This is a genomic window from [Roseibacterium] beibuensis (assembly GCF_039542305.1).
Classification (GTDB): domain Bacteria; phylum Pseudomonadota; class Alphaproteobacteria; order Rhodobacterales; family Rhodobacteraceae; genus Roseibacterium; species Roseibacterium beibuensis.
Genome location: NZ_BAABHW010000002.1, coordinates 334,022 through 389,634, shown reverse-complemented (window position 1 = coordinate 389,634; position 55,613 = coordinate 334,022). Strand labels below are relative to the sequence as shown.

Genomic DNA, 55,613 nt, shown 5'->3' with positions numbered 1-55,613 from the left:
GGGCAGCAGGTCGTTGAGGAACCCGGTGTCATGGGTCGACCATGCCAGATGTTCCGAGAAACTGGCCGGGTGCAGCCAGTCGCACAGGTGGCGCAGCCGGGCGAGGTGGGCAGGGTCCAGGGGGCGTTCGCCACCGATCGACAGGCCCACCCCGTGGACGGAGACAGGGAAGCGCTCGGCCAAGGCGCGCAGTTGCGCCAGCGGGCGGCCGCCCTCTCCGAGGTAGTTCTCGGCGTGGATCTCGATCCAGCCGACCGGGCCGGGGTCTTCCGTCAGCCCGGTGAAATGCGCGGGCTTGTAGCCGACGCCAACGGTGGCGGGCAGGGCTGTGCTGGGGGGATGGTCGAACATGGGCGGCCTCGTATGGCGAAGCGCGCGCCGCCCGGTCGGGGGCGGCGCGCTGATTGGTCGGCTCAGCCGTCCATCATCATGTCAACGGGCATGTATCGCGCCACGACATCCTCGGACAGACCCTCGGGCAGGTCGCGGGCGATGCCGATATAGCCGTCCTCTTCCAGCTCGGCCTCGGTCATGCCCATGCGGCCGTCGGGCAGTTCGATATCGCCGCAGGTGCCGGCGGGCACCAGCGTCCAGGCGTTGCCCTGGTAATCGACGGTGGAGGAGCCGGCGCAGGTCGTGCCCGGCCCGGCGGCACAGCTGTTTTCCCCGGCGAGGCTGACGCCGTAGCATTTCTCGTTTTCCTGCGCGGCAGCCTCGGTCGTGGCATAGGCGCTGACGGCGGCGGTGGCGGCGCCCAGAAGGGCGATGGATTTGGTGACGTTGGTCATGGGTTTCTCATGGCTCCCGAATGGTTCGTGACAGCGCGGCCTGTTGCGCGACCGCTGCCAAAAGACTGGTCGGGGCAGCCCATCACAGGCCAGTCACAGGGCTGTGCAGCACGGGCGCGTGACGCGGGGCGAGCGGTGCGTGAAGATCGAGGTTGGTTTAAAATTTATTATTTTCAGACGCCTAGAGGAGATTCCAGCGCTGGAATCTTGGCGGTGTCAACCAGATTGTTTCCGTTCGGTAGCGGGAAAGCCAGCAATTGTTTCACCGTCCGGTTGCAGGATCGCCCCTTGGGTAGGACATCCTGTACCTCTATCTGCTAGGAACGCAGTGAGATGACAGGAGTGTGACCATGCGCAACGCCGCCCTTGTGCTCGGGCTGATCGGTGGGATCTGGGCGATGATCGTCGGATTCTTCGTCTATGGCTATATCGAGTTCATCGACTGGTTCGGCGAGGTGCCGGATCTGGCCCGGCAGGTCGAGGACCCGGCGCTGTTTCGCACGGTGTCGATCCTGTCGCCCGTCCTCGCCATCGCGGGCGCGGCCATGGCCAAGGTGCGCGCGCTCTGGGGCGGGGTGTTGTTGCTGATTGCCACGGCGGGGATCTGGCACGCCTTTGGCTTCGGCGTGTTCACCATGTTCTCCATCGCCATGTGCGGCATCGCCGGGCTGCTCGCCATCGCGGCTGGCAAGCCGGACGAGGAAAAGGCCCATTTCTGAGGCCGCGCGGCCCGGTCAGTCGCCGATCTGCACGCAGATATTGCCGAAAGTGGCTTGCGCCTCCAGCGCACGGAAGGCCTCGGGCGCGTCGTCGAAGGCGACGGTCTGCCCTACGACGGGGTGGATTTCATGGGCGGCCAGCGCGCGGTTCAGCGCCTCAAACCCTTGTTTCGAGCCGACGGTAACGGAACGCAGCGTCATCTGACGGGTCAGGATCGCGGGCAGGAAAAGCTCGGCCGTGTTGCCGGTGACGTTGCCGACAAGGATGATCTGCCCGCCGACGCGCGTGGCCTTGATCGAATGGGGCAGCGTCGCCGCCCCGCCCAGTTCCAGCACCCGGTCCACCCCGCCGTCGCTGGCTGCGCGTGCGGCTTTTGCCCAATCCTCGGTCACCGAGCGGTCGATCACGAGGTCCGCGCCCATGGCGCTGACCCGCGCGGCCTTCTCCGCCGAGGAGGTCGTGACGATGGTCCGGATCCCCGCCGATTTGGCCAGTTGCAGCGCCATCAGCGCGACGCCCCCGGTTCCGAGGATCAGGAGCGTCTCGCCCACCCGCATCGGGGCCTCGCCGAACAGCGCGCTCCACGCGGTCAGCCCGGCGCAGGGCAGCGTCGCGGCCTCGGCGTCGCTCAGGTGGCTTGGCACATGGACAAGGCCGCTGGCCGGGAACACCCGGTCCGTCGCCAGCACCCCGTCGAGCGGCCCGCCCAAACGCCCGATCTCAAGGTCACGGGGCGGGGCGCCGCCCTCCCAGTTCTGGAAGAAGACGGGCGAGACCCGGTCGCCCGCGGCGAACCCGGTCACCGCCGCGCCCACGGCCAGCACCTCGCCCACGCCATCCGAAAGCGGGATCAGCGGCGGCTGCACCGCGCGCCCGTGCTGGCCGCGCAGCACGACGAGGTCGCGGAAATTGAGCGAGGCCGCGCGCATCCCAACCAGCACCTCGCGCGGGCCGGGGGTGGGGCTGTCCCCCTCCCGCAAAACCAGATTGTCGTAGCCGAAGCCTGCCTCGAACGACCAGTAGCGCATGAAACCCCTCCCTTATCCGTGCGCAGCATGGCAGGGGACGGCGCAACAAAAAAGGGCGATGCAGCGTCAGCCACATCGCCCCGTTTGTTGGTATGCCCGGTTTCAGCCCTTGCGCTTGACGTCCGGGGCCACGGCCTCGGCGGCCAGCGCCGCGACGACATCGTCCAGCGCCTCGACCGAGGTCTGCTTTTCGCCCAGCCGCCGCAGGGTGACGGTGCGGTCCTCGACCTCCTTGCGGCCGATGGCGAGGATGACGGGCACCTTGCCGACCGAGTGTTCGCGCACCTTGTAGTTGATCTTTTCGTTGCGGATGTCTGCCTCGGCCCGGATGCCCTTGGCGCGCAGGGCTGCGACCACCTCGTGCACGTAGTCATCCGCCTCGGACACGATCGAGGCGACGACCACCTGGCGGGGGGCCAGCCAGAAGGGCAGCTTGCCCGCGAAGCTTTCGATCAGGATGCCGATGAAACGCTCGAACGAGCCCAGGATCGCGCGGTGCAGCATGACGGGGCGATGCTTGGCCCCGTCCTCGGCCACGAAATCGGCGTCCAGACGGTCGGGCAGCACGAAATCCACCTGCAGCGTGCCGCATTGCCAGTCGCGCCCGATGGCGTCTGTCAGCACGAATTCCAGTTTCGGGCCGTAGAAAGCGCCTTCGCCGGGGTTCAGCTCGAAATCGTAGCCGGCGGCTTCGGTCGCGGCCTTGAGCGCGCCTTCGGCCTTGTCCCACACCTCGTCCGAGCCCGCGCGCTTTTCAGGGCGGTCCGAGAATTTCACCTTGAAGGACTCAAACCCCAGATCGGTGTAGACCGAGGCCAGAAGGTCGATGAATTTCTTGGTCTCGGCTTCGATCTGTTCCTCGCGGCAGAAGATATGCGCGTCGTCTTGGGTAAAGCCACGCACGCGCATGATGCCGTGCAGCGCGCCCGAAGGCTCGTACCGGTTGCAAGAGCCGAATTCGGCCATGCGCAGGGGCAGGTCGCGATAGGATTTGAGGCCCTGGTTGAAGATCTGCACGTGGCCCGGGCAGTTCATCGGTTTCAGCGCGTTGATGGTCTTTTCGCGCGCGTGTTCCTCGTCGACTTCGACGATGAACATGTGTTCCTGGTATTTCTCCCAGTGGCCCGAGGCCTCCCACAGGCGGCGGTCGACGACCTGCGGCGTGTTCACCTCGACATAGCCGCCCTCTTCCTGGCGGCGGCGCATGTAGTTCTGCAACTCGGTGTAGATGCGCCAGCCATTGGGGTGCCAGAAGATCTGGCCGGGCGCTTCCTCCTGCATATGGAACAGGTCCATCTCGCGGCCCAGCTTGCGGTGGTCGCGCTTGGCGGCCTCCTCCAGCATGGTCAGGTGCTTTTTCAGGTCGTCGCGGTTCTTGAAGGCGACGCCGTAGATGCGTTGCAGCATGGGGCGGTCGCTGTCGCCGCGCCAATAGGCGCCCGCGACGCTCATCAGCTTGAAGGCGTCGGCGGGCAGTTGCCCGGTGTGCTGCAAATGCGGGCCGCGGCACAGGTCCTGCCAATGGCCGTGCCAATACATGCGGATCGGCTGCCCCTCGGGGATCATGCCGACCAGCTCGACCTTGTAGGGCTCGTTATTGGCCTCGTAGAAGGCCACGGCGCGGTCGCGGTCCCAAACTTCGGTCGTGACCGGATCGCGGCGGTTGATGATCTCTTTCATCTTCGCCTCGATCTGGCCGAGGTCTTCGGGGGTGAAGGGCTCTTGCCGGTCGAAATCGTAATACCAGCCGTTCTCGATCACGGGGCCGATGGTGACCTTCACGTCGGGCCAGATCTCCTGCACGGCGCGGGCCATGACATGGGCGAGGTCGTGGCGGATCAGCTCCAGCGCCGGGGCGTCGTCCTTCATCGTGTGAATGGCGATCTGCGCGTCGGCCTCGATGGGCCATTGCAGGTCCCAATGCGCGCCGTTCACCGAGGCGGAAATCGCCTTCTTCGCGAGCGAGTTGGAAATGCCGGCGGCGACCTCCGCGGGCGTGATGCCAGCGTCGAAGTCACGCGAATTGCCATCGGGAAAGGTGAGGGAAATCTGGGCCATCTTGGCTTCCTCGTCAGTTTGGCGCCCACGGAACGCCCGGTTGCGGGTTATGTGATGCGCGCTATGTGACCCTCCCTGATAGTGAAGTCAACGGTGGAAGGCACGGTATGGGCCGGGACCTGCAGGATGCGACGTTCGAGTTGCTGTTCGACACGGAACAGGACGGTGCGGAGACGCTCAAGGACAAGGCCGCTGAGGCCGAGGAAGGCAACGCGCTGCGCCATGTCGCCAGCCTGTCGATGACCAAGCTGGCGGACGGGTTCATCAACCCCAAGCTGGTCCTGTCATGGCTGGTCGGCGCATTGGGGGCGCCTGCCGTTTTCGCGGGGCTTCTGGTGCCGATCCGCGAGGCCGGGGCGCTTTTGCCGCAGCTCTTCTCGGCGGGCTGGGTGCAGGCGCAGACGCGACGCAAGTGGATCTGGGCGGCGGGCAGCCTCGTGCAGGGGCTGGCGGCGGCGGGCATCGTCGTGGCGGCGTTGGCCTTGGAAGGCTGGGCCGCGGGGGCTACGATCTGCGCGCTTCTGGCGGTCTTGGCGGTGGGGCGGTCTTTCTGCTCGGTCAGCTACAAGGACATCCTGGGCCGCACCGTCGGCCAGACGCGCCGTGGCACGGTGACGGGGCTGGCGGGCTCGGTCGCCTCGGTCGGGGTGATCGGTTTCGCGCTTTACCTGATGGTCGGGCCGGGGGCCGAGATGACCGTGATCCTTGTCGCCATAGGCATGGCGGCGGCGCTCTGGATCGCGGCGAGCCTGCTGTTCTCGACCCTCGACGAGCAACCGGCCGAGACCGCGGATGCGGGCGAGGAGGGGCCGTTCGCGGCGCTCTCCTATCTGAACGAAGACAGCATCCTCGTCCGGTTCATCCTCACGCGCGGTTTGCTCACGGCGACGGCGCTGGCCCCGCCCTTCCTCGTCCTGATGGCCGGTGGCGAAGAGGGCTCGGGCCTTGGGCAATTGGGGGCGCTGGTGCTGGCCTCGGCGCTGGCCTCCTTCGCGTCCTCCTATGTCTGGGGGCGGCTGGCCGACCGGTCATCGCGGCAGGTCCTCATACGGTCGGGCCTGCTGGGCGCGGTGGCCTTGGCGCTGGCCGTGGGCCTCTACCTTGCCGGGGTCTTCGCGCAGGTCTGGGTCGCCTCGGGCGTGCTGTTCCTGGTGATGATCGCCTATCACGGCGTGCGGCAGGGGCGGTCCACCTACCTGACCGACATGGCCCCGGACGAGGCACGGGCCGGCTATTCGGCGGTGGCCAACACGGTGATCGGCACGCTGTTGCTGATCTCGGGGGCGTTCGGCGGGGTAGCGAGCCTGCTGGGCTCGGAATGGGCGGTGGCGGGTTTCTGCCTGATGAGCCTTGCCGCGGCGGCGGTGGCCCGCGGATTGCCCGAGGTCGAGGAGATCGACCGCGGCTGATCGCTTGCCCCTGTGGCGCCGCTGTCCCAGAAAGGCGGCAAAATTTTCAGGGGAGTACGCATGTCTGCATCCTATCTCGACACCGCCCAGGGGCGGCGGCTGGCCTATCATCGCTTTTCGGGGCGCGAACCCGGGGTGGTGTTCCTGGGTGGTCTGCGCTCGGACATGACCGGCACCAAGGCCGTGCATCTGGAGGATTGGGCGCGCCGCACGGGCCGTGCCTTTCTGCGGTTCGACTATTCGGGGCATGGCGAAAGCTCGGGCAATTTCACCGAAGGGTGCATCGGCGACTGGGCCGAGGATGCGCAGGCCGCGATCGAGGGGCTGACCGAGGGGCCGGTGATCCTGGTGGGCTCCTCGATGGGGGGCTGGATCAGCCTGTTGATGGCCAAGCGCATGCCCGAGCGGGTGGCGGGGCTGGTGACCATCGCCGCCGCGCCGGATTTCACCGAGGATGGCATGTGGGCCGACTGGACCGAAGAGCAGCGCACCGCCTGCATGGAGGAGGGGCAGGTGGCGCTGCCCTCCGAATACGGTGAGGACATGATCATCACGCGGCGCATGATCGAGGATGGGCGCACGCACCTGGTCCTGCGCGACCCGCTGCCCTTGCCCATCCCCGTGCGGATGTTGCAGGGCACGGCGGATGCGGATGTGCCCATGTCCGTCGCGCTGCGGCTGCTCGACCATCTCGACGGCGACGATATCCGGCTGGAACTGGTGAAGGGCGCCGATCACCGCTTCTCGGACGAGCCCTGCCTGGCCACCATCGCCCGTGCCGTCGAGGAGGTACTGGCGCGTGCGTGATGTCGGGCGCTGGCTGGGCCGGGTCCTGCTGGCGCTGGTCGTCCTCGGCGCGGCGTTCTGGTTTCTCGCCCCCCGCGAACAGGTCGTACGCTCTGCCACGGGATCGGCAGCCTTGGTGGCCGACCCGGGCCTGTTGGCCGCGCGCGAGGCCGGGTTTGGCGATATCGTGCCGGGGACAGAGGCGCGCGTTGTCTGGGCGGGGGACGAGGGCGCGGTGACGCGCTGGGCGGTCCTCTACCTGCACGGGTTTTCCGCGACATCGGAAGAGCTTCGCCCCGTGCCCGACCGCGTGGCCGGTGCGCTGGGCGCGAACCTCGTCTTTGCGCGTCTGCCGGGGCATGGCCGGACGGGGGCCGCCATGGCCGAGGTGCGGGCGAGCGACTGGGTGGACGACACCGACCTGATGCTGGATGTCGCGCGCGCCGTGGGCGACAGGGTGCTGGTGATCGGCACCTCGACCGGCGCGACGCTGGCCGCCTATGCGGCGACCGAGGGCGATATGGCGGTGGACGTGGCGGGCATGGTGCTGATCTCGCCCAATTTTCGCGTGGCCGATCCGGCGGGGATGGTGCTGGGATGGCCGCTGGCCCGGGTCTGGGTGCCGTGGATCACCGGCCCCGAGCGCGGGTTCGAACCCGTGAACGAGGCGCAGGCGGCCTATTGGACCACGGCCTACCCGTCGCCGGTTCTGGCGTCCCTCGGGGCGTTGCTGCGCGAGCTGCGGGGGCGGGACCTGTCGGCGGTGACGGTGCCGGCGTTGTTCCTGTTCTCGGATGCCGATGCCGTGGTCGATCCGCGCGCCACCCGCGCCGCGGCGGAGCGCTGGGGCGGGCCGGTCACGCTGCGCCCGGTGACCCTGCCGGACGCGGGGGTGGACCCGTATGCCCATGTGATCGCGGGGGATATCCTGAGCCCGGTGATGACGGATCGCGTGGTGGAGGAAATCCTCGATTTCGCGGGCGGGGTGCAGGACTGACCCCGAGGGGTTGCGCCGCCTTTGGCGTCGCCCGGGGAAAGCCGCGCAAGGGGCATCGAGCCCCTTGCGCGGCTGACGCCTCCGGCGGGCATATTTGCAGGATAAAGATGGGGCAGGATCGGGTGCCTGGCGGGCGGCGGTCGAAGATTGGAAAAGAAAGCCCTTGCCGAAACCGGTTTCGGACGTGAGCCTCCCGACTCGGGAGAGAGGTTTCCATGACGCCACCGGGCGAAAACGGACCGCGCCGCGCGCGGGTCACCATCAACGATCTGGCAGCCGAGCTGGGCCTGGCCAAGGGCACGGTGAGCCGTGCGCTGAACGGCTACCCGGATATCGCCGAGGCGACGCGGCTGCGCGTGGCGAAGGCGGCCGAGCGCATGGGCTATCGCCCGCTGGCGCAGGCGCAGGCGATCCGCACCGGGCGGGCGCGGTCGCTGGGACTTGTCCTGAATGCCGGGCGGTCGGATGCGCACAAGCCCTTCCTGACCGATTTCCTCGATGGGATCAGCCGCGGCGCGTCGGAAGAGAACTGGACGCTGACCGTCGCGACCGCCCTGGACGAGGCGGACGAGGTGGCGACGCTCGACCGGCTGGTGGACGAGCACAAGGTGGACGGGTTCATCCTGCCGCGCACCAAGTTGCACGATCCGCGCATCGAACTCTTGCGGCGGCGCGCGGTGCCCTTCGTGCTTTATGGCCGCACCGGCGACCCGGAGGGCTGCGCCTGGTTCGACATCTCGGGCGAAGACGCCATGGCGGGCGCGGTGGCGCGGCTGGCGAAGCAGGGGCATCGTCGCATCGGGTTCCTCGGCGGGCATCCGGATTTCAACTTTTCGCACCTGCGCCGCGACGGCTACCTCGCCGGGTTGGAGACCGCCGGGCTGCCCCAGGATCCGGCCTTGATCCGCGAGGGGATCTTCACCGTGCCCGAGGGCGAGGTGGCGGCGCTGGACCTGCTGGACCTGCCCGACGCCCCCAGTGCCATCGTCTGCGCCCTCGACCTTGCCGCGCTGGGGCTTTACCGCGCCGCGCTCCGGGCCGGGCGGCAGATCGGGCGCGACCTGGCCGTGATCTCCTATGACGGCATCCCCGAGGCGGCCACGCTGGACCCGCCGCTGACCACCTATGTCGTCGATACCCGCGCGGCGGGGCGGCGGCTGGCGCAGATGCTCTTGGCGCGTATTCGCGGCGCCGCCCCCGAAACGTTGCGCGAGATTGTCCCCGCCCGCCTGATCCCGCGCGGATCGGACCGGATCTGGAGCGACGCGCGCCCCGACAGGGCACGACCCGATCCGGTCAGCCCCGGCACGACAGGACAAGACGCGCAGGAAACGCGTGCATCCAAACCCCAACCTTTTGCCTGAAGAAAACCAATGGGAGGTTATGACATGGCAATGATGAACCCCACGGGCCGCGCGGCCCTTTTGGCGGCGGCCTCGGTGCTGGCGCTGACCACGGTGGCGGGGGCGGACACGATCCGCTTCTGGACGACCGAGGAACAGCCCGAGCGCCTCGCCCGGCAGGAGGCGATGGCCGCGGACTTCACCGCCGAGACCGGCATCGAGGTCGAGGTCATCCCGGTTACCGAAAGCGACCTCGGCACGCGCGCCACGGCCGCCTTCGCCGCCGGTGACCTGCCCGACGTGATCTACCACACGCTGCAATACGCGCTGCCCTGGTACGAGGCGGGCATCCTCGATGCCGATGCCGCGACCGAGGTGATCGAGACCCTTGGCGTGGACACCTTCGCCTCGGGGGCGATGGAAATGGCCGCCGTGGAAGAGGGCTATGCCAGCGTGCCGGTCGATGGCTGGACGCAGATGATCGTCTACCGCGCCGACCTGTTCGAAGAGAACAGGCTGGAGCCGCCGACCTCGTACGAAAACGTGCTGGCCGCCATCGAGGCGCTGCACAATCCGCCCGAGATGTTCGGCTTCGTCGCCGCCACCAAGGTGGACGAGAACTTCATGAGCCAGGTGCTGGAGCATGTCTTCCTCGCCAACGGCGTCTCGCCGGTGGATGAGAACGGCTTTGCCCCGCTCGACGAGGCCGCCACGATCGAGGTGCTGGAATTCTACCGCGCCATCGTCGAGGCCAGCCCCGAGGGCGAGCTGTTCTGGCAGCAGTCGCGCGAGCTCTATTTCGCGGGGCGCGCGGCGATGATCATCTGGTCGCCCTTCATCCTCGATGAACTGGCCGGCCTGCGCGACAGTGCGCCGCCGACCATCAACGATGATCCGACCAGCACCGAACTGGCCGGCATGACCGGGATCGTCACCAACTTCGCCGGTCCGTCGAACCCCGATGGCGCGGCCTGGGCCGATATCCGCTATTTCGGCGTGACGGCCGATGCCGATACCGAGGCCGCGCAGGCCTTCATCGAGTATTCGCTGTCGGACGGCTATACCGCCACGCTCGCCATCGCGCCCGAGGGCAAGTTCCCCGTGCGCCAGGGGGATAGCGAGAACCCGACCGCCTTCACCGAGGCATGGGCGCAGCTGGACGTCGGTGTCGACCGCCGCGCGCCGCTGGGTGACCTTTATGCCGCGGAGATGATCGACGAGATCGTTGGCGGCCTGGACGTGGCGCAGCGCTGGGGCGTGGCCGAGGGACAGCTGGCGCTGGCCTCGAACATGATCAACAGCCAGGTCATCAACCGCCTCGTGCGCGAATACATCGACGGTGTGCGCAGCGCCGAAGAAACCGTCGCGCTGATGAACGGGGAGCTTTCGGGGATCGAATGATCCTGCGCGAGACCTGCCGGGGCCGCCGATGTGCGGCCCCGCACCCACCCGGACCCGTAGCTGCCGGAGCCTGACCCATGACGACCGCGACCCCACCGAAAGGACGGGGCCCGCTGGCCCGCCGCGAGGCGCGGCTGGCCTGGAGCCTCCTTCTTCCGACGCTGACCAGCGTGATGCTGGTGGTCATCCTTCCCTTGCTGGCGATCTTCTGGATCTCCTTCAAGCCGGTGGGGCTGGCCGACCTGCGCCCGCCCGCGCCGGTGGTCCGCGAGGATCTGCGCGATGCCGATGAAGAGGTGGCGACGCTGCGCTACCGCATCCGCAATTCCAGCCAGGACGAGCCGATCCGCAACACGGTGCTGACCGATACGCTGCCCGCGGGGGTCACGGTGCAGGCCTTGCCCGAGATCTGCACGCTGGAGGGCGCGGCGCTGCGCTGCGACATCGGCGAGTTGGAGCCGGGCGGACGCCTGACGCTGGAAATCCCCGCCCTGCTCGATGGCGACCCGGATGCGCTGGAGGACGCGATCGAGGACGCGACCCCGGTCGAGATCACCGGCGAGGCGGACAATATCCTCGCGAATTTCGAATTCACGCTGGAGAATTTCCGCGACGTGTTCGACGCGCGCGAATTCTGGACGGTGATTTTCGCGACCGTCTTCTACACGGTTTTCGGCACGATCGGTGCGCTGGTCGTGGGCCTGTTTGCGGCGATGCTCTTGAACAAGTCGTTCAAGGGGCAGGGCGTGCTGCGGGGGCTGTACCTGTTTCCCTACGTGGCCCCGGTGATCGCGGTGGCCTTTACCTGGGTGATCCTGCTCGACCCGTTCTCGGGCAGCGTGAACGCGCTTCTGGTGCAGATGGGCGTGACCGAGGACACGATCAATTTCTTCGGCGAGCGGCCCCTGGCGCTGATCATGGTGACGGTGTTCGAGATCTGGCGCTACTTTCCGCTGTCCTTCCTGTTCATCCTCGCGCGGATGCAGTCGATCGACCACGACATGTACGAGGCGGCGGATGTGGACGGGGCCAGCCCGTTCCAGAAATTCCGCTACCTGTCGCTGCCGATGCTGATGGGCATCCTGTCGGTCCTGTTCCTGCTGCGCTTCATCTGGACGTTCAACAAGTTCGACGACATCTTCCTGCTGACGGGCGGCAACGCGGGCACGCGGACGCTGACGGTGAATGTCTATGAACAGGCCTTCGCGGTCAGCAATATCGGCGCGGGCGCGGCGGTGGCCGTGGTCATCCTGATCTGCCTTCTGATCTTCAGCTGGGCCTTCTTCCGCTTCATCTCGCGGGAGGAGGGGTTGTGAGCGGTTCGGCGCAGCCGATGAAACGTCCAGTGGACGTTTCAAGCGAACAACGGGCGGAGCCCAATGGCGGTTCGGCGCAGCCGATGAAACGTCCAGTGGACGTTTCAAGCGAACAACGGGCGGAGCCCAATGGCGGTGCGGCGCAGCCGATGAAACGTCCAGTGGACGTTTCAAGCGAACAACGGGCGGAGCCCAATGGCGGTGCGGCGCAGCCGATGAAATGTCCAGTGGACGGGTCAAGCGACGGGCGGGCGGAGCCCTTTGGCGCAGGTGTTTCGCTGCCTGCGGCAGCGACCCGTGCGAGGGGGCTGTCTGCCCCCTCGCGCTCCCCCGAGAGTTTTCGGGCCAAGATGAAGGGAGGGGGGATCGTATGAGCCTGCTCAGATACGGATATGTCACCGGCCCGATCCTCGGCGTCTTGTGGGCCTTCATCATGGCGACGACGCTGGCGGTGCTGCTCAGCTTCACCACCGGCGAGGCGTTCCGCCCCGGCCTGTGGGGCTGCATCCTGCTGGGTGCGCTGGTCGGGCTGGCCGCGCCGGAAAACCGGAAGGGGTGGCTTTTGACGGTGGGGGCGGCGGTTCTGGGTGTCGCGCTCAGCTACACGCCGTTCAGCCCGATCCACGTGGCCGAGACCGTCGGGATGGGCGGGCACCTGTCGGCCGGGATCGGCTTCGGCATCGGCCTGGCCTGGCCCGTCACGGTGATGATGGCCGGGGCGCCGCGCGGGGCGCTGAACCGCCATGAGTGGGAAGAGGCCGTGATCCGCTTCCTGACCGGGTTCGGCTACATCTTCTTCACCGCGATCGTGGCGATCCCCTTCTACGTCATGGTGATGACCAGCCTGAAGACACAAGGCGAACTCATCGCCAACCCGCTCGATTTCTCGATCGATCTCAGCCAGGGCTGGGGGCTGTTCCGCAGCTATTCCGAGCTGTTCCGGGACTTCAATTTCGGCAGCTACATGTGGACGTCTTTCTACGTCTCGGTGCTGACCGTCTTCATCACCTTGGCCTTCTCGATCCCCGGGGCCTACGCGGTGGCGCGGCTGAAATTCCGCGGGCAGAAGGCGCTCAGCCGGTCGATCCTGCTGATTTACATGGTGCCGATGATCGTTCTGGCGTTGCCGATCTATATCGTCTTCTCGATGACGGGCTTGCGCAACTCGATCCTCGGGATCGTCATGATCTACCCGGTCACGACCATCCCCGTCGCGCTCTACATGTTGCAGGGCTATTTCCGCGGCCTGCCGGGCGAGGTGGAAGAGGCCGGGCTGATGGACGGGCTGAACCGGTTGCAGGTGATCTGGAAGATCACGCTGCCCCTGTCGCTTCCGGCGCTGGCGAGCGTGTCGCTCTATGTCTTCATGATCGCGTGGAACGAGTTCCTGCTGGCCTTCATGCTGCTGGACGATCCGTCGAAATTCACGCTGACGCGGGGGATCGCCTCGCTCAACAGTTCCGAGATTCCCCGTCAGCACCTGATGGCGGGCGCGGTGATCGCCACCGTTCCCGTGATGGCCCTGTTCCTGGGGCTGGAGAAATTCATGACGCGCGGCCTGACCGCGGGGAGTGTGAAAGGGTGAGGCATGGTTTTGCGCCAGCAAAATAAAAGGCCCCGGTGGGGCGTTTCAAATGCCGAACGCGGCGGCCCTGTGGCCGTCGCTGGCCCTTGCATGGTTTTGCGCCAGCAAAATGAAAGGCCCCAGGAGCCTGTCTTGGGGGGCGTTTCAAATGCCGAACGCGGCGGCCCCCCGGCCGTCGCCGGAGAAGGACAATGATGCACGAACTGACCGAAATCGACGTGGCCCCCCTCGATGCCGAGGCGCGGCGCATTCTGGAGCTGAACGACCGGGGCGGCTACACGGTGCCGACCGACGGTCTTTACCCCTACCAGTGGAACTGGGACTCGGCCTTTGCGGGGCTGGGGTTCGCCGCGGTGAATATCGACCGCGCCTGGGCCGAGATCGAAACGCTGTTCTCGGGCCAGTGGGACAACGGCATGGTGCCCCATATCCTGTTCCACCGCCCCGATCCGGGCTATTTCCCCGGCCCCGATGTCTGGGGGACCGAGGATGCGGTGGGCCGGGGGGCGTGCGCTGTCGCCTCCTCTGGCATCAGCCAGCCGCCCGTTGCGGCCTCGCTGGCGTGGCGCATCCACCAGGCCAACACGGCTGCGGGCGCAGATCGCTTGCGGGCGCTGTTCCCGAAGCTTCTGGCCTATCACCGCTGGATCATGGCGGCGCGGGCCGAGACCGGGGCCGTGGTCATCACCCACCCGTGGGAAGCCGGCCGCGACAACGCCCCCGATTGGGACGAGGCGATGGCCGGTGTCGATCCGGTGGGCGTGCAGCCCTACACGCGGCGCGACACGGGCCATGTGGACCCGCGCATGCGCCCCACGAAAGAGGATTACGACCGCTACATCTGGCTGGTGCAGTTCGGGCGCGACCGCAAATGGGACGAGGCCGCGATTGCCACTGAGAGCCCCTTCCGCGTGGCCGACCCGACGATGACCTTCACAACCCTGCGCTCGACCCGCGACCTGGCCGCGATGGCGGATCTGCTGGGCGAGGATGCGGGCGAGATCCGCGATTGGGTCGCCACGCTGGAAGAGGGGGCCGAGACCCTGTGGAACCCCGCGCTCGGGGCCTATGACGCCAAGAACCTGCGCACGGGCAACTTCGCCGGGTCGCTGTCGAACGCGTCCTTCCTGTGCTGGTGGGGCGGTTTGCGGGGCGACCGCGCCGTGCCCGCACTCGACGCCCTTCTGGCGCGCAGCCCCTATGCGCTGCCCAGCTATGACCCCGAGGGGCCGAAATTCGACCACCTGCGCTACTGGCGCGGGCCGGTCTGGGGGGTGATGAACTACCTCGCCGGGAACGGCATGGCCGAGGCGGGGCTGACCGCGCAAGCCGACCGCGTGCGCCGCGACACCGCGCGGCTGATCGCCGAGAACGGCTTTGCCGAGTATTTCAGCCCGATCGACGGCACGCCCGCCGGTGGGGCCACGTTCACCTGGACGGCGGCGGTGTGGCTGGCATGGGCCAGCCCCTCGGCCGCCTCCGGGCAGGGAAAGGACTGAGCGATGGGATCGATCGAGCTGAAATCCGTCGAGAAATGGTTCGGCGATGTGCAGGTCATCAAGGGCGTGGACCTGTCCATCGGGGATGGCGAGTTCGTCATCTTCGTCGGCCCCTCGGGCTGCGGGAAATCCACGCTTCTGCGCATGATCGCGGGGCTGGAGGAAACCAGCCGCGGCCAGATCATGATCGACGGGCGCGACGCCACGGCCGAGCCGCCCAGCAAGCGGGGCCTTGCCATGGTGTTCCAGTCCTACGCGCTTTACCCCCATATGTCGGTGGCCGAGAACATGGGCTTCTCGCTGAAAACCGCCGGCGCCCCGAAAGAGGAACAACAGGCCAAGGTGGCCGAGGCCGCCCGCGTGCTGCGGCTGGAACCCTACCTTGAACGGCGGCCCAAGGACCTGTCGGGCGGTCAGCGCCAGCGGGTCGCCATCGGGCGTTCCATTGTGCGCGACCCCACGGCGTTCCTGTTCGACGAGCCGCTGTCGAACCTCGACGCCGCGCTGCGGGTCGAGATGCGCTACGAGATCGCCAAGCTGCACGAGCATCTCGACTCGACCATGATCTACGTGACCCACGACCAGGTCGAAGCGATGACGCTGGCCGACCGCATCGTGGTGCTGGATTTCGGCACCATCGCGCAAGTGGGCACGCCGAAGGAGCTTTATGAAAACCCCGGCAACCTCTTCGTGGCCGAGTTCATCGGCAGCCCCAAGATGAACATCCTGCCCTGTTCCGTCTCGGGCGGGGAGTACCACCTCGAAGACGGGCGCAGCGGTGCTGCGCCGGGCAAGGATGGCGCGGTCAAGCTGGGCATCCGGCCCGAGGCGATCGAGATCGTGGCCCCCGGCACGGGCGATCTGGACGGGCGGATCGACCTGGTGGAATACTTGGGCGCCGATACGTTCCTGATCGTGGATTGCGGCGGGGCAGGCAAGCTGACCGTCCGCGTGGATGGCGAGGCCGAGCATCGCAATGGCGAAAAGGTCGGCCTGAGCTTCGCCTCCGGCAAGCTGCATTTCTTCGACCCCGAGGGGCAGGCCATTCGCTAAGGGCTTGGGCGCGGGGCGAAAACCGGTCTAGCCTGCGGTCAGTTGCAGATTGACCGGAGTGCCTCATGCCCATCCGCCCCGTTCGTGCCGCCACGGCGCTTGCCCTCGCGCTATGCGCCGCGTCCCCATTATCGGCGCAGGCGGGCGACCCGGCCGCGCTCGCCGCCCTGATCGTGGACGTGGCCGATAACGAGACGCTCCATCGCGAGATGACCGTCACGCTGGAAGGCTGCGCGCTGCGGATCGAGACCTTCACGCCGTCGCCCGTCTGGATCGACGCGCCTGATGGGCAGCGCTACGAGGTCCTCGCCGGGCGGGACGAGATGCGCTTCGACCTGTCGCTGTTGGCGCCGGTCGTCGAGTCGATGATCGTGACGCAAGATGACAGCGTCCCCGCCTTCAGCATCGCCGAATTTCCGGTGGATGCCGCGCATCTGCCCGAGTTGCAGGCCGCAGCCAACACCATCCTCGACACGATGGAAGAGGAATTCGCCCGCGGCCTGCCGCAGGAGGGTTTGAACAGCGCCCTCCGCGCGTTGTTCCAGCGGGTGCAGGCAGGCGCATACGGCCCCTTGGCGGCACGGGTCAATTTCCTGCGCGAGGATGTCTTTCCCCGCATGGATGGCAGCGGTGAGGCGGATGTGGGCCTGTCGATCTATATCGACGAGACGCTCTACCTCAACGTCCTGCCCAGGCGGGCCGAGGCGCTTGCACAGGCCATCGCGGCCTACCGGGCCGCAGTCTGCCCCGACTGACCGTTCCGTGTTGCATTCGTATGCAAATTGCGGAATCCTGCGCCCGACATGTCCGGGGAAGGATCAGCGATGGCGGAGTATCTCAAGCGCGGCAAGCCCGAGGCCGAACGGGCCGAGGATGACGCGAAAACGCGAACGGTGGTCGAAGGCATCCTGTCGGATATCGAAACACGCGGCGATGCCGCCGTGCGCGATTTGTCCACGAAGTTCGACGGCTACACGCCCGAGGCGTTCCGCCTGACCCCGTCCGAGATCGAAGCGGCGATGAGCCAGGTCTCGACCCGCGAGATGGAAGATATCCGCTTCGCGCAGGACCAGATCCGCCGCTTCGCCGAGGCGCAGAAGGCCTCGATGCGCGATATCGAGGTCGAAACGCTGCCCGGCGTGATCCTGGGCCACCGCAATATCCCGGTGAACTCGGTCGGCTGCTACGTGCCGGGCGGCAAGTTTCCCATGGTCGCTTCGGCGCATATGTCGGTGCTGACCGCCAAGGTCGCGGGCGTGGGGCGGATCGTTGCCAGCGCGCCGCCGGTGGGGGGCAAACCGCACCCCGCCATCGTGGCCGCGATGCACGAGGGCGGCGCGGACGAGATCCTGTGCCTCGGTGGCGTGCAGGCTGTGGGCGCCATGGCGCTGGGGACCGAGAGCATCGCGCCGGTCGACATGCTGGTGGGACCCGGCAACGCCTTCGTGGCCGAGGCCAAGCGGCAGCTTTTCGGGCGCGTGGGGATCGACCTGTTCGCCGGGCCGACCGAGACCATGGTCATCGCCGATGACACGGTGGATGCGGAACTGGTGGCGACCGATCTGCTGGGCCAGGCCGAGCATGGCTACAACTCCCCCGCCTGCCTGATCACGAATTCGCGCACACTCGCGGAGGCCACGCTGGCCGAGGTGGACCGTCTGCTGGGAATTTTGCCCACGGCAGAGACGGCCTCGGCCAGCTGGCAGGATTACGGCGACGTGATCCTGTGCGAGGGGCACGACGAGATACTGCGCGTGGCCGACGAGATGGCCTATGAGCATGTGCAGGTGATGACCGACCGCGATGACTGGTACCTGGAGAAAATGACGAATTACGGGGCGCTGTTCCTTGGGCCGCGGACCAACGTGGCCAATGGCGACAAGGTGATCGGCACGAACCACACCCTGCCGACCAAGCGCGCCGGGCGCTACACCGGCGGTCTCTGGGTGGGCAAGTTCCTCAAGACCCATTCCTACCAGAAGGTGCTGACCGACGAGGCGGCGACCCTGGTGGGCGAATATGGCTCGCGGCTGTGCATGCTGGAAGGGTTCGTGGGCCATGCCGAGCAATGCAACATCCGGGTGCGCCGCTACGGGGGTCGGAACGTGCCCTATGGCGAGGGCGCGCCCTATCGCGGCGCGGCGGAATGAGATCGGGGGTGGGCGGGCCCGCCCGCCCACCCCTTTTGGGGGCTGCGCCCCCTTGCCCCCGCTTCGCATATTTTTCGGGATAAAGATGGGGTGGTGGATTTTCTTCGTTTCCACAGCTTGTGCAGAGATTTATCCACGGAACTGATGCAGAGACACCGGAACGATCCACAGGAGCCGAGATGACCCTTCCCCGCACCCCGAGCTTTCGATTGGACGGCCGCCGCGCCCTTGTGGCCGGTGGATCGCGCGGGATCGGGCTGGGCTGCGCGATGGCGCTGGCCGAAGCGGGGGCGCATGTGATCGTGGCCGCGCGCGGGGAAGCGGAGTTGGATCGAGCGGTGGCAGAGATGCTGGCCGCGGGCCTGTCGGCGGAGGCGCTGGTCCTCGACGTGACCGACCGGGGCGCGGTTGTGGCCGCGATGGACCGGATCGGGCCGTTGGACGTGCTGGTCAACTCGGCCGGCATGGCGCGGCATGGCCCGGCCCTGGAGACGGAAGAGGGCGATTATGACGCGGTGATGGCGGTCAACGTGAAGGCCGCCTATCACCTCGCGCAGGAGGCCGCGCGGCGCATGGGGGAGGCGGGCGGCGCGATCATCCAGATCTCCAGCCAGATGGGCCATGTCGGCGGCATCGACCGGGCGGTCTATTGCGCCTCGAAGCACGCGGTGGAGGGGATGACCAAGGCGATGGCGATCGAATGGGGCGCGCGGGGCATCCGGGTGAACACGGTCTGCCCGACCTTCATCCGCACGCCCCTGACCGAAGCCACCTTTGCCGATCCCGAGAAGCGCGCCTGGATCGAAAGCAAGATCAAGCTGGGCCGCGTGGGGCGGGTCGAGGACATCATGGGCGCGGTGCTGTTCGTCGCCTCGGATGCCGCGGCGATGGTGACAGGCACCTCGATCCTGGTCGATGGGGGCTGGACGGCGGGCTAGCCCGCCGCGCGCGTCACTCGGCGGCGGTCGCGGTCTCTTTCACCGGCGTTTTCGGCACGTCGCAATTGGCGTCGATGAAATCGAGCACCAGCGGGCGGATGTTGTTGCGCCAGCTTTTGCCCGCGAAGATGCCGTAATGGCCCGCGTTCGGTTCGAGGTAATTGGCCTTCTTCTCGGGCGGCAAGCCGGTGCACAGGTCCAGCGCGGCGACGCATTGGCCGGGGGCCGAGATGTCATCCTTGCCGCCCTCGACGGTCTTGACCGCGACGGTGGTGATCTTGCCGATATCGACCTGTTTGCCGTCCACCACGAACTTGTTCTGCGCGATTTCAAGCCCCTTGAAGATCCGCTCGACCGTCGAGAGGTAGAACTCGGCGGTCATGTCCATCACGGCGAGGTATTCGTCGTAGAACTTGTTGTGCTTGTCGTGATCGCCCGCCTCGCCCTTGGCGACGCGCATGATCTGGTCGGTGAAGGCCTTGGCGTGTTTCTCGGCGTTCATCGCCATGAAGCTGGTCAACTGTTGCAACCCCGGATAGACCAGCCGCCCCGCGCCGCGATACTTGAAGCCGACGCGCTGGATCACGTGGCGCTCCAACTGGCCCATGGTGACGCGGTTGCCGAAATCGGTGACGTCGGTCGCCGCCGCGTCGGGGTCGATCGGGCCGCCGATCAGGGTCAGGGTGCGCGGCTGCGCGTCGGGGTCTTCCTCGGCCAGGTAGGCGGTCGCGGCCAGCGCCAGGGGCGCGGGCTGGCAGACGGCGATCACATGGGTGTCCGGCCCCATCTCTTTGAGGAAATCGACGAGGTAGAGCGTGTAATCCTCGACATCGAACTTGCCCTCGCTGACGGGGATGTCGCGGGCGTTGTGCCAGTCGGTGATGTAGACGTCGCAATCGGGCAGCAGGCTAAGCACGGTCGAGCGCAGCAGCGTCGCGTAATGGCCCGACATCGGCGCCACCAGCAGAACCTTGCGGCCCGTCGGCTCGCGGCCATGCACCTTGAAGCGGATCAGGTCGCCGAAGGGGCGGGGCAGGACCGTCTCGACCGAGATGATGTGATCGCGCCCGTCATCGCCGGGGATCGAGTAGATGCCCCAGTCGGGTTTCGCGACCATCCGCGCGAAGCTGCGCTCGGTCACCTCGCCCCAGGCGGCGGTCAGGTTGATGAAGGGATTCGCCGCAAGGCCAAGCTGCGGGTAGGAGCACATCGCCCGCGCGGTCGAGCCCAACCACTGGTTGGTCACGCGCATGGATTCCATGAAATCATAGGTGAGAAGGTAACGCATCACTGTCTCCTGCCGCGGGGCCACGTCGCCGGACAAAGGCCACAGGGGCAATATTTCATGCCCCACCCGGTTGAATTCGGTGCTTTGCCCCCTCACCAAGGCATCGCCATACTTGGAAATGACGCATAAAAGGGATGAAATCAAGGTGGGACAAAGCGACTTGGGAGGAGCCGCGATGGGAGAGAACCTGGATCGCGTCAGCGAAAACCTGCAAAAGATCGAGTCGCTCTCCAAGCGCCTCGTCGCGGCGTTGGCCGAGAAATCGCCGGGCGATGTCGGCCTCGAGGGGCCGGGGCAGGACCTCTACCTGAAGGCGAGCACGGCCTATTGGTCGGACATGATGACCAACCCCACCAAGCTGATCGAGACGCAGGTGGAATACTGGGGCAAGACCATGGCCCAGTTCATCGAGATGCAGAACGCCATGGCGCAGGGCCAGTTCACCCTGCCCGAGAATGGCGAGGCGCCCAGGGACAAGCGGTTCGCCAACCCGCTGTGGCGCACGCATCCCTATTTCGCCTTCGTTCGCCAGCAATACGAGTTGGGCGCCAAGGCCATCGAAGACGCGCTGGCCGATCTCGACGGGTTGGAGCCGCGCGACAAGCAGCGGGTGGAGTTCTTTGCGCGGCAGGTGATCGACCTGTTTTCGCCCACCAACTACCTCGCCACCAATCCCGATGCGCTGGAACGCGCGGTCGAGACCGAGGGCGCAAGCCTGGTGCAGGGGTTGGAGAACCTCGTGCGGGACATCGAGGCGCGCCGCGGCGACCTGTTGCCGACGCTGGCCGACCCCGAAGCGTTCAAGGTGGGCGAGAACCTTGGCGTCTCGGAAGGATCGGTGGTTTTTCGCAACCGGATGATGGAGGTGATCCAATACGCCCCCAAGACCGAGACGGTGCATCGCACGCCGCTGGTGATCTTTCCGCCCTGGATCAACAAGTTCTACATCCTCGATCTCAAGCCGCAGAACAGCCTGATCAAGTGGATCGTCGAGCAGGGCTTTACCCTCTTCGTGGTCAGCTGGAAGAACCCCGATGAAACCTATGCCGATGCCGGGCTCGATACCTATATCGAGGAAGGCTATCTCGAAGCGATCCGCGTCGCCAAGGAGATCACCGGCGAGTCGCAGGTGAACGCGGTGGGCTATTGCGTGGCGGGCACGACGCTGGCCCTGACCCTCTCGCTCCTGAAAAAGCGGGGCGACAAGTCGATCAAATCGGCCACCTTCTTCACCACGCTCGTTGATTTCTCCGAGCAGGGGGAATTCACCGTCTTCCTGCAGGACGATTTCGTCGATGCGATCGAACGGCAGGTCGATGCCTCCGGCTATCTGGACAGTTACTACATGTCCAAGACCTTCTCGTTCCTGCGCGCGCAGGACCTTGTCTACCAGCCTGCGATCCGCAGCTACATGATGGGGGAATCGCCCCCGGCCTTCGATCTGCTGTTCTGGAACGGCGACTCGACCAACCTGCCGGGCAAGATGACGGTGCAATACCTGCGCGGCCTGTGCCAGGCGAACGCGCTGACCCATGACGGGTTCGACCTGCTGGGCGAGACGCTCAGCGTCAAGGACGTGACCGTGCCCGTCTGCGCCGTGGCCTGCGAGACCGACCATATCGCCGCCTGGAAGGACAGCTATCGCGGGTTCCAGCAGCTGGGGTCGAAGAACAAGACCTTCATCCTGTCGGAGTCGGGGCATATCGCCGGCATCATCAACCCGCCCTCCAAGAAGAAATACGGCCATTACACGAATGACGATCCAAGCCTCTCGCCCGAGGAGTGGCAGTCCACCGGGGACTACCACGAAGGCTCGTGGTGGCCGCGTTGGGGCAAGTGGCTGGCGAGTCGCTCCGGCAAGCAGGTCGCGGCCCGCGTGCCGGGAGAGGGCGGCTACAAAGTGCTGGCCCCGGCCCCCGGAACTTACGTTCTCGAAAAGGTAAACGGCTGATTTCCCTAGGGGAAGTTTCGCACACGCTCCGGTAATGCTGCAGTGCAGAATAATCTTGACTTTCTGCAGTGCAGCATCCATATTCTGTGCAGATGCAGCAAAGCCCGCTCACCCGGCGGATCAAGGAGCAAACAAATGGCTAACACCGATTTCACCAAATACATGACCGAAATGATGAACGCGTTCCCGATGGACATGACGGCCTACAGCGACGCTTTCAAAAGCTCGGCCGCAATGGGCGAGAAGATGTCGAAGGTTGTCCTCGACGCCGCCGAAAAGTCGACCGAGATCTCCTCGAAGTGGACGAAAGACACCATCGCCAAGATGGGTGACGTCGCCGCCGTCAAGGAAGAGCCGACCGACTACACCAAAGCCATGACCGATTTCGCATCGGCCCAGGCCGAGATGACCGCCGAATCCATGGCCGCCTTCGCCGAGATCGCGAAGAAGGTGCAGATGGAAACCGTCGAGCTGATGATGGCTGCCGGCAAGGAAGCTTCCGAAGAAGCCACCGCTGCCGTCAAGAAAGCCACCTCCGAGGTGACCACCGCTGCCAAGAAGGCATCGGCGAAGTAATTGCGCGGCGCCACCCGGCGCCAGCAAGCCTGATTTCGCGCCCGGCGTCCTCCCCGCCGCCGCGAAACACAAGAAGGGCGGGCCGGTTCGGTCCGCCCTTTCCTCTATAAGATCACGTGAAATGGTTGATTGCTTTTCCCGTCGATGCGCTTAGGCTGACCGATGCTGCATCGCAGGAAGGGAGAAGAGCATGGCCGAGCCGACCGAGCCGCTGCTGATCAAGCGTTACGCCAGCCGGCGTCTCTACAACACCGAGACCTCGGACTATGTCACCTTGGAGGATATCGCGGGCTTCATCCGCGCGGGCCGCGAGGTCAAGATCGTCGACCTGAAATCCGGTGATGACCTGACCCGCCAGTATCTTCTTCAAATCATTGCCGAACATGAAAGCCGCGGCGAAAGCGTCCTGCCCATTGCGGTGCTGACCGACCTCGTGCGCAGCTACACCACGCAGGCGCAATCGGTCGTGCCCGATTTCCTCGCCATGAGTTTCGACATGCTGAAAGAGGGGCAGTCGAAGATGGTCGAGAACATGACCGCGATGAACCCGATGGCGAACATGCCCGGCTTCGAGGCAATGCGCGCGCAGCAAGAGGCCTTCATGAAGGCGATGATGGGCGGCATGGGCAACAGCTGGTCCGGCCCGTCCGGCGATGACAGGGCCGAGACTGCGGAAGCCGGCAGCGGCGGCCAAAGCTCGGACGAGGAACTGGCCGACATCAAGAAGCAACTCGCCGACCTGCAATCGAAACTCAGCAAGATGTAGGGATCGCCGGATTCGCCAAGCAAAAGGGCGCCGCGCGGCGCCCTTTCTCATGTGACGGGGAAGGGTCAGACGACTTCGGCGAAGACCTGCTTCAGCGAGGCGTCCAGCTTTTCGAACATCTCGTCCATCTGCGCATCGGTCAGGATGAAGGGCGGGCACAGCACGACCGACTGCCCCAGCGGGCGGCAGATCAACCCGTGATCGGTGCAGGCATTGGCGATCCGCTCGCTGACCGACAGCGACCCGTCGAAGGGCACCTTGCCCTCGCGGTCCTTCACCGCCTCCAGCGCCCACATGTAGCCGATGCCGCGCAACTCCCCGATATTTGGGTGCTTGGCGATCTCGGCGAGGCCCGCCTCCATCCGGCCCGCGCCCTCGCGCACCATGTCCAGCAGCCCTTCTTCGAGGACCACGTCGATCGCTTTCAGCGCCACGGCGCAGCCGACCGGGTGACCCGAGGCGGTAAAGCCGTGCGGGAACTCCTCGATCGCGTCGATGGCCGCCTGCAGCTTGTCGGTCATCTCGGGGCCGAGGATCACCGCGCCCATCGGGAAATACCCCGCCGTCAGCGCCTTGGACGAGATGATGGCGTCGGGCACGAACCCGTAGGTCTCGCAGCCCCAGACCTCGCCCGTCCGGCCGAAGCCGCAGATCACCTCGTCCGAGATCAGCGGGATGCCGTGCTTTTTCAGGATCGGCTGGATCGCCTGGAAATAGCCCGCCGACGGCGGGATGACCCCGCCTGCGCCCATGACCGGTTCGGCGAAGAAGCCCGCGATCGTGTCGGCCCCTTCGCGCGCGATCACCTCTTCCAGTTCCGCCGCCAACCGCGCGGTGAACTGTTCTTCCGTCTCGCCCTCCGCGCCGAAGCGCCAGTAATGCGGGCAGGTCAGGTGGATGAACCCGTCCAGCGGCAGGCCGAACACCTCGTTATAGGGCTTGCCCGTCATCGAGGCCGAGATCGCCGTCACCCCGTGATAGGCGTTCCAGCGCGTCAGGATCTTGCGCGCCTGCGGGCGGCCCGTGGCGCGGTTCAGGAACCACAGCATCTTGACCATGGTGTCATTCGCCTCGGAGCCCGAGTTGGTGTAGAACACCTTGCCCCGGTCGAAGGGGGACACCTCGATCAGGCGTTCCGACAGGGCGACGGTCTGGTCCGACATGCGCCCGAAAAACGCGTGATAGCCGGGAAAGCGGTCGTATTGCGCCTTGGCGGCCTCGGCCAAACCCTTGTGATCGAAGCCCGCGACCATGTTCCAAAGGCCCGAGTTGCTGTCGAGATAGCGGGTGCCGTTGGTGTCGACGATATAGGGCCCTTCGCCATGGGTGACGACGACGGTGCCGCGTTCGCGGACCGAGGGCAGATCGGTAAAGCCATAGAGCGAGTATTCCTCGGCCCGGGCTTCCCAGGAATTGGGGGCATGGTCTTTCATGGCGTCCTCATGGATATCGCGCGACGATTGCAGGCACGCTATCCACGGCCCGTCAGACTGTCCATCACCCATGACGATCTGCCGATGCGTCTGGCAGAAACGCGACGGGAAGAGTTTTCACGAAAACTCTTCCCACCCGAAAAATCTTCGAGAAGATTTTTCGGCTCAGGTGCCGTAGGCGCGCGCCTCGCCCATCACGTCCTCGGCGGCGGCCAGCAGCGCGCCCGCCACGAAATCCAGTTCGGGCTTTGTCAGCCGGGCGGGCAGGCGCACGTCGCAGGCGCGCATCAGCATCGCGCGGGTCTGCGGCAGGTCGGGCAGGTCGCCGGGGATGAACTGCCAGTTCCAGTAGGCGCGGGCATTGTCGGTCGACAGGCCGAAAACCTGCACCTTCACGCCGCGCGCTTCCGCCGCCTCTGCAAAGGCCTTGGCCTGGTCGTCGGTCTCGACGCCCACGAGGTTGAACTGGATCGAGTCGGGCGCGCGCTCTTCCGGGCCGAGCGGGTCGGGCACGTTCAGCCAGGGCGAGGCGTTCAGCAGACCGGCCACGTAATCGTGGTTCGCGCGGCCATCGCGGACGCGGCGGGCCAGCTCGGGGATCTGCGGGCGGATCACGGCGGCGCTGAGGTTCTGCAACCGCATGTTGTAGAGCGGCAGCTTGTTCTGCCAGCGGGCAAAGGCCATCGCCAGTTCCGGGTCGTTCTGCCCCTCGGGGCCCTTGTGCTTTTTCCAGTTGTGCTCGTAGGCGCCCGACAGGATCACGGCGCGCGCGATCACGTCGGCGTCGTTCGAGATCAGGATGCCGCCTTCGCCCGCGTTCAGCATCTTGTAGGACTGGAACGAGAAGCAACCGACCGCGCCGATCGTGCCGATCTTCTTGCCGTGCCAGGTGGTGCCCAGTGAATGGGCCGCGTCCTCGATCACGGGGATGCCGGCCGCATCGCACAGCGCCATGATCGCGTCCATGTCCGAGGTATGGCCGCGCATGTGGCTGATGATGACCGCCGAGATGCTGTCATCGAGCTTGGCTTTGAAATCCTCGATGTCGATGCGGTAATTCTCGCCCACCTCGACCAGCACGGGCTGCATCCGCGCATGGACAATGGCCGAGGGGACCGCCGCGAAGGTGAAGGCGGGGATCAGCACGCGCGCGCCCGGTTCCAGCCCCAGCGCCTCCAGCGACAGGAAGATCGCGGCGGAGCAGGAGGAGACAGCCAGCGCGTATTTCACGCCCATCATGTCGGCAAATTCGCGTTCCAGCAGGGCCACGGGCGCATCCGCAGGCGCGGTATAGCGGAACAGGTCGCCCGATTGCATCAGCCGGTCGATCTCGGCCCGGGCCGCCTCGGGGATCGGTTCGGCATCGTAGACATTGGGGGCGAGGCCGGTCTGCGTGGGCGCCATGATTTCACCTTTTCGAAATGTCCCTTTTCGAAATTCTTATACTCCCAAACGCGCGAAAAGGGCCAGTGAAAGAAAAATGACGCTGCCAGAAGGTCATATACCCAGGCGGTCGCGCAGCGAGAACCACGTCATCGCCAGCGTCAGGATCGGCGCGCGCAGCGCCGTGCCGCCCGGAAAACGCGGGATCGGAAGGGCCTCGAAGGCGGCGAGGTCGTCCTCCTGCCCCATCACGGCCTCGGCCATGATTCGCCCCGCCATGCCCGAAAGCGCCACGCCATGCCCCGAGAACCCGGCGGCCGACAGCATCCGGGGGCTGAGGCGGGCAAGGTAGGGCAGGCGCGGCACCGTGATCCCCAGCGACCCGCCCCAGACATGGGTGACCGCGACGCCCTTCAGTTGCGGGAACAGGCGCGTCATGCGGGCCACCAATGCCGTCGAGATGTCCGAGGGGAAGCCGATGGAATAGCTCTCGCGCCCGCCGAAGAGGAACCGGCGATCCTCGGAAAAGCGGTAGTAATTCACCACGAAGCGGGAATCGGCCACGGCGATATCCTCGGCCAGAACGTCGCGCCAGGTGTCGGGCAGCGGCTCGGTCGCGGCGATGAAGGAGTTGATCGGCATCACCCGCGCATTCACCTGCGGCAGGATGTTCGGCAAATAGCCATTGCCCGCGATGATGGCGTGATCGGCGGAGACGCGGCCCCCGGCGGTGGTCAGCACCACCTGCGCGCCGTCCTCGATCCCCGTGACTTCGCTTTGCTCGTAGATCGCCGCGCCCGCCGCCTCGGCCTCGCGCGCCAGGGCGCGGGCATAGGCCAGCGGGTTCAGGTGACCGCCGCTATGGTCGAGAATACCGCCCTGGTAGAGGGGGGATTTGACCAGCGCGCCGAACGTGTCCGCGTCCATCACCTCGGCGGTCTGGCCGGTCCTGGCGGCGATATGATCGGCCTCGGCGCGGGCCTCGTCCAACTCGGCGGCGCTGTAGACACCATGGGCGATGCCCGGGCGAAAGGCGGCCTCGGGCGCATGGGCGGCGCAGAAATCGCGCAGCTGGTCCTTCGCCCTTTCGGACAGGTCCCACAGCGCGCGCGCGCGCGCGTCGCCCAGTTTCGCCTCCAGCCAATCCAGCGGCTTGTTGTAGCCCGAATGGACTTGCCCGCCATTCCGCCCCGAAGCGCCGAAGCCCACGCGATGCGCATCCAGCACCACCACTTGCCGCCCCGCGCGGGCCAGCACCAGCGCGGCCCACAGCCCGGTGAACCCGGCCCCCAGGATCGCCACATCCGCCCTGACCTCGCCCAGCAGGGCGGGGCGTGTCGGTGGCGCGGGCAGGGCCGAGGCATACCAGGACGGCGCATGGCTGCCGGGGCGGTCGTTGCGGTAAAGCGCGCTCATGACGGGCGTCACACGTTCAGGAGCAGATGCTCCCGCTCCCACGGGCTGATCACTTGCAGGAACTCGTTGTATTCGAGGTCTTTGACGGCGGCATAGACGTCGCAGAACTCGGTGCCGAGCACCTCGCGGATGGCCGTGTCCTCGCGCAGCAGGTCGAGCGCCGCGCCAAGGCCGCGCGGGATATTGTCGTCGCCGGTATAGGCATCGCCCACCCATGGCTCGCCCGGTGCGGTGGCGTTCACCAGACCCAGGTAGCCACAGGCGAGCGAGGCCGCGATCCCCAGATAGGGGTTGCAATCCATCCCCGGCAGGCGGTTTTCCACGCGCCGCCCTGCGGCATCCGAGATCGGCACGCGCAGCCCCGTGGTGCGGTTGTCGCGCGCCCATTCGAGGTTGATGGGCGCGGCGAAATCCGGGACGTAGCGGCGGTAGCTGTTCACGTAAGGCGCAAGGAGCGCGATGACCGAGGGCAGGTGCCGCTGCATCCCGCCGATGAAATGACCGAAGGCCGGGGTCTCGTCGCCCTCGGCGTCGGAAAAGATGTTCTGCCCGGTCTCCATGTCGACCACCGAATGGTGGATATGCATGGCGCTGCCCGGCTCGCCCTCGATCGGCTTGGCCATGAAGGTCGCGTAGCAGTCGTGCTTCAGCGCGGCCTCGCGGATCATGCGCTTGAAATAGAACATCTCGTCGGCCAGCCGCACCGGGTCGCCGTGGCGCAGGTTCAACTCCACCTGACCCGCGCCGCCCTCTTGCAGGATGCCGTCGATTTCCAGGCCCATCGCCTCGGCGAAATCGTAGATGTCGTCGATGACGGGGCCGTATTCATCGACCGCCGACATGGAATAGGCCTGCCGCGCGGCGGCGCGCCGCCCCGACCGGCCCATCGGCGGTTCGATCGCGCGGGCGGGGTCGGTGTTGGGCGCCACGAGGTAGAATTCCATCTCGGGCGCGACGATGGGGGTCCAGCCGCGCGCGTTGTAAAGCGCCACCACCCGTTTGAGGACGTTGCGCGGGGCGAAGGGCACCGGCTGACCCTGCTGGTCGTCGATGTCGTGGATCACCTGCAGTGTCCAGTCGGCGGTCCAGGGCGCGGGCAGGGCGGTGGTGAAATCCGGGGTCAGGACCATGTCCGGCTCGGTAAAGCCCACGTCCAGCGGATTGTCGGCCCAATCGCCGGTGATCGTCTGGAAGAAGATCGAGTTGGGCAGGTAGAAATGTGTCTGCTGGGCGAATTTGCCGCCCGGCATCGCCTTGCCCCGCGCGACCCCGGCGAGGTCGGCGACGATGCACTCCACCTCGTCGATGCTGCGCCCTTCGAGATAGACCTGCGCCACCTCGGGCAGGCGTTCGACAAGGTTGCTCATCGCGCTCATGCGCTGACCTTTCGCGTGAAATTTCCGGGCAGGACGGTGGCGTCCGCCCCTTCCAGCACATCGGCCAGCCAATCGGCGACGGGCGGGTTGTCGGTGGGCCGCGACAGCCCCTCGCGCGCGGCGTCGACCAGCGGGTCGGGCACGGTGGCCGAGCGGTGCTCGATCAGGCCCTGCACGACGGAGGCGCCGAATTCGGGATGCGGCTGCACTGTCAGGATGCGCGGACCGAAGGCCAGCACCGCGTTGGCGCAGAAATCGTTATGGCCCAGAACGGTCGTCCCCTCGGGCAGGGCGACCACCTGGTCCTGGTGCCACGCGTTGAGGTAGAGCGTCCGGTCGCCCACCTGGTAGCTGCGCCGCCCGACGGACCAGCCGCCGGCGAATTTCTCGACCGTGCCGCCAAGCGCCTGCGCGATGATCTGGTGGCCGAAACAGATGCCCACCAACGGCGCGCCCGCATCGCGGATGGCGCGGATCAGCTCCTCCAACGGCGGAATCCAGGGGTGATCTTCGTAGGCGCCATGGCGCGAGCCGGTGATCAGCCAGCCCTCCGCCGCCGCGGCGCCGTCGGGAAACTCCATGTCGACGACGTTATAGACGTCATAGGTGAACTCGCGCCCTTCGAAGAGGCGGGCGAACATGTCGGCATATTCGCCGTCCGTGGCCTTGATCTCGTCCGGGACATGGCCGGTTTGCAGGATGCCGATACGCATGGGGGTAATCCGTCAAAAGGGTATGGCGCGAAGCTATGCCTGCCCGCGATCCGGCACAAGTGGGCGCGCATCGGGGTTTGCCATGCGCCGCCGGTCCATGCTGTGCTGCAGCTGCGAAACCTCGCGAGGTAGGGCATGAAGGTCGGACTCGTGGGCGCCATCGCGGGGGATGAACAGGCGGTGCTGTCGGTCTCGACCGTCGAGGGCGAGGTTCTGGGCGTGCCCGACGTGGCGCTGTCGCTGCCGCGTCTGGTGGGGCGCGAGGGCGTGTCGGCGACCCTGATGCCCGAATTGAACCGCGACGAGACCGAGGGGCTGCGCGCCTCGGCCGAATTGCTGAAAAACCTTGTCGAGCAGATGGCGACCTGACGCGCCGCGTCAAACGGTGTCGAGGTAGAGTTCCTGCTGCTCGTCCTCGGACAGTTCGGCCATGTAGCGCAACTCCTGCCGCTTGGTGGCGAGGAAGTTGCGGCGGATTTCCTCGGGGAAAATCCGCGCGATCTCGGGGCTTTGGTCGAAGGCCTCGATTGCGTCGGCCCAGGAGCCGGGCAGTTGCGCGAGATCCTTGTCATAGGCGTTGCCGGTGATCGGCGGCGGCGGCGGCGCCTCGTCCTCCAGCCCGTTCAGCGCGGCGCCCAGCACCGCGGCGAGGAACAGGTAGGGGTTGATGTCACCGCCCGCGACGCGGTGTTCGATCCGCCGCGCGGCAGGTCCGCCCGAGGGCACGCGCAGGGCGGTCGTGCGGTTCTCATGCGCCCAGGCGATGCCGGTGGGTGCATGGGCGCCGGGCACAAGGCGATCATAGCTGCTGGCGTGCGGCGCAAAGACCAGCATCGAGCCGGGCATCGCCGCCATGCAGCCCGCGATGGCATGGCCAAGCCGCGCCTCGCCCCCCGCGCGGCGTTCGTCGAATATGTTGTTGCCCTCGGCATCGAGGACCGAGAAATGCGTGTGCAGCCCGTTGCCCGAGTAATCGGGATAGGGTTTCGCCATGAAGCTGGCGGCAAAGCCGTGCTGACGCGCCAGCCCCTTGACCGCGATCTTGAACAACCACGCATCGTCGGCGGCCTTCAGCGCGTCGGCCTGGTGCATCAGGTTGATCTCGAACTGGCCCGGTCCGGCCTCGGAAATCGTGGTGTCGGCGGGAATGTCCATCGCCTCGCAGGCGTCGTAGAGCGCGGTGAAGAAATTGTCCCACGCATCGAGTTGCCGCATGGCGAGGATTTCCGCCTGGTGCCGCCGCTTGCCGGAGCGGGGCGAGGGCGGCACGCGCAATTCGCGGCCCCGGTCGTCGATCAGGTAGAACTCCATCTCGGTGGCAACCACGGGGGTCAGGCCGCGCTCGGCATAGCGGGCGACGACGCGGGCCAGGGCCTGCCGCGGGTCGCCCTCGTAGGGGCGCCCGTCATGGTGAAACATCCAGATCGGCAGAAGGGCGGTCGGCGCGTCCAGCCACGGCATCGGGACGAAGCCGCGCTCGGTCGGCATCAGGATGCCGTCGGGATCGCCTGCCTCGAAAACCAGGGGGCTGTCGTCGATATCCTCGCCCCAGATGTCGAGGTTCAGCACCGAGTAGGGAAAGCGCGTCCCCTGGGTGATGGCCTTGTCGGCGTAGCGGCGGGCGATGCGTTTGCCGCGCGGCTGGCCGTTGAGATCGGCGGCGGCGACGCGGATCGATTTGATCTGCGGATTGTCGTGAAGATAGGCTTCCATGCGCCGATATAGCTATCGGATCAGGGTTGGACGCAAGCGCAATCGCGGCCTCTGTTCCGAGGGAAGGTGGCGGTTCAGCCGCCGGTTCATCGCGCCGAACACGCCGATGATGACCAGCGTGAAGATCACGAAATAGACCGCCACGATCGGGTAGGGGATGAACGGATTGAACGTCCGGTCCGCGAAATAGCTGGCGTAATAGAGCGCGTCGCCCTTTTGCTGGAAGGCCGGGAAGGAGGCGAAGAAGACCAGCGCCGTGGCGTGAAACAGGAAGATCGCCTCGTTCGTGTAGGCGGGCCAGGCCAGCCGCAGCATCGTCGGGAAGGTGATGCGGCGAAACTTCTTCCAACCGGACAGGCCGTAGGCATCCGCCGCCTCCAGGTCGCCTTTCGGCACCGCGCGCAGCGCGCCGTAAAAGATCTCGGCGGTGTAGGCCGAGGTGTTGAGAAAGAGCACGATCAGCGCCCCCAGCCAGGCGCGCGCGAACCAGCGGGTCTCGGCCTCGATCATGATGCCGAACAGCTCGAACTCGACGCCCAGGCGGGGCAGCATCACGAAGGCCTCGTAGGCCATGAAGAACTGGATGAAGAGGGGCGAGCCCCGGAAGACGAAGATGAACCATTCCGCCGGTTTGCGCGTCAGCCGCGAGGGCGTGTTCTTGGCCACCGCCAGCAGCACGGCGAAGGCGAAGCCGAAAAGCAGCGCCAGCACCGCGAAATAGACGTTCCATATCATGCCCGAGCCGATCAGAACGACCTGGTCGCACAGCGTGATCTCGCCGCGCGGCAGCAGGCGCTCGCCATATCCCAGCGCGCGCAGCCCGTAGGACTGGAGGGCTTCGCCGCAGATCATGCCGCCGCCTTTCGCATGTCTTCGCCCGCCATCGTCGCCTGTCCGTGGCTCAGCTTGCGGGTCAGGCGCGCCAGCACGATTTCCGAGACACGGGTGAAGGACAGGTAGAACACCAGCAGCCCGAGGAAGTACCAGAAGCGCCAGTCGGGATGCGGGTACTGGTAGGCTCCGCTGCGGCTGCCGCCCAGCTCGCGCGCCCAGTAGACGACATCCTCGATCCCCAGAAGGAACAGAAGCGGCGTGGCCTTGATCAGGATCATCCAGATGTTCGACAGGCCCGGAAGCGCGTAGATCCACATCTGCGGAACGAGGATGCGCCAGAAGGTCTGGCGCCGCGTCATGCCATAGGCCTCGGCGGTTTCAAGTTGCGCACGCGGCACGGCGCGCATCGCCCCGAACAGGACATTGCCGCAGAAGGCGCCGAAGACGATGGCGTAGGTGAAGACCGCCAGCGCGAAATTGTAGACCTCGTGCACCCATTGCGGGCTGGTCGATTGCGGTGTGCGGGCCGCGTCGCAGACGAGGAAATTCGCGCCCTGCCGGATCGGTTCGTCCCAGTCGGGGCAGGTCACGATATGGCGCAGATACTCGATCCCCTGGTCGAGCACGAGCACGAAGAAGAGGAAAAAGACGATGTCGGGCACACCGCGCACCATCGCGGTATAGCCCTTGCCCACCCAGCGCAGCGGGGCGACATGGCTGCGCGACGCGGCGGCGGCGGCAAAGCCGAAGGCCAGCGAAATCGGCGCGGTCACGGCCAGCAGCGCGAACACGGTCAGAAAGCTCTGGTAGAATCGGAAATGCGCCCCGTTGGTCAGGTAGCAACTGAACCAGTTCAGGGTCGAGAGCGTGTCTGGATCTGAGCAGTATTCGAACATCGGCCCACCGCCGATCTGTGGATAAGACGGGCTTTTCCACAGGCCGGTTCAAAAAATGCGACGGAGGGCAAGGTATCCCCAGCCCCCCCGCCGCGATCGGGTCACCAGGTCACGGCGTCGTCGCCGAACCACTCGACGATCAGCGCGTTCAGCGTGCCGTCTTCCTTCATCGAGGTGATGGCCGCGTCGAAGGTCGCGATCAGCTCGTCGCCCTCGCGCAGGCCCATGCCGATGCCGCCGCCCAGGGCGACCGGGTCGCCGACGACCATCAGGTCGGGGTCGGAGCCCACGGCATCGAGCAGGAAGTCGGCATCGGCCAGAGCGGCGTCCGCCTCGCCGTTGCGCACGGCGGCCACGGTTTCGTCGGGCGTTGCGAACTCGACCAGCACGGCGTCGGTCTCGGCGGCGATATAGCCCGCCTGGATGGTGTTGGTCTGCGCTGCGATCACGCCGCCGCTCAGGTCGACATCCTCGTCCAGCGCCACGAAGAGCGACGGGGTCGGCGGGATGTAGGCCTGGGTGAAGTCGATCACCTCATCGCGTTCGTCGGTGATGCTCATCCCGGCGATGATCGTGTCGTAGTTGCCAGAGGTCAGGTTCGGGATGATCGAATCCCAGTCGTTCAGAACCCACTCGCAGGTCAGCTCGGCGCGGGCGCACAGCTCGTCGCCCAGGGCGCGCTCGAAGCCGTCGATTTCGCCGTCATCGTTGATGAAATTGTACGGAGGGTAGGCGCCCTCGGTGCCCATGCGGACGACATCCTGGGCGGCGGCGGCGCCGGCGATCAGGCCCATGAGGGCGGTGGTCAGGATCAGTTTTTTCATTCGGGTAGTCTCCCTGGTTGGGTTTGAAGGGTCTCGGCCCCCGGTCAGGCGGCCTGACTGTGGCTGAGAAATTGGCGAAGCCGTTCGGACTTCGGGTTGGCGAAGAGGTCGGCGGGTTCCCCCTCTTCCTCGATCTTGCCCTGGTGCAGGAAAATCACGTGGTCGCTGAGGTCGCGCGCCATGCGCATGTCATGGGTCACGAGGACCATGGTGCGGCCTTCCTCGGCCAGCGCGCGGATCACGCGAACGACTTCCTGCTCAAGCTCGGGGTCGAGGGCGGATGTCGGCTCGTCGAACAGAAGCGCGCGCGGCTCCATGCACAATGCGCGGGCGATGGCGGCGCGCTGCTGCTGGCCGCCGGAAAGCTGCGCGGGCCAGGCGTCGGCCTTGTCGCCGATGCCGACCTTGTCGAGAAGCGCGCGGGCGCGATCCTCGACCGCGGCGCGATCTTCGCCCAGCACCGTCACGGGCGCTTCCATGACGTTTTGCAGGATGGTCATGTGGGACCACAGGTTGAACTGCTGAAAGACCATCGACAGGTTGGTGCGAATGCGCCGGACCTGCGCGGCATCGCCGGGGTGGCGATTGCGCCCCGTGCCGCGCCATGTGACCGGCTCCCCCTCGAACAGGATCTCGCCCTGCTGGCTGTCTTCCAGCAGGTTGGCGCAGCGCAGCAGCGTGGATTTCCCCGAGCCGGAGGAGCCGATCAGCGACACGACATCGCCCGCGCGGGCGGTCAGGTCGACCCCGCGCAGCACGTCCAGTGTGCCGAAGCTTTTGTGCAGGCCGGTGATCTGGATCACGGGCGGTGTCTGGTCGGTCACGTTTGGCAGCGTCCCTTCGAGTTTCCCGCGATTTGTGCTCATGAAGGCGGCAAATGCAACGTCCCTGTGCAGCGTGACGCACGGGAAAGAGTCGGTTTTCGCCAATTTCAGCGCCGATTGCCTATTCCGGCGGCGGCGGTGGAACCGGCAATGCGGCATGGCGCGCCGGGTCGGCGGGGGTGATGGCGCGGATGCCGAGGGTTGCGCGATGCTCCGGCGCCAGCGCGTCCAGCGCCTCGGCCAAGGCGGCGCGGCAGGGGGCCGGGTCGGCATCGCCCGCGGTGATGAAGCCAAGGCCGGGGCTGGCCGCGGTGCGCCCGATGATGCGCAGATCGGTCGTGACCCCCTCCCACCTCTCCAGCATGGCCCAGGTCACGGCGTCGATGGCGGCGAAATCGGCCCGCCCCTCTGCCACTGCACGGGCGCTGTCACGGTGGCCTCCGGTGATGATGCAGCGGGTGGGTGCATAGCCATGCTCTTGCATGTGCATCCACGGCGCGCACCAGCCAGAATGACTGTCGGCGGAGTTGATCGCGAGAACCGCGTCCTCGAAGGCCTGCGGCGCCTCGCGCGGGTCGTCGCGACGGGCGATGAACCACGAGCGGTAATCGCCCGGCGGCGTGTCCGGCAGGCCGTAATCGGCATTGGCGATCAGCGTGACGCGGTCCTTGTAAGCGCTGCGATAGGGCAGGTTGCAGATCTGTCCGAGCACAAGGTCGGGTCGGCCCCACGTGTCGTGGATCGGGGCGTCGTGGGCGAGCGTGTCGGGCGCGTCGATGCCACGGGCGCGCAAGCCGTCGCGGATCAACTCCCACCAGGCGTCATGGGCGGCCCGGTTTTCGGGCCGCAGATACATCGGCAGGGAGGCGATCATTTCCGCGCGGCTTCGACCCTCTGGCGGGCGAGGTTCGAATCGCGGTCGTTCACCCCCAGCATCGGCGCGACGAGGCGTAGCAGCGCGTCTTCCTCGTGGTCGCGTTCGCCATCGGCCAGCACGATGTCCCACATCGCCTCGACCACCTTTTCGCGGGCCTCGTAGGGGACCGAATCCTTGATGGCGCGGGTGAAGCGGACGGTGTCGGGGGCCTCGGCCTCCATCGCTTCGGCTTCGATGCGCAGGGCGGTGGCCGCCTGGGCGGAGAGGCCGTAGCGTTTGGCGAGCAGGGTTTCGATCCGGTCCTTCTCGATCTCGGCGTAATCATCGTCGGAGCGGGCGATACGCACCAGAAGGGCGGCGAGCGCGAGGCGCGCGTCGTCGAAGGGGAGCGGGTCGGGGTCGGGGGCCGTCAGGCGGCGCAGGATGTCAGCGATCATGGGGCAGATATAGGCAGGTCGCGGGCCGGGGGAAAGCCGCGCTCACGGAATCCGGATCTGGCCCGAGGCGACGGGCACGGCGGATCCCGCGACACGGATCGCGGTCAGCGCGCCATCTGCCACGTCGACCGAGAGGCGCAGGGCGGAGGGACGGCCCATCTCGACCCCTTGGCGGAGGCTGAGGGTGGTGGTGCCATCGGAAAGCGCCCCATTGGCGAGGAGTTGCCCGGCGAGGAGCGCGGTGGCCGAGCCGGTGGCCGGGTCCTCCGGGACGCCGTCATCGGGGGCGAACATGCGCGCCTGCCAGTCGCAGCCCGCGCCGGGGGTATAGAGGTAGAGACCCACGGGGGAACGGCCGGTGTCGTCGATACCCGCCGTCGCGATCATGGTCCCCCATCCGGGCTGTGCCGGGGCGGCGGCGGCCAGCGCGGCAGGGTCGGTTAGCTGCGCGTAAAGAAAGGCCGGGCCGCCCTCGAACGCGCCGGGCGCGTGGGGGCCGATCTGCGCAGGCGAAAGGCCGATGGCGGCGGCGATGGTGGCGGCATCGGGCGCGGTGCCGATGGGGGCCGGGATGCGCGGGGCGGTGAACTCGGCCAGCGTGCCGGACTGGCTGATCGCGACGTGAACGAGGCCCGCGCGTTCTTCGAGGGTGATCGTGCCGTCCTGTCCGCCCGCGAGGTGCAGGGCGCAACCGATGGTGGGGTGCCCTGCAAAGGGGATCTCGGCCCCGGGCGTGAAGATGCGCACCTTGGCGCTGTGGGCGGGGTCGTCGGGCGCCTGGATGAAGATGGTCTCGGACAGGTTGAACTGCCGCGCGATGGTCTGCATCTGCGCGTCGCTCAGGCCGTCGGCCCCCTCGACGATGGCCAGCGGATTGCCGGAAAACGGCCTGTCGGTGAAAACATCGGTGACTTGGTAGCTGAGCATGGCGGGGCCTTTCGTCGGGTCGGCCGGCAGGGAACAGCCTGGCACGCGGGATGGCAAGGGGGGCGTTTTCCGCAACGGAAAACGGCGGAAAACTCGCGTTTTCCGGGTCGGACATGGGGCCATGTCCGATGGAGCCGTCTGGTTGGCGATATCTCGGGGGAGGGGCGCGTCGCACCTCTGGTCAGGTCGCAAGGATGGCGGCGCCGCCAAGGGGGCGGTGTCCACACCCCGGGATCGTCCGGGGCCTTTGAGCTTGCTCGGTGGCCCGCCGCCTTGGCCCTTTGGGGGCTGTCTTGGGCAGCGGCTGGGACCCTGATCTTGCGGGCCGGGCGGTGTCAGCGCCCGGCGGGACATGTCCATGACCGGGGAGATTGGCACGGATGTGTTAAGAAACGGTGAACGCAGTTCCCCTTTGACTCGACTCACCCATGTTCGTATTAAATGAACAACTGTTCAATTAAAGGGAGGGCGAGGGCATGTTCAAGGCCTCGATGAACTTCGATCTCGGCGAAGACGTGAACGCGCTGCGCGAGATGGTGCACCGCTGGGCGCAGGAGCGGGTGAAGCCGCTGGCCGCCGAGACCGACAAATCCAATGCGTTTCCGAACGAGCTGTGGACCGAGATGGGCGAGTTGGGCCTTTTGGGCATTACGGTGGACGAGGCCTATGGCGGCGCGGGGATGGGATACCTCGCCCATACCATCGCGGTGGAGGAGATCAGCCGCGTCTCGGCCTCGATCGGCCTCAGCTACGGGGCGCATTCGAACCTTTGCGTCAACCAGATCAAGCTGAACGCGACCGAAGAGCAGAAGAGTAAATACCTGCCCAAGCTGATCTCGGGCGAGCATGTCGGCGCGCTGGCCATGTCCGAGGCGGGCGCGGGGTCGGACGTGGTGGGCATGAAGCTGCGCGCCGAGAAGAAGAACGGCTATTACACGCTGAACGGCACGAAATACTGGATCACCAACGGCCCCGATGCGGACACGCTGGTGGTCTATGCCAAGACCGACCCCGAGGCCGGATCGAAGGGCATCACCGCCTTTATCGTCGAGAGATCGATGAAGGGTTTTTCGACCAGCGGGCATTTCGACAAGATGGGCATGCGCGGGTCGAACACGGCCGAACTGGTCTTCGAGGATGTCGAAGTGCCGTTCGAGAATGTCCTTGGCGAAGAGGGCCGCGGCGTGCGCGTCCTGATGTCGGGCCTCGATTACGAGCGCGTGGTGCTGTCGGGCGTCAATATCGGCATCATGGCCGGCTGCCTCGACGAGATCATGCCTTACATGGCCGAGCGCAAGCAGTTCGGCCAGCCGGTCGGAAACTTCCAGCTGATGCAGGGCAAGATCGCGGACATGTATGTCGCGCTGAACACCTCGCGCGCCTATGCCTACGAGGTCGCGCGCGCTTGTGATCGCGGCGAGGTCACGCGGCAGGATGCGGCGGGCTGCGTGCTCTATGCCTCGGAAGAGGGGATGAAGGTCGCCCACCAGGCGGTGCAGGCGATGGGCGGCGCGGGCTTCATGAATGACAGCGCGGTCAGCCGGATGTTCCGCGATGCCAAGCTGATGGAGATCGGGGCAGGCACCTCCGAGATCCGGCGGATGCTGATCGGGCGGGAATTGATGGCGGCGATGGGCTGAGGCGATGGGCGGGCGGCGTGGCCTGATCCTGCCGCTTGCGGCGCTTCTGGCCTTTGGCGGGGCGCTGGGCGTGTTGCTGGGCCTGCGGGCCGCGCCGCCCGGCGAGACGGCGATCATCGAGGCGGTGGCGGAGGGTTACGCGGCCGAGACCGGCGGCGCGCGCACCGATTGCTTCGCGCGCCCCTCGGCCCTGCCGGAGGTGCGCATGGTGGTCATCTGCGCGCCCGAGGGCGGCACGGCGCGGGCCTATCCGGTCGACCGGCTGGGACGGCCGGTCGAGATTGATGCAGCCGCCCTGGAGGCGGAGCTTGGGACATGAGGCGCGGGGAGGCGTGAGATGAGATTGAAATCTGCTCTGGTGACGGGATCGGAGGAGGCGCGGGCGAACCGGGCCGCGCATCTCGACGCGCTGCGCGTGATCGAGGAGGCCGCCGCGCTGGCCGCCGCCGGTGGCGGCGCGCGCGCGCGGGAGCGGCACCTGTCGCGGGGCAAGATGCTGCCGCGCGAGCGCGTGGCGAACCTGCTCGACCCGGGGTCGCCGTTCCTGGAGGTCGGTGCGACGGCGGCGCATGGCATGTATGACGGCGCGGCCCCGGCGGCGGGCGTGATCGCGGGCGTGGGCCGGGTGCAGGGCCGCGAGGTCATGGTGGTGTGCAACGACGCCACGGTGAAGGGCGGCACCTATTACCCGATGACGGTGAAAAAGCACCTGCGCGCGCAGGAGATCGCCGAGGAATGCCATCTGCCCTGCATCTACCTGGTGGACAGCGGCGGCGCGAACCTGCCGCAGCAGGACGAGGTCTTCCCCGACCGCGACCATTTCGGGCGCATCTTCTACAACCAGGCGCGGATGAGCGCGAAGGGGATCGCGCAGATCGCCGTCGTGATGGGCTCCTGCACCGCCGGGGGCGCCTATGTGCCCGCTATGTCGGACGTGACGATCATCGTGAAGGAACAGGGGACGATCTTCCTCGCCGGGCCGCCGCTGGTGAAGGCGGCGACGGGTGAGGTGGTCAGCGCCGAGGACCTGGGCGGTGGCGATGTGCATACGCGCCTGTCGGGCGTGGCCGATTACCTTGCCGAGGATGACGCCCACGCGCTGGCGCTGGCGCGGCGGGCGGTCGGGTCGTTGAAGGGTGTGGGGGATGGCGGGCTGAAGCCCGCCCTACAGGGGCGGCCCCCGGCCTATGATCCGGAGGAGCTGTTCGACGTGGTGCCGGCCTCGCTCTCGACGCCGTATGACATTCGCGAGGTGATCGCGCGGCTGGTCGATGACAGCTGGTTCGACGAATTCAAGCCGCGCTTCGGCGAGACGATCGTGACGGGCTTTGCCGAGGTGATGGGCCTGCCCGTGGGCATCATCGCCAACAATGGCGTGCTGTTTTCCGAAAGCGCGCAGAAGGCTGCGCATTTCGTGGAGCTGTGTTCGCAACGGAAGATCCCGCTGGTCTTCTTGCAGAACATCACCGGCTTCATGGTGGGCCGCAAATACGAGAACGAGGGGATCGCGCGGCACGGCGCCAAGATGGTGACGGCGGTCGCCACGACCTCGGTGCCGAAGGTGACGATGCTGGTGGGCGGATCCTTTGGCGCGGGCAATTACGGCATGGCCGGGCGGGCTTATTCGCCGCGCTTCCTGTGGACCTGGCCGAATTCGCGGATCTCGGTGATGGGCGGCGCGCAGGCGGCGGGTGTTCTGGCGACGGTGAAACGCGCCGCGCTGGAGAAGGCGGGCGAAGAGTGGTCCGCCGAGGCGGAGGCCGAGTTCAAGCGCCCGACCATCGAGATGTTCGAACGGCAGTCGCATCCCCTCTATGCCTCGGCGCGGCTGTGGGATGACGGGGTCGTGGACCCGCGCAAATCGCGCGAGGTGTTGGGGCTGAGCCTGTCGGCGGCGCTGAACGCGCCCATCGAGGAGACACGCTTTGGCGTGTTCCGGATGTGACGGTGAGCCTGGACGATCTGCGGCGGCGCTATCCCGGGGCTGTGACCTACCGCTTCGGTGACGGTCCGAAGCTGTGCGCGGAGTTGATCGCGCTTGTTCGGGCGGGAAAGAAGCGGGCGACCTGCAGTTCCGAGGCAGAGATCGCGGCAGGGCAGGATGCGCCGGTCGTCGGGCGTTGCGATATCGCGGTCGATTTCCACGACGTGCCGCAGCTTGTGACGCGGACACTGGACCTTGTGCCCGTGCGCTTTTGCGACATGACCGAGGAGATGGCGCTGATGGAGGGCGAGGATGACAGCCTCGCCGGCTGGCGCGCGGGGCATGAACGCTATTACCGCCGCAAGGGGATTTTCGCCCCCGACATGAAGCTGATCTGGGAGCGGTTCGAGGTGGTCGAGGACCTGGGGGAGGCAAGCGTTTGAAGGGGCGGCGGGTCTGTGACGGGCCGGTCCTTAAAGGATCGAACGGTGCCGCTGGTGCCGGGCGCGGGAGCGAGGGGGCTGTCTGCCCCCTCGCGCTCCCCCGAGAGGTTTTTGGCCAAGATGAAGGGGCGGGACGGGGGCGACCCCCTGCGCGTCCGAGGGAGGGATGATGTTTCACAAGATCCTGATTGCGAACCGGGGCGAGATTGCCTGTCGGGTGATCGAGACCGCGCGCAAGCTGGGCGTGGGCACGGTGGCGGTCTATTCCGACGCGGATGCGGAGGCGCGCCACGTGGCCATGGCCGACGAAGCGGTGCATATCGGCGGGCCGCGCCCGGCGGACAGCTACCTGCGGGGAGACGCGATCATCGCGGCGGCGCAGGCGACGGGGGCGCAGGCGATCCATCCGGGCTATGGCTTCCTGAGCGAGAACCCCGATTTCGTGGACGCGGTCGAGGCGGCGGGGCTTGTCTTCATCGGGCCGTCGGCCAAGGCGATCCGCGCCATGGGGCTGAAGGATGCCGCCAAGGCGCTGATGCACGAGGCCGGGGTACCTGTCGTGCCGGGCTATCATGGCGCGAACCAGGACCCCGAGCATCTGTCGGGCGCGGCGGAGGCCATCGGCTACCCGGTGCTGATCAAGGCCGTTGCGGGCGGCGGCGGCAAGGGGATGCGCAAGGTGGATGCGCCCGCCGGGTTCATGGAGGCGCTGGCCTCGGCCAAGGGGGAGGCCGCGACGGCCTTTGGCAATGACGCGGTGCTGATCGAGAAATTCGTCGAGAAACCGCGCCATATCGAGGTGCAGGTCTTCGGCGATGGGACGCATGCGGTGCATCTCTTCGAGCGGGATTGCTCGCTCCAGCGCCGCCACCAGAAGGTGATCGAGGAAGCGCCCGCCCCCGGCATGACCGAGGAGATGCGCGCCGAGATGGGGGCGGCGGCCGTGCGCGCGGCCGAGGCCATCGGCTATAGCGGGGCGGGGACCGTCGAGTTCATCGTCGATGCCAGTGCCGGGCTGCGGCCCGACCGGTTCTACTTCATGGAGATGAACACGCGGTTGCAGGTCGAGCACCCGGTGACCGAGGCGATCACGGGCGCGGACCTCGTGGAGTGGCAGTTGCGCGTGGCGGCCGGCGAGGCCCTGCCCGCGCGGCAGGAGGATCTGTCGATCACCGGCCATGCCTTCGAAGCGCGGCTTTATGCCGAGGACGTGCCGAAAGGCTTCTTGCCCGCGACGGGCCGTCTGGCGCATCTGCGCTTTCCCGATGGCGTGCGGGCCGATACCGGCGTGCGGGTAGGCGATGAGATCAGCCCGTGGTACGACCCGATGATCGCCAAGCTGATCGTGCATGGGCCCACGCGCGCGGTGGCGCTGCGGCAGTTGGACCGCGCCTTGGCCGAGACCGAGGTGGCGGGATCGGTCACAAACCTGACTTTCCTGCGGCGGTTGGCGACGCATGAGCGGTTCGCGGCCGGCGACGTGGATACCGGATTGATCGACCGCGACGTGGCGGCCTTGTCCGAGGAGGTTGCGGCCGGCTCCGACGCGGTGGCACTGGCGCTGGCGGGGGCGGCGCTTGGGGCCGGTGTGCGGGATGCAGCTCCGGGCTTCGCACTGTGGGTGCCCTTGGAGCGGGCGGTGTGCGTGGCGGAAGGGGACACGCTGCACGCAGGACGCGTCGCGGTTCTGGGCGCTGGCCGGGCGCGGTTGATCCGAGAAGGCGGCGAGACCGAGGTCACATGCGAGGGTGGCCGTTGGTCCCTGGACGGGCAGCCGGTTCCGGCGCGGGTGGTGCACCATGACGCCGGGCTGTCAATCTTCTGGGGGGAGGCTGCGCATTTCACCATCCCCGATCCGCTGGACGTGGCCGCCGGGCCGGGGGCGGCGGCGGGCCGGATCGAGGCGCCGATGCCCGGGCTGGTGAAGGCCGTGCTGGTCGCGCCGGGGCAGGCCGTGTCGGCGGGCGACCGCCTGGCCGTGCTGGAGGCGATGAAGATGGAGCACGCGCTGACGGCGGGCCGTGACGGCGTGGTGGCCGAGGTTCTGGTGACCGAGGGTGCGCAGGTCGAGGCCGGGGCGGCGCTGATCGTTCTGGCCGAGGAGGAGGCCGCATGATCCGCCTGCATCACGTGCCGCAGAGCCGCTCGATGCGGACGCTGTGGCTGCTGCATGAACTGGGCATAGAGTTCGAGGTGGTGCAATGGCCCTTCGACAAGACCCTGCGCAGCCCGGAATACCTGAAGCTGAACCCGGCGGGCCGCGTGCCTGCGCTGGAGATGGACGGTCGCTGCATCTGGGAAACCGGCGCGATCACCGAGGTTCTGTGCGAGCGCTTTCCCGAGACCGGCATGGGCCGGATGCCGGGCGATGACGAACGGATCGACTGGCTGATCTGGGTGCATTTCGCGGAGACGCTCAGCCAGCATGTCGCGGCGCTGACCCAGCAGCACCTTGCGCTGTACGACGACGCGATGCGCAGCCCTGTCGTCATGCAGATCGAGGCGAAGCGGGCGGCGAAATGCTACGAGGCGATCGAGGCGCGGCTGGAGGGGCGGGATTATCTGCTCGACAGCGGCTTCTCGGCGGCGGATGTGAGCGTGGGGCAGGCGGTTTACATGGCGCGCCATTTCGCGCCGATCGAACCTTACGCGCGTCTTGCAGATTGGTACGGGCGCATAACCGCGCGGCCCGGCTTCATCGCGAGCTTGCCGATCTCGGACAGTGAGCGGCTCTATACGCGGGACTATTACGAAGCATGGGAGGCGTGAGATGGCGGAATTCGTCGAGATTTTCGAGGTCGGCCCGCGCGACGGGTTGCAGAACGAAAAGCGCCAGATCCCGACGGCCGACAAGATCGCGCTGGTCGATCTGCTGAGCCGCGCAGGCTTTCGCCGGATCGAGGTGGCGAGTTTCGTCAGCCCCAAATGGGTGCCGCAGATGGCCGATTCGGGCGAGGTGCTGGCCGGGATCGCGCGGGCGCCGGGTGTCTCCTATGCCGCGCTGACGCCGAACATGAAGGGCTATGAGCGCGCGAGGGAGGCCGGGGCCGACGAGGTCGCGATTTTCGGCGCGGCGACGGAAGGGTTCAGCAAGGCCAATATCAACGCGAGCATCGAGGAAAGCCTTGAGCGGTTCCGCCCCGTGGCCGAGGCGGCCAAGGGGGATGGCGTGCCGGTGCGGGGCTATATCTCTTGCGTCACGGATTGCCCCTATGACGGGCCGGTTGCGCCCGAGGCGGTGGCGCGGGTTGCCGCGGCCCTGCGCGACATGGGGTGTTACGAGATCTCGCTGGGCGACACGATCGGGCAGGGCGTGCCGGAAACGGTGGACGCGATGCTGGCCGCCGTGCTGGAGGAGGTGCCGGCGGAGAAACTGGCAGGCCACTTCCACGACACGGGCCGCCGCGCGCTCGACAATATCGAGGCGGCGCTGGGGCGCGGCCTGCGCGTCTTCGATGCGGCGGTGGGGGGCTTGGGCGGCTGCCCCTATGCGCCGGGCGCTGCGGGCAATGTAGCGACCGAGGCCGTGGCGCGGCGGTTGGCGGATTTGGGCTATGACACCGGCCTTGATCTGTCGGTGATCGACGAGGCGGCGGGGATGGCCCGCGCGATGCGCGGCGTCGCGGCCTGACGCAGGAAAACGGAGGCGAGAGATGAGCGAAACGATCCGCGTGGACGTGGACGAGCGCGGGGTTGCGACCCTGACGCTGGCGCGACCCGACAAGCACAACGCTATGAATGCCGAGATGATCGGCGCGCTGACCGAGGCCGCCGCACGGTTGGGCCGCGACCCGGCGGTGCGGGTGGTCGTGCTGACCGGTGAGGGCAAAAGCTTCTGTGCCGGGGGCGATCTGGGCTGGATGAAGGACCAGATGCAGGCCGATGCCGCGACCCGCGCGCGGGAGGCCCGCAGCCTTGCCGAGATGCTGGGCGCGCTCGACCGGATGCCGAAACCCCTGATCGGGCGCGTGCAGGGGCAGAGTTTCGGCGGCGGCGTGGGCCTGATGAGCGTGTGCGACGTGGCCATCGGTGTCGAGACGGCCAAGATCGGCCTGACCGAGGTGCGCCTTGGCCTGATCCCGGCCACCATCGGACCCTATGTGGTGGCGCGCATGGGCGCGGCGAACGCGCGGCGGGTGTTCTTCTCGGGCCGGATCTTTGGCGCGGCGGAAGCGGTCGAATTGGGCCTTCTGGCGCGCGCGGTGTCGGCAGAGGATCTCGACGCGGCTGTCGAGGCCGAGGTTGCGCCCTACCTGTCCGCGGCACCGGGCGCGGTGGCCGCGGGCAAGAAGCTGGTCGCGGACCTTGTGGCCCCGGTGGACGAGGCCAGGATCGCGCTGTCGATCGACGCGCTGGTGGCGCGCTGGGAAGGCGAGGAAAGCGCCGAGGGGATCGGGGCGTTCTTCGACAAACGCAAACCGCGTTGGGCCGAGTAGGCGCGCAACGCGGACAAAGGGAAGGACGGGACATGAAGGCGGTTTGGTACGAGCGGTTCGGCCCGGCGGCAGAGGTTCTGACCCTCGGCGAGATGGCCGATCCGGTGGCAGGGTCCGGCGAGGTCCTGGTGCGGGTCCATGCCTCGGGCATCAACCCGTCGGATGTGAAGCTGCGGGCCGGCGCGCGACCCGGGGCCGAGATGGCCTATCCGCGCGTCATCCCGCATTCGGACGGCGCGGGCGTGATCGAGGCCGTCGGCGAAGGCGTCGATGCCGCCCGCGTGGGCGAGCGGGTGTGGATCTGGAACGCGGGCTGGCAGCGGGCTTTCGGCACGGCGGCGGAGTATGTCGCGCTCCCCTCGGAACAAGCGGTGCGGCTGCCTGAAGGGACAAGTTTCGCGGAAGGGGCCTGTTTCGGCATCCCGGCGATGACGGCGTGGTATGCCGTTTGCGGCGACGGGCCGGTGGCGGGGCAGACCGTGCTGGTGACGGGCGGCGCGGGAACGGTCGGGCGTTACGCCTGCCAGATGACGCGGCTGTCGGGCGCGCGGGTCATCACCACGGTCTCCTCCGAGGAAAAGGCCGCCCATTCCGGGGCCGAGGCGTGGGTGAATTACCGCGAGGCGGACGTGGTCGACGCGGTGATGGACCTGACCGATGGCGCGGGCGTGGACCGCATCGTTGAGGTCGATTTTGCCGCGAACCAGGACGCGTCGCTTGCGCTGCTCAAGCCGGGCGGCACCATCGCCGCCTATGCCTCGGCCAGCGATATGGCGCCGGTGCTGCAATTCTACCCGCTGATGTTCCGCAATATCCGCCTGCATATGCTGATCGTCTATCAACTGGCGGGCGCGGCGCGGCGCATGGGCGAGGCGCAACTGACCAAATGGCTGGAGGCGGGCGCGCTCAGCCATGCGGTGGTGCCGGGCGGCGGGCTGGCCGAGTGCGCGGCGGCGCATGATCGTGTCGCCTCGGGGGACAAGCTGGGCACCGTGGTGCTGGACATCTGATGCCGGCTTGCTAGCCTTCCCCGGACGCCCCACGGGAGGAAACGGGGCGCGCGAGGGAGGACAACCAGATGACGATTTTTCCGAGCCTTCACGGCACGGTCGAGGTGCCACGTATCTCGATCACCGAGCGGCTATTCCAGGGTCTCGCGCCGCGCGTGGACGAGGTGGCGATGATCGACGGCCCAACCGGCCGCGAAGTGACGGCAGGTGCCTTGATCGAGGGGATCAAGCGGCTGGCCGGGGGGCTGACCGAGCGGGGCATCCTGCCCGGTGGAACGGTCGCACTGCTGGCCCCCAACATTCCCGAATACACTGTGGTCTTTCACGGCGTGGCCTTCGGCGGCGGGACGGTGACGACGCTGAACCCCACCTACACCGCGCCCGAGATCCAGCACCAGTTGGAAGATGCCGGGGCGACGGTTCTGGTGACGATCCCCATGTTCGAAGAGGTCGCCCGCGCCGGGATGAAGGGCACCGCCGTGCGCGACCTGGTCGTGATCGGCGGTGGCGGCGAGGGGAGCCTGTCGCTGGACGATGTCATGGGCGCCCCGCTTGAGGCGCAGGCGCCGGTGGATCTCGACGAGCATATCGTCGTGCTGCCCTATTCCTCGGGCACCACCGGTCAGCCCAAGGGGGTGATGCTGACCCATGCGAACCTCGTCGCCAACCTGACCCAGTCGGGTGCCGTGGCCGGGGTTGGTCCGAACGATACGGCGGTGGCCTTCCTGCCGTTTTTCCACATCTACGGCATGACGGTGTTGATGAACCTGTTCCTCGCGCAGCAGGCCAGGTTGGTGACGATGCCGCGTTTCGATCTGGAGCTGTTCCTGAAGCTGATCGAAACGCACCGTGCGACGCGGCTCTATATCGTGCCGCCCGTGGCGCTGGCGCTGGCCAAGCACCCGATGGTGGACCAATTCGACCTGTCCAGCGTCGAGGAGATCTTTTCGGGCGCGGCCCCGCTGGGGCCGGAGACCGAGGCGGCGGTGGGCGACCGCTTCGGCGCGCGGTCGGTGCAGGGCTACGGCATGACCGAGATGTCGCCCATCAGCCACATGACCATCGGCGGCAACGTCCGCCACGGCTCCAGCGGGCAGGCCGTGCCCTCGACCGAATGCCGGATCGTGGACCCGGTGACGATGCGCAACCTCGGGCCGAACGAGGAGGGGGAACTGTGGGTGCGCGGCCCGCAGGTGATGAAGGGCTACCTGAACAACCCCGAGGCCACCGCCGAGTCGCTGGTGGAGGGCGGTTGGCTGCGCACGGGCGACCTGGCCGTGATCGACGAGGACGGCTTCATGTCGATCCGCGACCGGTTGAAAGAGCTGATCAAGTTCAAGGGCTTCCAGGTCGCCCCCGCCGAGGTCGAGGCGGCCCTGATCGCCCATCCCGGCGTCGTGGATGCCGCCGTGATCGGACGCCCGGACGAGGAAGCGGGCGAGGTGCCCGTGGCCTTCGTCGTGCGCGCGCCGGGGAGCGAGGTGAGCGAGGGGGAGTTGCGCGCCCATTGCGAGGGCTGCCTTGCCCATTACAAGCACCCGGTCGAATACCGCTTCGTCGAGAGTGTCCCGAAATCGGCCAGCGGCAAGATCCTGCGCCGGGAATTGCGGGACCAGATGGCCGGCAAAACATAACGCGCCGGGTCGCATCACGCGGCGGACAAGGCTAGGCTCTGCGCATGTTGAGTGTCCTGTCCCACCCGGTTTTCGCGCGCCTCTTCGCGGCGCAGATCATCGCGTTGATCGGCACGGGCCTGATGACCGTGGCGCTTGGCCTGCTGGCCTATGACCTGGCCGGCGACAGCGCGGGCGCGGTGCTTGGCACCGCGCTGACCATCAAGATGGTGGCCTATGTGGGCCTGTCGCCGATCACCAATGCTCTGGTCGAACGCGCCTCGCGCAAGGCGGTCCTGATCGGGGCGGACCTGCTGCGGGCGGCCATCGTGCTGGCGCTGCCTTTCGTCACGCAGATCTGGCAGGTCTATGCCCTCGTCTTCGCCTTGCAGGCGGCCTCGGCCACCTTCACGCCTGCGTTCCAGGCCACGATCCCCGACATCCTGCCCGACGAGGGTGATTACACGCGGGCGCTGTCTCTGTCGCGGCTGGCCTATGAGCTGGAGAACCTGGTCAGCCCGGCGCTGGCGGGGCTGCTGCTGACGCTGGTCAGTTTCCACTGGCTGTTCGCGGGCACGGCGCTGGGCTTCGTCGGATCGGCGATGCTGGTGCGGATCGCGGCTGTTCCGCCACGCGGCGCGGCGCGCGCGCGTCCGTTTCTCGACCGGGTGACGCGGGGCGTGCGCATCTATGTCCGGACGCCAAGGCTGCGCGGATTGTGGATGCTGAACTTCGCGGCCGCCTCGGCCGGGGCCTTCGTGATCGTGAACACGGTCGTGCTGGTGCGTGCGGAGTATGGCGGGGCCGAAAGCGCGGTCGCGATTGCGCTGGCCGCTTTCGGGGGCGGCTCGATGCTGGCCGCGCTGGGCTTGCCGCGCCTGCTCGACCATGTGCCGGACAGGCCGGTGATGCTCGGCGCGGCCTTTGCCCTGTCGATGGCGAGCGTGGGCTACGCGCTTTACTGGCTGCGCGCGGACTTGCCGGAGTGGCCCGTGATGCTGGCGGTCTGGCTGCTGTTCGGGATGCTCTACGCCGCGATCCTGACTCCATCGGGGCGGCTTTTGCGCCGGTCCGTCCACCCCGAGGACCTGCCCGCGATCTTCACTGCGCAATTCGCGCTCAGCCATGCGGGGTGGCTGGTGACCTACCCGATGGCGGGCTGGATCGGCGATGCGCTGGGGCTGCCGCAGGCGATGCTGGCCCTGGGGATCTGCGCGACCTTCGCCAGCCTTGCCGCCCTGCGCCTCTGGCCCGCTGGCGACCCGCGAAGCGTTGACCACGCCCATGACGACCTGCCGCCGGATCACCCGCATCTCGATCGGCACCCGCTGCAAAACGGGCGACATGCCCACGCCTACGTCATCGACGACATGCACCACCGCTGGCCGCGACCGGGGGCGTGACGCGTGTTCCTGCCAGTGCCAAAAGCCCGTTTGACGCAGGAGGCCCGGTTGACCCGTCCGCGGGTCGAGAGTAGATCACGAGAAACGACCGGAGCCGTTCCGTGCGCACGAGCGGGACGCGACCCATTTGGACAGGCAGTCGCCGCCATGGAGGGCCTAGAGTGCAAGAGTTCCTGACGAATTACGCGCCGATTCTCATTTTCATGGGAATCGCGATCGGGTTGGGCCTCGTCCTGATCCTTGCCGCCGTCATCATCGCGGTGCGCAATCCGGACCCTGAAAAGGTGTCGGCCTATGAATGTGGCTTCAACGCGTTCGACGACGCCCGCATGAAGTTCGACGTGCGATTCTACCTCGTGTCGATCCTCTTCATCATCTTCGACCTCGAAATCGCGTTCCTGTTTCCCTGGGCGGTCAGCTTTGCCGACATGTCGATGACGGCCTTCTGGTCGATGATGGTCTTCCTCGCCGTTCTGACGGTGGGCTTCGCCTACGAATGGAAGAAAGGGGCGCTGGAATGGGAGTGATGACAGGGCCGAACACCGCCGGGGCCGACCGCGAGGTCACCACGCAGGCGCTGAACCGGCAATTGCAGGACAAGGGCTTTCTCGTCACCTCGACCGAGGACCTGATCAACTGGGCCCGCACCGGGTCGCTGCACTGGATGACCTTCGGCCTTGCCTGTTGCGCGGTCGAGATGATGCACACCTCCATGCCGCGCTACGACGCGGAACGCTTCGGCATCGCGCCGCGCGCCACGCCGCGCCAGTCGGACGTGATGATCGTGGCGGGCACGCTGACCAACAAGATGGCCCCGGCGCTGCGCAAGGTCTACGACCAGATGCCCGAGCCGCGCTACGTGATCTCGATGGGGTCCTGTGCGAATGGCGGCGGCTACTACCACTACAGCTATTCGGTGGTGCGCGGCTGTGACCGGATCGTGCCGGTGGACCTGTACGTGCCGGGCTGCCCGCCGACGGCCGAGGCGCTGCTCTACGGCATCCTGCAATTGCAGCGGAAGATCCGCCGCGAAGGCACCATCACGCGCTGAGCGACCAGAGATCGGGGCGGCGACAGACCCGAACGGGAGAGACGAGAGATGACCAACGAGGCCCTGCGCGAGCTTGCCGAATACGTCTCGGAGCGGATGCCCGATGCCGTGCGCGCGACGTCGATCACCAATGGCGAATTGACCGTCGAGATCAGCGCGTCCGAGGCCGCAACCTTCATCGAGTTCCTGAAGTCGGATCGCAGCTGCTCCTTCTCGACGCTGGTGGACATCACCGCCGTCGACTGGCCCGAGCGCGACCGCCGCTTCGACGTGGTCTGGCATTTCCTGTCGATGTACCAGAACCACCGCATCCGCGTGAAAGCGGCCGTGCGCGAGGATGACATCGTCCCCTCGATCGTCGAGACGCACCCCTCGGCCGGGTGGTGCGAGCGCGAGGTCTACGACATGTTCGGGATCATTTTCTCGGGCAACCCGGACCTGCGTCGCATCCTGACCGATTACGGTTTCCGCGGGCATCCGCTGCGCAAGGACTTCCCGACCACCGGCTATACCGAGGTTCGCTTCGACGACGAATTGAAGCGCGTCGTCTACGAGCCGGTGAAACTGGTTCAGGAATACCGCCAGTTCGATTTCATGAGCCCGTGGGAAGGCGCGGATTACATCCTGCCGGGTGACGAGAAAGCCGAGGAAAAGGCCTGATCCCCGTGGCACCCGCGGGCGACACCGCCTTCGATTTTGGCCGTACGCTCCTGATCGGGATCGGGGCGCAAAAGGCGGGCACCACATGGCTTGCACGGAAGCTGGCCGCCCACCCGGAGGTGCATGCCCCGATCAAGGAAGTGCATTACTGGGACCGCATCCGCGCGCCGTTCCATGATGCCAAACGCTGGCGCAGCGCGATCACCAATCGGCGCGACCGGTTCGTGCGGAACCTGCCGCAGCGTTTCTGGCGCAAGAAATGGTCCACCAGCCTGATGGTGCGGCCCGACCCCTGCGATCACTCCGGCTATGTCGACATGTTTCGCTGGGGCTATGGCGGACAACCCGTGCTGCATGAGTTCACGCCCGCTTACGGGTTGCTGGCGCCCGAGGTTTTCAACGAGATGCGCGCCCTGCATGCCGATGTGCGGTTTCTGTTGCTGCTGCGCGATCCCGTGGCGCGGTTCTGGTCGGGGATTCGCCACGCCCACCGGGTGCAACTGGCCAACGGGATGACGGAGGAGAGCCTCGTTCACCTGGCGCGGCTCGCCCTCGCCGATCCGCATGATCCGCACCGGCGCCGGTCGGACTATGCCGCGCTCTTGTCCGCGCCCGCGCTGGGGGAGGGGCGGATGCATGTCGCCTTCTTCGAGACGCTGTTCACGCAGGAGAGTTACGACGCTGTGCTGGAGTTCGCGGGCCTTGCGCGAGAGACGATCGGCGCGGTCGAGAATCCGAACCCCAGCCGGTTTGGCAAGGTGGCGATGCCGAAGGATCTGGCCGCGCAAGCGCGCGAGGTTTTTGCCTCCAGCTACGAACAGGTCTATGATCGGTTCAAAGACCGCGTTCCGGCCCGATGGGGCGGCGCATGACGATACTTGCGGCAATCGAGTCCTTGCATGCCAGTGCCCGGCAATGGCAGAGGGGGCTTACATCCGAAATGGCGCCGTGGCGCGCCGAACGACCGATGAGATGTGAGACATGATGGACGGCTCGATGGACGATCCGCGCGGGTTCCACGACGCGGAGACGCACGAACAGCATATTCGGAACTTCAACATCAACTTCGGGCCGCAGCACCCGGCGGCCCACGGCGTGTTGCGCCTTGTGCTGGAGCTGGACGGCGAGATCTGCGAGCGCTGCGACCCGCATATCGGGCTGCTGCACCGTGGCACCGAAAAGCTGATGGAGAGCCGCACCTACCTGCAGAACCTGCCCTATTTCGACCGGCTCGATTACGTGGGCACGATGAACCAGGAACATGCCTGGTGCCTCGCCATCGAGAAGCTGACCGGCGTCGAGGTGCCGCGCCGGGCGCAACTGATCCGCGTGCTGTATTGCGAGATCGGGCGCATCCTGAACCACCTGCTGAACGTGACGACCCAGGCGATGGACGTGGGCGCGCTGACCCCGCCGCTCTGGGGGTTCGAGGAACGCGAGAAGCTGATGGTCTTCTACGAACGCGCCTCGGGCGCGCGTCTGCACGCGGCCTATTTCCGCCCCGGCGGCGTGCACCAGGACCTTCCGCCCAAGCTGATCGACGATATCGAGGAATGGGCCAGGGAATTCCCCAAGGTTCTCGACGATATCGACGGGCTGCTGACGGAAAACCGCATTTTCAAGCAGCGCAATGTCGATATCGGCATCGTCACCGAGGAAGACATTCAGAACTGGGCGTTCTCGGGCGTGATGGTGCGCGGGTCGGGTTTTGCCTGGGACCTGCGGCGCGCGCAGCCCTATGAATGCTACGACGAGTTCGAGTTCCAGATCCCCATCGGCAAGAACGGCGACTGCTATGACCGCTATCTCTGCCGGATGGAGGAGATGCGCCAGTCGATCCACATCATCCACCAGGCCATCGAGAAGCTGCGGATGCCGGAGAACCAGGGCGATGTGCTGGCGCGGGGCAAGCTGACGCCGCCGAAACGCTCGGACATGAAGACCTCGATGGAAGCGCTCATCCATCACTTCAAGCTTTATACCGAGGGGTTCCACGTCCCCGAGGGCGAGATCTATGCCGCGGTCGAGGCGCCCAAGGGCGAGTTCGGCGTCTACCTCGTGGCGGATGGCACGAACAAACCTTACCGCGCCAAGCTGCGCGCGCCGGGCTTCGCCCATCTGCAGGCGATGGATTACATGTGCACCGGCCACCAGCTGGCGGATGTGTCGGCCATCCTCGGCTCGCTCGATATCGTGTTCGGCGAGGTGGACCGGTAGCACCGACACCACCGCATTTGATCAAGGCCGCGCCCGCGACGGAGCGCGGCCTTTTTGGTTGTCGGCTTCGCCGCGCGTGCCGCGCGTCGACCCGCGCGCCTTCGGCGCGTGTTCGGGGGCTCTGCCCCCGCCGCGCTTTGCGCGGCTCCCCCGGCATTTTCAGGGGATAAAGAGGGGATGGGCCGCCCCGGGTGGGGTTTTCCGTCAATGGACAAGCGCGGCGGCGTCTGGCACCGATGGTGTCAGACGCCATCACAGGAGTTTTGCCATGCGGATCGCCCCGGTTCTTGCCAGCGCCTGCCTTGCCGTTCCCGCCTGGGCCGAGGATGCGCCAACGCCCGAGGCGCATATCGGCTTTCCCTTGGCGGAAACCATCGCGCAGTTCGGCTGCGTGCTGCACGAGGAGGCGACCAACATGGTCCTGTTCGAAGCGGGGCTGACGGCGGATGATTTCCCGCCCATGGCGATCGCGCTGATGCAGGACGGCATCTTGCGCCCGACCGGCAACGGGACGCTGACACTGGTCAACTGGGGGCCATGCACCGGCGCAGAGGCGGCGGCGCTGCTGGGTGCGGGCGAGGCGGCGGCGCAGGACTGAGCGGCGGGCCCGAGGCCCGGTCGCCGTGATTTTCGACGCCTGTATGCGGCTGCGCACAAAACGGCGCATGGACATTCCCGGCCCGACGTGGCAACCCGTCGCCCGAACGGACGACCGACGGACAGGACGCCATGCTCAGACGCCTCCACCCCGACCAACCTGACAGTTTCGCCTTCACGCCCGCCAACCGGGCCTGGGCCGAGGCGCAGATCACGAAATATCCCGAGGGCCGGCAGGCCAGCGCGATCATTCCGCTGTTGTGGCGGGCCCAGGAACAGGAAGGCTGGCTGACGCGGCCGGCCATCGAATATGTCGCCGATATGCTGGACATGGCCTATATCCGGGCGCTGGAGGTGGCGACCTTCTACTTCATGTTCCAGCTGCAGCCGGTCGGATCGGTGGCGCATCTGCAGATCTGCGGCACGACATCGTGCATGATCTGCGGCGCCGAGGATCTGGTCGCCGTCTGCAAGGACAAGATCGCGGCCAATGCGCATGAATTGTCCGCCGACGGCAAGTTCAGCTGGGAAGAGGTGGAATGCCTCGGCGCCTGCGCCAACGCGCCGATGGCGCAGATCGGCAAGGATTACTACGAGGATCTGACCGCAGAGAAGCTCGCCTGGATCATCGACGAGATGGCCGCCGGTCGCGTGCCCACGCCGGGGCCGCAGAACGGGCGCTACGCCTCGGAGCCCGCGAACGGGCTGACCTCGCTGACCGAGCACGAGGCGGGGCGGGACCCGCTGAACGCCTCGGCGCGTCTTGCGGCCGATATCGGGGACACGATCAAGCGGATCGACGGGACCGAGGTGCCGCTGCTGGCGCCCTGGGGCAAGCAGTCGGGCCGCGACGTGGATGTGGAGCCGACGCCGAAAAAACCCGTGCTGGCCGAGGATGTGCCGGCGGACGAGACCGGGATCGACAAGCGCGAGGCCGCCGTGCAGGGCACGGCGCATCCCGCAAGCGGGGCACCCGCCGCCGCAGCGGAGGCCGAAGGCGCGGCGGACCGGCCCGAGGAACAGCCGGAGCTGTTGAGCGGCCCGCGCGAAGGTGGGGCCGACGATCTGAAACGGATTTCGGGGGTCGGCCCGAAACTGGAAGGTGTGCTGAACGAACTGGGCTTCTACCATTTCGACCAGATCGCCGCCTGGACCCCCGAGCAGATCGCCTGGGTCGACAATCGCCTGAAATTCAAGGGCCGGATCGAGCGTGACGACTGGATCGCGCAGGCCCGCGCCCTGGCCGCCGAAGGCTGAGGTGCAGGCGACGGCATTCCCCTGACCAACACCAACTCTCCTGCGCGGGGATCTCCC

At 66.9% G+C, this 55,613-nt stretch carries 53 protein-coding genes (1 of these 53 cut by a window edge); 35 read left to right on the top strand and 18 right to left on the bottom strand.

Features of this window, described 5'->3' with window-relative positions; translation table 11 throughout:
• Positions 1–351: the 5' end (the start) of an MNIO family bufferin maturase gene (gene bufB, locus ABD923_RS08350; protein WP_259550214.1), read on the bottom strand. The gene continues 510 nt to the left of window position 1, outside the view; only the first 351 of its 861 coding nucleotides appear in the window; the start codon lies at positions 349–351; its stop codon lies off the left edge, out of view.
• Between the two features lie 62 nt (positions 352–413).
• On the bottom strand, positions 414–788 hold the full coding sequence (locus ABD923_RS19135; protein WP_405048311.1) for a BufA1 family periplasmic bufferin-type metallophore: 375 nt from the start codon (positions 786–788) through the stop codon (positions 414–416).
• Positions 789–1,138: 350 nt separating this feature from the next.
• On the opposite strand from ABD923_RS19135, the gene ABD923_RS08340 reads away from it, so the two are divergent.
• The gene (locus ABD923_RS08340) at positions 1,139–1,507 is read left to right on the top strand and encodes a hypothetical protein (protein ID WP_259550213.1); all 369 of its coding nucleotides are present in this window, start codon (positions 1,139–1,141) and stop codon (positions 1,505–1,507) included.
• A 15-nt stretch (positions 1,508–1,522) separates the two neighbouring features.
• Here ABD923_RS08340 and ABD923_RS08335 read toward each other — a convergent pair whose 3' ends face one another.
• Positions 1,523–2,536 carry a zinc-dependent alcohol dehydrogenase family protein gene (locus ABD923_RS08335; protein WP_259550212.1) on the bottom strand — a complete coding sequence of 338 codons (1,014 nt, stop codon included), beginning with the start codon at positions 2,534–2,536 and terminating at the stop codon, positions 1,523–1,525.
• A gap of 102 nt (positions 2,537–2,638) precedes the next feature.
• Positions 2,639–4,594, bottom strand: a complete 1,956-nt coding sequence (thrS, locus tag ABD923_RS08330) for a threonine--tRNA ligase (protein ID WP_222191155.1) — start codon at positions 4,592–4,594, stop codon at positions 2,639–2,641.
• Positions 4,595–4,701: 107 nt separating this feature from the next.
• Between thrS and ABD923_RS08325 the strand changes: the two genes are divergently transcribed.
• The 12 genes from ABD923_RS08325 (at position 4,702) to ABD923_RS08270 (ending at position 19,071) form a co-directional block, all read left to right on the top strand.
• Positions 4,702–6,003 carry an MFS transporter gene (locus tag ABD923_RS08325; protein ID WP_259550211.1) on the top strand — a complete coding sequence of 434 codons (1,302 nt, stop codon included), beginning with the start codon at positions 4,702–4,704 and terminating at the stop codon, positions 6,001–6,003.
• A gap of 60 nt (positions 6,004–6,063) precedes the next feature.
• Positions 6,064–6,810, top strand: a complete 747-nt coding sequence (locus tag ABD923_RS08320; protein WP_259550210.1) for an alpha/beta hydrolase — start codon at positions 6,064–6,066, stop codon at positions 6,808–6,810.
• On the top strand, positions 6,803–7,786 hold the full coding sequence (locus ABD923_RS08315) for an alpha/beta hydrolase (protein ID WP_259550209.1): 984 nt from the start codon (positions 6,803–6,805) through the stop codon (positions 7,784–7,786). The genes ABD923_RS08320 and ABD923_RS08315 overlap by 8 nt, the downstream gene beginning before the upstream one ends.
• Before the next feature lie 215 nt (positions 7,787–8,001).
• A complete protein-coding gene (locus ABD923_RS08310) occupies positions 8,002–9,150 on the top strand; it encodes a LacI family DNA-binding transcriptional regulator (RefSeq protein ID WP_259550208.1) in 1,149 nt (382 codons plus the stop codon).
• 33 nt (positions 9,151–9,183) lie between these two features.
• Positions 9,184–10,530 carry an ABC transporter substrate-binding protein gene (locus tag ABD923_RS08305; protein WP_259550559.1) on the top strand — a complete coding sequence of 449 codons (1,347 nt, stop codon included), beginning with the start codon at positions 9,184–9,186 and terminating at the stop codon, positions 10,528–10,530.
• Between the two features lie 77 nt (positions 10,531–10,607).
• The gene (locus ABD923_RS08300) at positions 10,608–11,846 is read left to right on the top strand and encodes a sugar ABC transporter permease (RefSeq protein ID WP_259550207.1); all 1,239 of its coding nucleotides are present in this window, start codon (positions 10,608–10,610) and stop codon (positions 11,844–11,846) included.
• 370 nt (positions 11,847–12,216) lie between these two features.
• Complete coding sequence (locus ABD923_RS08295) at positions 12,217–13,431, top strand: carbohydrate ABC transporter permease (protein ID WP_259550206.1); 1,215 nt, start codon at positions 12,217–12,219, stop codon at positions 13,429–13,431.
• Between the two features lie 191 nt (positions 13,432–13,622).
• The gene (locus ABD923_RS08290; protein WP_310796409.1) at positions 13,623–14,930 is read left to right on the top strand and encodes an MGH1-like glycoside hydrolase domain-containing protein; all 1,308 of its coding nucleotides are present in this window, start codon (positions 13,623–13,625) and stop codon (positions 14,928–14,930) included.
• A 3-nt stretch (positions 14,931–14,933) separates the two neighbouring features.
• Positions 14,934–15,983: an ABC transporter ATP-binding protein gene (locus ABD923_RS08285; protein ID WP_259550205.1), complete on the top strand. Its 1,050-nt coding sequence runs from the start codon at positions 14,934–14,936 to the stop codon at positions 15,981–15,983.
• Between the two features lie 65 nt (positions 15,984–16,048).
• Positions 16,049–16,738: a hypothetical protein gene (locus ABD923_RS08280; RefSeq protein ID WP_259550204.1), complete on the top strand. Its 690-nt coding sequence runs from the start codon at positions 16,049–16,051 to the stop codon at positions 16,736–16,738.
• A gap of 69 nt (positions 16,739–16,807) precedes the next feature.
• Positions 16,808–18,133, top strand: a complete 1,326-nt coding sequence (hisD, locus tag ABD923_RS08275) for a histidinol dehydrogenase (RefSeq protein ID WP_259550203.1) — start codon at positions 16,808–16,810, stop codon at positions 18,131–18,133.
• Between the two features lie 179 nt (positions 18,134–18,312).
• Positions 18,313–19,071, top strand: a complete 759-nt coding sequence (locus ABD923_RS08270; protein ID WP_259550202.1) for an SDR family NAD(P)-dependent oxidoreductase — start codon at positions 18,313–18,315, stop codon at positions 19,069–19,071.
• Between the two features lie 13 nt (positions 19,072–19,084).
• Here the strand turns inward: ABD923_RS08270 and phaZ are convergent, their stop codons facing one another.
• Complete coding sequence (gene phaZ / locus ABD923_RS08265) at positions 19,085–20,359, bottom strand: polyhydroxyalkanoate depolymerase (protein WP_259550201.1); 1,275 nt, start codon at positions 20,357–20,359, stop codon at positions 19,085–19,087.
• Positions 20,360–20,534: 175 nt separating this feature from the next.
• Here phaZ and phaC point away from each other — a divergent pair, with 175 nt between their 5' ends.
• The 3 genes from phaC to phaR all read left to right on the top strand — a co-directional run bounded on the left by phaC (position 20,535) and on the right by phaR (position 23,652).
• A complete protein-coding gene (gene phaC, locus ABD923_RS08260) occupies positions 20,535–22,310 on the top strand; it encodes a class I poly(R)-hydroxyalkanoic acid synthase (protein ID WP_259550200.1) in 1,776 nt (591 codons plus the stop codon).
• A gap of 135 nt (positions 22,311–22,445) precedes the next feature.
• Positions 22,446–22,886, top strand: coding sequence for a phasin family protein (locus tag ABD923_RS08255; RefSeq protein WP_259550199.1), 441 nt, complete (start codon positions 22,446–22,448; stop codon positions 22,884–22,886).
• A gap of 190 nt (positions 22,887–23,076) precedes the next feature.
• On the top strand, positions 23,077–23,652 hold the full coding sequence (phaR, locus tag ABD923_RS08250; RefSeq protein WP_259550198.1) for a polyhydroxyalkanoate synthesis repressor PhaR: 576 nt from the start codon (positions 23,077–23,079) through the stop codon (positions 23,650–23,652).
• 65 nt (positions 23,653–23,717) lie between these two features.
• Here the strand turns inward: phaR and ABD923_RS08245 are convergent, their stop codons facing one another.
• From ABD923_RS08245 to ABD923_RS08225, 5 genes are all read right to left on the bottom strand, one after another.
• The gene (locus ABD923_RS08245) at positions 23,718–25,085 is read right to left on the bottom strand and encodes an aminotransferase (RefSeq protein ID WP_259550197.1); all 1,368 of its coding nucleotides are present in this window, start codon (positions 25,083–25,085) and stop codon (positions 23,718–23,720) included.
• A gap of 165 nt (positions 25,086–25,250) precedes the next feature.
• Positions 25,251–26,489: a DegT/DnrJ/EryC1/StrS family aminotransferase gene (locus tag ABD923_RS08240; RefSeq protein ID WP_259550196.1), complete on the bottom strand. Its 1,239-nt coding sequence runs from the start codon at positions 26,487–26,489 to the stop codon at positions 25,251–25,253.
• 93 nt (positions 26,490–26,582) lie between these two features.
• Positions 26,583–27,884, bottom strand: a complete 1,302-nt coding sequence (locus ABD923_RS08235) for an NAD(P)/FAD-dependent oxidoreductase (RefSeq protein WP_259550195.1) — start codon at positions 27,882–27,884, stop codon at positions 26,583–26,585.
• Positions 27,885–27,892: 8 nt separating this feature from the next.
• Positions 27,893–29,251 (bottom strand): glutamine synthetase family protein, encoded by a 1,359-nt coding sequence (locus tag ABD923_RS08230; protein ID WP_259550556.1) that lies wholly within the window; start codon positions 29,249–29,251, stop codon positions 27,893–27,895.
• Positions 29,252–29,256: 5 nt separating this feature from the next.
• Complete coding sequence (locus tag ABD923_RS08225) at positions 29,257–29,973, bottom strand: type 1 glutamine amidotransferase (RefSeq protein ID WP_259550194.1); 717 nt, start codon at positions 29,971–29,973, stop codon at positions 29,257–29,259.
• Positions 29,974–30,108: 135 nt separating this feature from the next.
• Here ABD923_RS08225 and ABD923_RS08220 point away from each other — a divergent pair, with 135 nt between their 5' ends.
• The gene (locus tag ABD923_RS08220; RefSeq protein WP_259550193.1) at positions 30,109–30,342 is read left to right on the top strand and encodes a Rossmann-fold NAD(P)-binding domain-containing protein; all 234 of its coding nucleotides are present in this window, start codon (positions 30,109–30,111) and stop codon (positions 30,340–30,342) included.
• Positions 30,343–30,351: 9 nt separating this feature from the next.
• Here ABD923_RS08220 and ABD923_RS08215 read toward each other — a convergent pair whose 3' ends face one another.
• The 8 genes from ABD923_RS08215 to ABD923_RS08180 all read right to left on the bottom strand — a co-directional run bounded on the left by ABD923_RS08215 (position 30,352) and on the right by ABD923_RS08180 (position 37,305).
• A complete protein-coding gene (locus ABD923_RS08215) occupies positions 30,352–31,686 on the bottom strand; it encodes a glutamine synthetase family protein (protein WP_259550192.1) in 1,335 nt (444 codons plus the stop codon).
• A 12-nt stretch (positions 31,687–31,698) separates the two neighbouring features.
• Entirely contained in the window at positions 31,699–32,538 is an 840-nt protein-coding gene (locus ABD923_RS08210; protein ID WP_259550191.1) for an ABC transporter permease, read from the bottom strand.
• Positions 32,535–33,416 carry an ABC transporter permease gene (locus ABD923_RS08205; RefSeq protein ID WP_259550190.1) on the bottom strand — a complete coding sequence of 294 codons (882 nt, stop codon included), beginning with the start codon at positions 33,414–33,416 and terminating at the stop codon, positions 32,535–32,537. The genes ABD923_RS08210 and ABD923_RS08205 overlap by 4 nt, the downstream gene beginning before the upstream one ends.
• A gap of 101 nt (positions 33,417–33,517) precedes the next feature.
• Entirely contained in the window at positions 33,518–34,240 is a 723-nt protein-coding gene (locus ABD923_RS08200) for a transporter substrate-binding domain-containing protein (protein ID WP_259550189.1), read from the bottom strand.
• A gap of 44 nt (positions 34,241–34,284) precedes the next feature.
• Positions 34,285–35,106, bottom strand: coding sequence for an ABC transporter ATP-binding protein (locus tag ABD923_RS08195; protein WP_259550188.1), 822 nt, complete (start codon positions 35,104–35,106; stop codon positions 34,285–34,287).
• 79 nt (positions 35,107–35,185) lie between these two features.
• Positions 35,186–35,938: a phosphate/phosphite/phosphonate ABC transporter substrate-binding protein gene (locus ABD923_RS08190; RefSeq protein ID WP_259550187.1), complete on the bottom strand. Its 753-nt coding sequence runs from the start codon at positions 35,936–35,938 to the stop codon at positions 35,186–35,188.
• The gene (locus tag ABD923_RS08185; RefSeq protein ID WP_259550186.1) at positions 35,935–36,378 is read right to left on the bottom strand and encodes a tellurite resistance TerB family protein; all 444 of its coding nucleotides are present in this window, start codon (positions 36,376–36,378) and stop codon (positions 35,935–35,937) included. The genes ABD923_RS08190 and ABD923_RS08185 overlap by 4 nt, the downstream gene beginning before the upstream one ends.
• 42 nt (positions 36,379–36,420) lie before the next feature.
• The gene (locus ABD923_RS08180; RefSeq protein ID WP_259550185.1) at positions 36,421–37,305 is read right to left on the bottom strand and encodes a PhzF family phenazine biosynthesis protein; all 885 of its coding nucleotides are present in this window, start codon (positions 37,303–37,305) and stop codon (positions 36,421–36,423) included.
• A gap of 476 nt (positions 37,306–37,781) precedes the next feature.
• Here ABD923_RS08180 and ABD923_RS08175 point away from each other — a divergent pair, with 476 nt between their 5' ends.
• The 18 genes from ABD923_RS08175 to ABD923_RS08090 all read left to right on the top strand — a co-directional run bounded on the left by ABD923_RS08175 (position 37,782) and on the right by ABD923_RS08090 (position 55,556).
• Entirely contained in the window at positions 37,782–38,945 is a 1,164-nt protein-coding gene (locus ABD923_RS08175; protein ID WP_259550184.1) for an isovaleryl-CoA dehydrogenase, read from the top strand.
• Between the two features lie 4 nt (positions 38,946–38,949).
• Positions 38,950–39,264, top strand: a complete 315-nt coding sequence (locus ABD923_RS08170) for a hypothetical protein (RefSeq protein ID WP_259550183.1) — start codon at positions 38,950–38,952, stop codon at positions 39,262–39,264.
• A gap of 18 nt (positions 39,265–39,282) precedes the next feature.
• Entirely contained in the window at positions 39,283–40,890 is a 1,608-nt protein-coding gene (locus tag ABD923_RS08165) for a carboxyl transferase domain-containing protein (protein ID WP_259550182.1), read from the top strand.
• A gap of 2 nt (positions 40,891–40,892) precedes the next feature.
• On the top strand, positions 40,893–41,312 hold the full coding sequence (locus tag ABD923_RS08160; RefSeq protein ID WP_222191187.1) for an ASCH domain-containing protein: 420 nt from the start codon (positions 40,893–40,895) through the stop codon (positions 41,310–41,312).
• Between the two features lie 169 nt (positions 41,313–41,481).
• Positions 41,482–43,428: an ATP-binding protein gene (locus tag ABD923_RS08155; RefSeq protein ID WP_259550180.1), complete on the top strand. Its 1,947-nt coding sequence runs from the start codon at positions 41,482–41,484 to the stop codon at positions 43,426–43,428.
• A complete protein-coding gene (locus ABD923_RS08150; protein WP_259550179.1) occupies positions 43,425–44,081 on the top strand; it encodes a glutathione S-transferase family protein in 657 nt (218 codons plus the stop codon). The genes ABD923_RS08155 and ABD923_RS08150 overlap by 4 nt, the downstream gene beginning before the upstream one ends.
• A 1-nt stretch (position 44,082) precedes the next feature.
• Positions 44,083–44,943 (top strand): hydroxymethylglutaryl-CoA lyase, encoded by an 861-nt coding sequence (locus ABD923_RS08145; RefSeq protein WP_259550178.1) that lies wholly within the window; start codon positions 44,083–44,085, stop codon positions 44,941–44,943.
• Between the two features lie 22 nt (positions 44,944–44,965).
• Complete coding sequence (locus tag ABD923_RS08140) at positions 44,966–45,748, top strand: crotonase/enoyl-CoA hydratase family protein (protein ID WP_259550177.1); 783 nt, start codon at positions 44,966–44,968, stop codon at positions 45,746–45,748.
• A gap of 32 nt (positions 45,749–45,780) precedes the next feature.
• Entirely contained in the window at positions 45,781–46,758 is a 978-nt protein-coding gene (locus ABD923_RS08135; RefSeq protein WP_259550176.1) for an NADPH:quinone reductase, read from the top strand.
• A 68-nt stretch (positions 46,759–46,826) separates the two neighbouring features.
• Positions 46,827–48,392, top strand: a complete 1,566-nt coding sequence (locus tag ABD923_RS08130; protein ID WP_259550175.1) for an AMP-binding protein — start codon at positions 46,827–46,829, stop codon at positions 48,390–48,392.
• A gap of 44 nt (positions 48,393–48,436) precedes the next feature.
• On the top strand, positions 48,437–49,774 hold the full coding sequence (locus tag ABD923_RS08125) for an MFS transporter (protein WP_259550174.1): 1,338 nt from the start codon (positions 48,437–48,439) through the stop codon (positions 49,772–49,774).
• A 203-nt stretch (positions 49,775–49,977) separates the two neighbouring features.
• Positions 49,978–50,301 (top strand): NADH-quinone oxidoreductase subunit A, encoded by a 324-nt coding sequence (locus tag ABD923_RS08120; RefSeq protein ID WP_259550173.1) that lies wholly within the window; start codon positions 49,978–49,980, stop codon positions 50,299–50,301.
• Positions 50,301–50,825 carry a NuoB/complex I 20 kDa subunit family protein gene (locus ABD923_RS08115; RefSeq protein ID WP_259550555.1) on the top strand — a complete coding sequence of 175 codons (525 nt, stop codon included), beginning with the start codon at positions 50,301–50,303 and terminating at the stop codon, positions 50,823–50,825. The genes ABD923_RS08120 and ABD923_RS08115 overlap by 1 nt, the downstream gene beginning before the upstream one ends.
• 48 nt (positions 50,826–50,873) lie before the next feature.
• Positions 50,874–51,485 (top strand): NADH-quinone oxidoreductase subunit C, encoded by a 612-nt coding sequence (locus tag ABD923_RS08110; protein WP_259550172.1) that lies wholly within the window; start codon positions 50,874–50,876, stop codon positions 51,483–51,485.
• Between the two features lie 5 nt (positions 51,486–51,490).
• Positions 51,491–52,357 carry a sulfotransferase gene (locus ABD923_RS08105; protein ID WP_259550171.1) on the top strand — a complete coding sequence of 289 codons (867 nt, stop codon included), beginning with the start codon at positions 51,491–51,493 and terminating at the stop codon, positions 52,355–52,357.
• A 109-nt stretch (positions 52,358–52,466) separates the two neighbouring features.
• Positions 52,467–53,702, top strand: a complete 1,236-nt coding sequence (locus ABD923_RS08100) for an NADH-quinone oxidoreductase subunit D (protein ID WP_405048310.1) — start codon at positions 52,467–52,469, stop codon at positions 53,700–53,702.
• A 268-nt stretch (positions 53,703–53,970) separates the two neighbouring features.
• Positions 53,971–54,300: a hypothetical protein gene (locus tag ABD923_RS08095; RefSeq protein WP_222191198.1), complete on the top strand. Its 330-nt coding sequence runs from the start codon at positions 53,971–53,973 to the stop codon at positions 54,298–54,300.
• A gap of 131 nt (positions 54,301–54,431) precedes the next feature.
• Positions 54,432–55,556, top strand: coding sequence for an NADH-quinone oxidoreductase subunit E (locus ABD923_RS08090; protein ID WP_259550170.1), 1,125 nt, complete (start codon positions 54,432–54,434; stop codon positions 55,554–55,556).
• Positions 55,557–55,613 lie beyond the last annotated feature (57 nt).

Excerpts from the sequence above, each read along its gene's own strand:
- ABD923_RS19135 (WP_405048311.1), bottom strand. The coding sequence starts at position 788 with ATGACCAACGTCACCAAATCCATCGCCCTTCTGGGCGCCGCCACCGCC.
- ABD923_RS08340 (WP_259550213.1), top strand. The coding sequence starts at position 1,139 with ATGCGCAACGCCGCCCTTGTGCTCGGGCTGATCGGTGGGATCTGGGCG.
- ABD923_RS08335 (WP_259550212.1), bottom strand. The coding sequence starts at position 2,536 with ATGCGCTACTGGTCGTTCGAGGCAGGCTTCGGCTACGACAATCTGGTT.
- thrS (WP_222191155.1), bottom strand. The coding sequence starts at position 4,594 with ATGGCCCAGATTTCCCTCACCTTTCCCGATGGCAATTCGCGTGACTTC.
- ABD923_RS08325 (WP_259550211.1), top strand. The coding sequence starts at position 4,702 with ATGGGCCGGGACCTGCAGGATGCGACGTTCGAGTTGCTGTTCGACACG.
- ABD923_RS08320 (WP_259550210.1), top strand. The coding sequence starts at position 6,064 with ATGTCTGCATCCTATCTCGACACCGCCCAGGGGCGGCGGCTGGCCTAT.
- ABD923_RS08310 (WP_259550208.1), top strand. The coding sequence starts at position 8,002 with ATGACGCCACCGGGCGAAAACGGACCGCGCCGCGCGCGGGTCACCATC.
- ABD923_RS08305 (WP_259550559.1), top strand. The coding sequence starts at position 9,184 with ATGAACCCCACGGGCCGCGCGGCCCTTTTGGCGGCGGCCTCGGTGCTG.
- ABD923_RS08300 (WP_259550207.1), top strand. The coding sequence starts at position 10,608 with ATGACGACCGCGACCCCACCGAAAGGACGGGGCCCGCTGGCCCGCCGC.
- ABD923_RS08295 (WP_259550206.1), top strand. The coding sequence starts at position 12,217 with ATGAGCCTGCTCAGATACGGATATGTCACCGGCCCGATCCTCGGCGTC.
- ABD923_RS08290 (WP_310796409.1), top strand. The coding sequence starts at position 13,623 with ATGATGCACGAACTGACCGAAATCGACGTGGCCCCCCTCGATGCCGAG.
- ABD923_RS08285 (WP_259550205.1), top strand. The coding sequence starts at position 14,934 with ATGGGATCGATCGAGCTGAAATCCGTCGAGAAATGGTTCGGCGATGTG.
- ABD923_RS08280 (WP_259550204.1), top strand. The coding sequence starts at position 16,049 with ATGCCCATCCGCCCCGTTCGTGCCGCCACGGCGCTTGCCCTCGCGCTA.
- hisD (WP_259550203.1), top strand. The coding sequence starts at position 16,808 with ATGGCGGAGTATCTCAAGCGCGGCAAGCCCGAGGCCGAACGGGCCGAG.
- ABD923_RS08270 (WP_259550202.1), top strand. The coding sequence starts at position 18,313 with ATGACCCTTCCCCGCACCCCGAGCTTTCGATTGGACGGCCGCCGCGCC.
- phaZ (WP_259550201.1), bottom strand. The coding sequence starts at position 20,359 with ATGCGTTACCTTCTCACCTATGATTTCATGGAATCCATGCGCGTGACC.
- phaC (WP_259550200.1), top strand. The coding sequence starts at position 20,535 with ATGGGAGAGAACCTGGATCGCGTCAGCGAAAACCTGCAAAAGATCGAG.
- ABD923_RS08255 (WP_259550199.1), top strand. The coding sequence starts at position 22,446 with ATGGCTAACACCGATTTCACCAAATACATGACCGAAATGATGAACGCG.
- phaR (WP_259550198.1), top strand. The coding sequence starts at position 23,077 with ATGGCCGAGCCGACCGAGCCGCTGCTGATCAAGCGTTACGCCAGCCGG.
- ABD923_RS08245 (WP_259550197.1), bottom strand. The coding sequence starts at position 25,085 with ATGAAAGACCATGCCCCCAATTCCTGGGAAGCCCGGGCCGAGGAATAC.
- ABD923_RS08240 (WP_259550196.1), bottom strand. The coding sequence starts at position 26,489 with ATGGCGCCCACGCAGACCGGCCTCGCCCCCAATGTCTACGATGCCGAA.
- ABD923_RS08235 (WP_259550195.1), bottom strand. The coding sequence starts at position 27,884 with ATGAGCGCGCTTTACCGCAACGACCGCCCCGGCAGCCATGCGCCGTCC.
- ABD923_RS08230 (WP_259550556.1), bottom strand. The coding sequence starts at position 29,251 with ATGAGCAACCTTGTCGAACGCCTGCCCGAGGTGGCGCAGGTCTATCTC.
- ABD923_RS08225 (WP_259550194.1), bottom strand. The coding sequence starts at position 29,973 with ATGCGTATCGGCATCCTGCAAACCGGCCATGTCCCGGACGAGATCAAG.
- ABD923_RS08220 (WP_259550193.1), top strand. The coding sequence starts at position 30,109 with ATGAAGGTCGGACTCGTGGGCGCCATCGCGGGGGATGAACAGGCGGTG.
- ABD923_RS08215 (WP_259550192.1), bottom strand. The coding sequence starts at position 31,686 with ATGGAAGCCTATCTTCACGACAATCCGCAGATCAAATCGATCCGCGTC.
- ABD923_RS08210 (WP_259550191.1), bottom strand. The coding sequence starts at position 32,538 with ATGATCTGCGGCGAAGCCCTCCAGTCCTACGGGCTGCGCGCGCTGGGA.
- ABD923_RS08205 (WP_259550190.1), bottom strand. The coding sequence starts at position 33,416 with ATGTTCGAATACTGCTCAGATCCAGACACGCTCTCGACCCTGAACTGG.
- ABD923_RS08200 (WP_259550189.1), bottom strand. The coding sequence starts at position 34,240 with ATGAAAAAACTGATCCTGACCACCGCCCTCATGGGCCTGATCGCCGGC.
- ABD923_RS08195 (WP_259550188.1), bottom strand. The coding sequence starts at position 35,106 with ATGAGCACAAATCGCGGGAAACTCGAAGGGACGCTGCCAAACGTGACC.
- ABD923_RS08190 (WP_259550187.1), bottom strand. The coding sequence starts at position 35,938 with ATGATCGCCTCCCTGCCGATGTATCTGCGGCCCGAAAACCGGGCCGCC.
- ABD923_RS08185 (WP_259550186.1), bottom strand. The coding sequence starts at position 36,378 with ATGATCGCTGACATCCTGCGCCGCCTGACGGCCCCCGACCCCGACCCG.
- ABD923_RS08180 (WP_259550185.1), bottom strand. The coding sequence starts at position 37,305 with ATGCTCAGCTACCAAGTCACCGATGTTTTCACCGACAGGCCGTTTTCC.
- ABD923_RS08175 (WP_259550184.1), top strand. The coding sequence starts at position 37,782 with ATGTTCAAGGCCTCGATGAACTTCGATCTCGGCGAAGACGTGAACGCG.
- ABD923_RS08170 (WP_259550183.1), top strand. The coding sequence starts at position 38,950 with ATGGGCGGGCGGCGTGGCCTGATCCTGCCGCTTGCGGCGCTTCTGGCC.
- ABD923_RS08165 (WP_259550182.1), top strand. The coding sequence starts at position 39,283 with ATGAGATTGAAATCTGCTCTGGTGACGGGATCGGAGGAGGCGCGGGCG.
- ABD923_RS08155 (WP_259550180.1), top strand. The coding sequence starts at position 41,482 with ATGTTTCACAAGATCCTGATTGCGAACCGGGGCGAGATTGCCTGTCGG.
- ABD923_RS08150 (WP_259550179.1), top strand. The coding sequence starts at position 43,425 with ATGATCCGCCTGCATCACGTGCCGCAGAGCCGCTCGATGCGGACGCTG.
- ABD923_RS08145 (WP_259550178.1), top strand. The coding sequence starts at position 44,083 with ATGGCGGAATTCGTCGAGATTTTCGAGGTCGGCCCGCGCGACGGGTTG.
- ABD923_RS08140 (WP_259550177.1), top strand. The coding sequence starts at position 44,966 with ATGAGCGAAACGATCCGCGTGGACGTGGACGAGCGCGGGGTTGCGACC.
- ABD923_RS08135 (WP_259550176.1), top strand. The coding sequence starts at position 45,781 with ATGAAGGCGGTTTGGTACGAGCGGTTCGGCCCGGCGGCAGAGGTTCTG.
- ABD923_RS08130 (WP_259550175.1), top strand. The coding sequence starts at position 46,827 with ATGACGATTTTTCCGAGCCTTCACGGCACGGTCGAGGTGCCACGTATC.
- ABD923_RS08125 (WP_259550174.1), top strand. The coding sequence starts at position 48,437 with ATGTTGAGTGTCCTGTCCCACCCGGTTTTCGCGCGCCTCTTCGCGGCG.
- ABD923_RS08120 (WP_259550173.1), top strand. The coding sequence starts at position 49,978 with ATGGGAATCGCGATCGGGTTGGGCCTCGTCCTGATCCTTGCCGCCGTC.
- ABD923_RS08115 (WP_259550555.1), top strand. The coding sequence starts at position 50,301 with ATGACAGGGCCGAACACCGCCGGGGCCGACCGCGAGGTCACCACGCAG.
- ABD923_RS08110 (WP_259550172.1), top strand. The coding sequence starts at position 50,874 with ATGACCAACGAGGCCCTGCGCGAGCTTGCCGAATACGTCTCGGAGCGG.
- ABD923_RS08100 (WP_405048310.1), top strand. The coding sequence starts at position 52,467 with ATGATGGACGGCTCGATGGACGATCCGCGCGGGTTCCACGACGCGGAG.
- ABD923_RS08095 (WP_222191198.1), top strand. The coding sequence starts at position 53,971 with ATGCGGATCGCCCCGGTTCTTGCCAGCGCCTGCCTTGCCGTTCCCGCC.
- ABD923_RS08090 (WP_259550170.1), top strand. The coding sequence starts at position 54,432 with ATGCTCAGACGCCTCCACCCCGACCAACCTGACAGTTTCGCCTTCACG.